This window comes from Leptothrix mechoopdaensis (SeqCode) (assembly GCF_053893855.1).
Genome location: NZ_CM132699.1, coordinates 4,090,944 through 4,146,088 on the forward strand (window position 1 = coordinate 4,090,944; position 55,145 = coordinate 4,146,088).

A 55,145-nucleotide genomic window follows, 5' to 3' on the forward strand; every position below is an offset into this window, starting at 1 on the left:
TGCGGCCCGGCAGATCGCGCTGGAGACCTTTCGCCACCTGCACGAGCTGAGCCTGCGTTTCCACCTCGAACGCCAGACCGGCGGCATGACACGCGACATCGAGCGCGGCACCCGCGCGCTGCAGTCGCTGGTCAGCTACTCGCTGTTCACGATCGTGCCGACGCTGGTCGAGCTGGTGCTGGTGCTCAGCCTGCTGGGCGGCAAGTTCGACCTCGGCTTCGTCTGGATCACCCTCGCCGCGCTGGTCGCCTACGGCGCCTTCACGATCGCCGTGACCGAGTGGCGCACGCAGTTCCGGCGCCAGATGAACGAGCTGGACTCGAAGGCCCACACCCGCGCGATCGACGCGCTGCTGAACTACGAGACCGTCAAGTACTTCAACAACGAGGACTTCGAGGCGCGCCGCTACGACGAGGGCCTGGACGCCTACCGGCGAGCGCAGCTGAAGTCGCAGGCGACGCTGTCGATGCTCAACACCGGCCAGCAGGCCATCATCGCGACCAGCCTGGCGGCGATGCTGTGGCGGGCCACGCAAGGTGTCGTCGACGGCCACATGACGCTGGGCGACCTGGTGATGGTCAACGCGCTGCTGCTGCAGCTCTACGTGCCGCTGAACTTCCTGGGCGTGCTCTACCGCGAGGTCAAGCAGAGCCTGGCCGACCTCGACAAGATGTTCAAGCTGCTCGAACGCGAACGCGAGGTGGCCGATGCGCCCGCCGCGCGCGACCTGCAGGTGCACGGCGCGACCGTGCGCTTCGAGAACGTCGACTTCGGCTATCACCCGCAGCGCCGCATCCTGCATGGCGTGAGCTTCGAGATCCCGGCCGGCAAGACCGTCGCGGTGGTCGGTGCCTCGGGCTCGGGCAAGAGCACGCTGGCGCGGCTGCTCTACCGCTTCTACGACGTCGATGCGGGCGCCGGCCGCATCACCATCGACGGCCAGGACCTGCGCGACGTGACCCAGGCCAGCCTGCGCCGGGCCATCGGCATCGTCCCGCAGGACACCGTGCTGTTCAACGACAGCATTGGCTACAACATCGGCTACGGCAAGCCCGGCGCGAGCCAGCAGCAGATCGAGGAAGCCGCCCGCGCGGCCCACATCCACGACTTCATCGCCGCGCAGCCGCAGGGCTACGGCACGACGGTCGGCGAGCGCGGGCTGAAGCTGTCGGGCGGCGAGAAGCAGCGCGTGGCGATCGCCCGCACGCTGCTGAAGGACCCGCCGATCCTGATCTTCGACGAGGCCACCTCGGCGCTCGATTCGGCCAACGAACGCGCCATCCAGGCCGAGCTGGCCAGCGCCGCCCGGGGCAAGACCGCGCTGGTCATCGCGCACCGGCTCAGCACGATCGTCGACGCCCACGCGATCGTCGTGCTGGACGCCGGCCGCGTCATCGAGTGCGGCACCCATGCCGAACTGCTGGCGCTGGACGGCCGCTATGCGCGCATGTGGCACCTGCAGCGCAGCAGCCAGGAGACGGCGCGGCCCGCCGATTCGACGGTCGAGACGACCGCCGTCGCCGCGTCCGCGCCAGAGGGTCAGCCCGTGGTCGCCGCGCGCTGAGCCGCCGGTAGACTGACCGTCATGGAGACCAAGTGGCTCGAGGATTTCGTCAGCCTGGCCGAGACGCGCAGCTTCTCGCGCTCGGCCCAGATGCGGCACGTGACGCAGCCGGCGTTCTCGCGCCGCATCCAGGCCCTTGAGGCCTGGGCCGGCGTCGACCTGGTCGACCGCTCGTCCTACCCGACCCGGCTGACCCCCGCCGGCCAGACCCTGCTGCCGCAGGCGCTGGAGGTGCTGGGCGCGCTGCAGGCCGCGCGCAACCTGATGCGCAGCCACCAGAACGCCGATCACGACATGATCGAGTTCGCGGTGCCGCACTCGCTGGCCTTCAGCTTCTTCCCGCACTGGGTCATGGACCTGCGCCAGCGCTTCGGCCAGTTCAAGAGCCGGCTGATCGGCTTCAACGTCCACGACGCGGTGCTGCAGCTGACCGAAGGCGGCTGCGACCTGCTGCTGGCCTATCACCACACCTCGCAGCCGCTGCAGCTCAACCCCGAGCGCTACGAGATGCTGACGCTCGGCACCGAGACCCTCGCGCCCTATGCGCGCGCCGATGCCGATGGCGAGCCGCTGTTCCGCCTGCCCGGCGGCACCGGCTCGAAGGTGCCCTATCTGGCCTATGCCTCGGGTGCCTACCTGGGCCGCATGGTCGACCTGCTGCTCAAGCAGGCCGGCCAGCCGCTGTACCTCGATCCGATCTACGAGACCGACATGGCCGAGGGCCTGAAGGCGATGGCGCTCGAAGGCCACGGCGTCGCCTTCCTGCCCGCCAGCTCGGTGCGCAAGGAACTGCGCGCCCGCCGGCTCGTGCCGGCCGCCCCGAGCCAGAGCGGCTCGCCGCCGTTCGAGGTCACCATCGAGGTGCGCCTCTACCGCGAACGCCCCGAGTTCGCGCGCCAGTCCAAGCCCGCCGCCCAGGCGCTCTGGAACTTCCTCAGCCAGCCGCGCTGAACGCTGCCTGGCGGCACGAGTCCTGCAACACGGCTCAGGGTTTCCCGGGGGCGTGTTTCCGGCCCGACACGGCTGCCGCCCAGGACCGCCTGCCTAGAATCGTTTTTCACCCGGGAGGCCGCTCGCTGGCCCCCTTTCCATACCAAGGAGTCCCGATGAAGAAGACCCTGATCCTGGCCGCCGCGTTGCTGGCCGTCGGCGCCGCGCAGGCCCAGTCCGACACGCTCAAGAAGATCAAGGACAGCGGCAGCATCACCATCGGTGTGCGCGAGTCCTCGGGCGCCCTGGGCTACACGCTCGGCGACGGCAAGTACGCCGGCTTCCACACGGAGATGTGCAACCGCGTGGCCGCCGACCTGCAGAAGCAGCTGGGCCTCGCCAAGCTCGACATCAAGTACCAGCCGGTGACCTCGCAGAACCGCATCCCGCTGGTCCAGAACGGCACCGTCGACCTCGAATGTGGTTCGACCACCAACAACGCCGCACGCCAGAAGGACGTCGCCTTCGCGGTCACGACCTATGTCGAGGAAGTGCGCATCGCGGTGAAGGCCAATTCGGGCATCACCAACATCGACCAGCTCAACGGCAAGTCGGTGGCGACCACCACCGGCACGACCTCGGTGCAGACGCTGCGCAAGCACGAGCGCGCCGCCGGCGTCGACTTCAAGGAGGTCTTCGGCAAGGACCACGCCGACAGCTTCCTGCTGCTCGAATCGGGCCGCGCCGATGCCTTCGTGATGGACGGCCAGATCCTCGCCGGCAACATCAGCAAGTCGAAGAACCCGGCCGACTTCAAGATCGTCGGCGAGGTCCTGTCGGTCGAGCCGATCGCCGCGATGATGCGCAAGGACGACCCGGCCTTCAAGAAGGCGGTCGACGACAGCATCAAGGCGCAGATCAAGTCGGGCGAGCTGGCCAAGCTCTACGACAAGTGGTTCATGCAGCCGATCCCGCCGACCAACACGAAGGTCGGCCTGCCGATGTCGGAGGCCACCAAGGCCGCGTGGGCGAACCCCAACGACAAGCCCATGGAAGACTACGCAAAGAAATGACCCACCCCCGACGCGCTCACGCGCGTCCCCCTCAAGGGGGCCATCCCGGTGGACCGGCAGAGCCGGATCCACGGGGAGGATGGGCTCCCCCCCTACGCGCTGACGCGCGCCCCCTCAGGGGGCCATCCCGGTGGACCGGCGAAGCCGGATCCACGGGATGTGCCGGGTTGGACTGAGTCATGCGGTGCCGGTGGCGCCGAAACGATTTTCATAGGAGCCACCGGTGTCCAACTGGGATTGGCAAGTCTTCTGCAAGAGCACCCTCGAAGGCGAGGTTGTCGCCGGCTGCTTCGGCCGTGATGGCGACATCACCTACCTCGACTGGCTGCTGAGCGCCTGGGGCTGGACGCTGTCGGTCGCCCTGCTGGCGCTGGTCGTGGCGCTGGTCGTGGGGTCCCTGATCGGCATCCTGCGCACCCTCCCGCACAAGGGCTGGGCCTTCTTCGGCAATGCCTGGACGGAGCTGTTCCGCAACATCCCGCTGCTGGTCCAGATCTTCCTCTGGTACCACGTGCTGCCGCAGATCTTCCCCGTGCTGAAGGGCATTCCGAGCTTCCTGCTGGTCGTCGTCGGGCTGGGCTTCTTCACCTCGGCGCGCATCGCCGAACAGGTCAAGGCCGGCATCCAGACGCTGCCGCGCGGACAACGTTATGCCGGCCTGGCACTTGGCCTGACGCTGGGCCAGACCTATCGCCACGTGATCCTGCCGATGGCGTTCCGCATCGTCATCCCGCCGCTGACCAGCGAGAGCATGAACATCATCAAGAACTCGTCGGTGGCGTTTGCGGTCAGCATCGCCGAGCTGACGATGTTCGCGATGCAGGCGCAGGAAGAGACCTCGCGCGGCATCGAGATCTACCTCGCGGTGACGGCGCTGTACTTCGTCTCGGCCTTCACGATCAACCGCATCGCGCAGGCCATCGAGCAGCGTGTGCGCGTGCCCGGCATGGTCGGCGGAGGTGGCAAGTGAACCTCGACTTCTCCTTCTTCACGTCCGACGTCATCTCCAGCTTCGTCCTCAAGGGCCTGATCTTCTCGATCGAGCTGACGCTGGTGGCGATGGTCGGCGGCATCGTGCTGGGCACGCTGCTGGCGCTGATGCGTCTGTCGGGCAAGCCCTGGCTGGTGATGCCGGCGGCGGCCTACGTCAACACCATGCGCAGCGTGCCGCTGGTGATGGTCATCCTGTGGTTCTTCCTGCTGATCCCGCTGCTGATCGGGCGGCCGATGGGCGCGGAGCTGTCGGCCATCGTGACCTTCACGCTGTTCGAGGCGGCCTACTACTCGGAGATCATGCGGGCGGGCATCCAGAGCGTCTCGCGCGGCCAGGTCCATGCGGGCTACGCGGTGGGCATGACCTACCGCCAGACCATGCAGCTGATCGTGCTGCCGCAGGCCTTCCGCAACATGCTGCCGGTGCTGCTGACGCAGACCATCATCCTGTTCCAGGACACCTCGCTGGTCTACGCGATCGGCGCCTACGACCTGCTCAAGGGCTTCGAGGTGGCGGGCAAGAACTTCAACCGTCCGGTCGAGACCTACCTGGTCGCCGCCGGGCTGTACTTCGTCATCTGCTTCAGCCTGTCGATGCTCGTGAAGCGTCTGCAGGCCAAGATCCAAATCATTCGATGAGAACGACATGATCGACATCCAGAACGTCAGCAAGTGGTATGGCAGCTTTCAGGTCCTGACCGACTGCACCACGAAGATCCAGAAGGGCGAAGTGGTGGTCGTGTGCGGGCCGTCGGGCTCGGGCAAGTCCACGCTGATCAAGACGGTCAACGCGCTGGAGCCGATCCAGAAGGGCGACATCGTCGTCGACGGCATCAGCATCAGCGCGCCGACCACCGACCTGCCCAAGCTGCGCTCGCGCGTGGGCATGGTGTTCCAGCACTTCGAGCTGTTCCCGCACCTGTCGGTGACCGAGAACCTGACGCTGGCGCAGATCAAGGTGCTCGGGCGCAGCAAGGACGATGCGCTGGCGCGGGGCCTGAAGATGCTCGATCGCGTCGGGCTTTCCGCCCACAAGGACAAGTTCCCCGGCCAGCTCTCGGGCGGCCAGCAGCAGCGCGTGGCGATTGCCCGGGCGCTGAGCATGGACCCGATCGTGATGCTGTTCGACGAACCGACCTCCGCGCTCGACCCCGAGATGGTCGGCGAGGTGCTCGACGTCATGGTGCAGCTCGCCAACGAGGGCATGACGATGATGTGCGTCACGCACGAGATGGGCTTCGCCAAGAAGGTCAGCCACCGGGTCATCTTCATGGACGCCGGCAAGATCGTCGAGGACTGCGGCAAGGACGAGTTCTTCGGCAACCCGGACGCCCGTTCGCCGCGGGCGAAGGACTTCCTGTCGAAGATCCTTCAACACTGAACGTCGACACTTAACGTCGACACTGAGCGTCGACACGGGGCGTCGGCGGTGAAAATCGCGCGATGAGCACGACCACCGCCCCCCAGACCCTCACGATCACCCGCCCGGACGACTGGCACCTGCACGTGCGCGATGGCGCCGCGTTGCAGGCGGTCGTGCCCGACACCGCGCGCCAGTTCGGCCGCGCGGTCATCATGCCCAACCTGCGCCCGCCGGTGACCACCACCGCGCTGGCGCTGGCCTATCGCGAGCGCATCGTCGCCGCCGTGCCGGCCGGCGTGGACTTCACGCCGCTGATGACGCTCTACCTGACCGACAACACGCCGCCCGACGAGATCGCCCGCGCCAAGGCCGCCGGCATCGTCGCGCTGAAGCTGTACCCGGCCGGTGCGACCACCAACAGCGATGCCGGCGTGTCCGACATCCGCAAGACCTGGCGGACGCTGGAGGCGATGCAGCGCGAGGGCCTGCCACTGCTGGTGCACGGCGAGGTGACCGATCCGGCGGTCGACGTGTTCGACCGCGAGGCCGTCTTCATCGACCAGGTGATGCGCCCGCTGCGCCACGACTTCCCCGGCCTGAAGGTGGTGTTCGAGCACATCACGACCCAGGAAGCGGCCGAATACGTCGCCAGCGCCGACGCGCTGACCGCCGCGACGGTGACCGCGCACCACCTGCTCTACAACCGCAACGCGATCTTCACCGGCGGCCTGCGCCCGCACTACTACTGCCTGCCGGTGCTCAAGCGCGAACGCCACCGCGAGGCGCTGGTGCGCGCGGTGACGTCGGGCAGCCCGAAGTTCTTCCTGGGCACCGACAGCGCGCCGCACCCGGCCCACCTGAAGGAACACGCCGCCGCCTGCGCCGGCTGCTACACGGCGCTGAGCGCGATGGAGCTGTACGCCCAGGCCTTCGAGGCGGCCGGTGCGCTCGACCGGCTGGAGGGCTTCGCCAGCCTCCACGGCCCCGCCTTCTACGGCCTGCCGCGCAACACCGGCACGGTGACGCTGCGCCGCGAGCCGTGGCAACTGCCCGAGACGCTGGCCTTCGGCGACGCGCAGCTCAAGCCGCTGCGCGGTGGCGAGACGCTGGATTGGCGCCTCGTGACGGCCTGAGCCGCGTCGCGTCGGCGCATCGGATTCAGCCGTTCCTGAGGCGACTCGGTGATTTCGCTTAGGTTTCTTGGCAAGTCTGAAGGGGATGGTTAGGCTGCACCTCTCGCGCGAAACGTGAGATTTCGCACATCACACCCAGAGGAGACCTGCATGACCCGATCCGCCCCCCTGCGCCTGGCCGGCGCCGCTGTCGCCCTGGCCGCCCTGTCGGCCTGCAGCACGCCGCCGTCGACCAGCCCGATGAGCTTCTTCATCACCAGCGCCAACCCGGGCAAGGGTGGCGACCTCGGCGGTCTGGCCGGTGCCGACGCCTACTGCCAGAAGCTGGCCACCGAGGCCGGCGCCGGCGGCAAGACCTGGCGCGCCTACCTGAGCACCTCGACGGCCGACGGCGTCGCGCTGATCAACGCGCGCGACCGCATCGGCAAGGGCCCGTGGGCCAACGCCCAGGGCACGGTCGTGGCCAACAGCGTGGCCGAGCTGCACGGCAACAACAACCTGAACAAGCAGACCGCGCTGACCGAGAAGGGCGCCGTGGTGAACGGCCGGGGCGACACGCCGAACCTGCACGACATCCTGACCGGCTCGAACCCGGACGGCACCGCCGCGCAGCACACCTGCGGCAACTGGACCTCGCCCGAAGCCGGCGCGGCGATCGTGGGCCACCACGACCGCCAGGGCCTCAACACGACGCCGCCGATGCTGAGCTGGAGCACCTCGCACCCGACCCGCGGCTGCACGATCCCGGCATTCAACTCGACCGGCGGCGGCGGCTTGTTCTACTGCTTCGCCGCGAACTGACCTGGGTGCCTCAGGCGGGCGCTGCGGCGTCCGCCTTGAGCATCGCCTTGATGCCGCGCACGGCCTGGCGGATGCGGCTCTCGTTCTCGATCAGCGCGAAGCGCACGTGGCCGTCGCCGTGGTCGCCGAAGCCGATGCCGGGGCTGACGCAGACCTTGGCGCGTTCGAGCAGCAGGCGCGAGAACTCGAGCGAGCCGAGGTGCGCGTAACGCGGCGGGATCGGCGCCCAGATATACATCGAGGCCTTCGGACTCTCGACCGCCCAGCCGGCCTCGTTCAGGCCCTTGGCCAGCACGTCGCGGCGTTTCTGGTAGGTCGCGGCGATGTCCTTGACGCACTGCTGGTCGCCCTCCAGCGCGGCAATCGCGGCCACCTGCACCGGCGTGAAGCTGCCGTAGTCGTGGTAGCTCTTGATGCGCGCCAGCGCATGCACGAGGTCCGGGTTGCCGACCATGAAGCCGATGCGCCAGCCGGCCATGTTGTAGCTCTTGCTGAGCGTGAAGAACTCGACCGCCACGTCCTTCGCGCCCGGCACCTGCATGATGCTCGGCGCCTGCCAGCCGTCGTAGACGATGTCGGCGTAGGCCAGGTCGTGCACGACCAGGATGTCGTGCTTGCGGGCCAGCGCGATGACCCGTTCGAAGAAACCCAGCTCGACGCACTGCGCCGTCGGGTTGCTCGGGAAGCCCAGCACGATCATCTTCGGCTTCGGGTAGCTGCCGCGGATGGCCCGTTCCAGCTCGGCGAAGAACTGCGCCCCGTCGACATCGCCCGGCGTGATCGGCACCGAGCGGATGTCCGCCCCGGCGATCACCGCGCCGTAGATGTGGATCGGGTAGCTCGGGTCCGGCACCAGCACCGTGTCGCCCCGGTCCAGCGTGGCGAGCATCAGGTGCGCCAGGCCTTCCTTCGAGCCGATCGTGACGATGGCCTCGCGGTCCGCGTCGATGGCCACGCCGTAGCGGTCCTGGTACCAGTGGCTGATGGCGCGGCGCAGGCGCGGGATGCCCTTGCTGGCCGAGTAGCCGTGCGTGTCGGGCCGCTGCGCGACCTCGCACAGCTTGGCCACGATGTGCGCCGGCGTGGCGCCATCGGGGTTGCCCATGCTGAGGTCGATGATGTCCTCGCCTCGACGCCGCGCCGCGAGCTTGAGCTCGGCCGTGATGTTGAAGACGTAGGGGGGAAGGCGGTCAATGCGCGCGAAGCGGCGCTTGCCGGGCGTGCCAGAGCTGGCAACCGGAGAGGAAGACATGACGATGACTTTCACGTGAGCGCCCGGAACCGTCCGAGCGACGTGGCCGTGTGGCACGGCCGACGCGGATGCTAGCCGAGCTTCGCCGGGCCACGCCAGAATGCCCGCCGCACCCGCCTCATCCGTCGAAAGGCCCGCCCATGATCCCCACCACCTGGCCCGCGCGCTGGCCCTGCCTGCCGGCCGCGCAGGCGCACGACGAGACGCTGCGCCTGCCCTTCACGATCGGCGGCGCGCTGGCCGGCAGTGTCCGGCGCGACCAGGTCGAGCTGATCGGCGACCTGCTGCCGCAGCACGAGGGCTGGCGCCTGTCGAGCCGCGACGGCGTGGCGATGGACCTGCCGCGCGAGGCCCGCGACGAGGCGCTGGTGGCGATCAACGTGGCGCTGCGCGACGCCGGCCACATCCGCGCCTGGCGTGGCGAGCCCTACGCGGTCTTCACGCGGCCGGGCAGCGAGCCGCTGGCGATCATCGAACGGGCTGCCGCGCGCTTCTGGGGCACCAGCACGCTGGGCGCCCATGCGACGGGCTACGTGGCCGATGAACACGGGCATCCGACGCATCTGTGGATCGCGCGGCGGGCCCTGAGCAAGGCGGTCGACCCCGGCCGGCTCGACAACCTGATCGGCGGCGGCGTGCCCTGGCCGCAAAGCCCCTTCGAGACCCTCGTGCGCGAAGGCTGGGAAGAGGCCGGCATGTCGCCCGAGCGCATGCGCCGCGCCGTGCCCGGCCGCGTCATGCACCTGCGCTGCGACATCCCCGAAGGCCTGCAGGTCGAATGGCTGCACAGCCACGAGCTGAGGCTCGACGCAGGCGAGGTGCCGGTCAACCAGGACGGCGAGGTCGGCGAGTTCCTCTGCCTGCCGGTGGCCGAGGCGCTGGAACGTGCCGCCGGCACCGAGATGACGGTCGACGCCGCGCTGGTGACGCTGGACTTCGCGCTGCGCCACGCGCTGATCGACGCGGCCGAGGCGGCAGACCTGACGCGCCAGATCGACGCGCTGGCGCCGCGCTGAGGCCGTCCGGTCCGTTGCCCTCCCGGTGGCTCATTCGGTGAGCCAGCGCCCCCAGTCGGCTGCCGGCGGGAGCGGCCCGCCCAGCAGCTTCAGCATCTGCCAGACCACCGTCGTCGTGGTGTCGTAAACCGTGCAGCCGTGTTCGCGCTCCCAGCGGGCGGCCCGGTCGGTCGAGACCAGGTTGGTGCAGTAGGGCACGACGGCATCGGGCCGTGCGGCGGCGACCTCGGCGACCAGCGTGTCGAGCTGCGCGCCGCTGACCTCGGCGAAGCTGAAGTTGTCTCGGATGCCCAGATGGCGCTCGGCCACCGTCTCGATGCCGAGGTCGGCGTAGTTCGCGACGATGCGGGCCTGCACGTCGGCGGTGTAGGGCGTGACCAGTGCAAGCCGCTTGACGCCGTCGGCCAGCAGCCGGTCGTTGAGCGCCAGGATCGAGGTCGTCGCGCGGATGCCGGTGGCCGCCTCGATGCGCGCGCACAGCTCGACATCGGTGTCGAAGCCGCGCCAGCCGGCCGCCGTGCCGCTCCAGCCGATCGCGTCGACGCGGGCATCGGCCAGCAGCTCGGCCGCCGCCAGGATCGGCGCCGGATCGAACTGCCCGAGCGCCCCGGCGCTCAGGCCGATGCGGGTGACGCGAAAGCGCGAGAAGTGCGCCGTCACGCCCGGCAGCGTCGACACCATCGCGCTGGTCAGCGGCTCCAGCGCGGTGTTGGACGAGGGCGTCAGGATGCCCAGGCGCAGGCGACGGGGGGTTGAGTCAGACGTGGGGTTCATGTCGACGAGCCGTTCCGGAAGTGGATGACGATCAGGCCGGCGCAGCTCAGCGCCACGGCCACGAGCAAGGCCGCATAGGCCGGCACGGTGTCGGCACCGGCCGCGCCGAACAGCAGCGGCGCGCCGGTCAGGCCCAGGTAGCCGTGGCCCAGCAGGCGGCCCGACCAGGTGCCGACGCGGGCCGCGCCGGCCAGCCGCGCGACCTCGGCGACCAGCAGGCCGTTCCAGCCGCTGGCGCTCGCACCCAGGCCCAGCAGCAGCACGGCGAAGACCAGCGGCTGCGCCGTCGACAGACCGGGAAAGCCGATCAACACGGCCCCGCAGCCCGATGCCAGCAGGCCGATCGCACCGATCAGCCCGCTGGCCCGGCCATGCGCCGGCACCCACCAGCCCCAGCCCAGTCGCCCGGCCAGACCCCCGGCCTGCATCGCGGCGACCCAGCCGGCGGCGGCCAGCGGCGTCATCGACCAGTGCGCCACCGCATGGCTGAGCAGGAACACGTTCAGGCTCATCTGCAAGGCCGACAGCGCCAGCGTGGCCAGCGCCAGCGCCTGCACCGGGGCGCTGAACCAGCGCGGGCCGATCGGGTCGGCGGCGAGCCCGGGCTGGCTCACCGGTTGAGCCTGGTCAGGCCGTTCGACCCGATTTCGCCGGCCTTCGCGCACACACGCGAGCGCGACGACCGCCGCCAGCAGCGCCGCCGCCGCGAAAGGCAGGCGCGGGTGCAGCAGCCACAGCGCCGGCAGGCTGAGCGAACCGGCGATCGCGCCGAGCTGGTTGCCGGTCTGCCGCCACGAGAACACGCGGGCACGCGCGGCCGGTGCCAGCGGGCGTGTCGCCACCGTCAGCAGCGCCGCGCTGGCCGGTGTCTCCGGCCCGAAGGCCAGGCCGAAACACAGCACCGCGAAGACGGCCGCGTCGACACCGGCCAGCGCCAGCGACGCAAGCCCCAGGGCGACCAGCGCGGCGCAGGCCGCCGCCAGCCGCCAGCCGCCCAGCCGGCGCAGCAGCCGCCCGGCCCCGAAGGCCGCCAGCGCGCCGGTGCCGAACAGCAGCAGACTCAGCTGGCCCAGGCGTTCGACCGCCAACCCCATCTGCGGCGCCAGCGTCGCCAGCGCGAACAGGCCCAGCGCCACCACCGCCTGCAGCGCGGTCATCCAGGCCAGCGTGACGGGCAGGGTCGGGCGTGGTTCCTGCATCGCCGTCATGGCGGCAAGATCCGGCTGCTGACCTGACCCCGAGGAGAACCCCGATGAACACGAACGTTCCGCCCGCCGGCGGCATTTCCCTGCATGCCGTGGACGTGGCCCGCGGCGTGCCCGCACAAGGGTTGCGCGCCGAGCTGTGGCTGATCGCCGCTTCGGCCGATGCGACGGACGCAGCGATGGCCGAACCGCGTTGCATCGCCGATGGCCAGGTCGGCCGCGACGGCCAGCTGGACCACCCGTGCGTGCGCGGCGCGGGCATCGTCGCGGGTGTCTACGAGGCCCGCTTCCATGTCGGCGCGCACCTGCGCGAGGCGGTCGGCCCGCAGGCCAGCCCCTTCCTGGACGTCGTGCCCTTCCGCTTCACGTTGACGGATGTGGCTCAGCACGTGCACCTGCCGTTCAAGTTCACGGCCTGGGGCTATTCGCTGTTCCGGGGGCGTGATCGACGGGCCGCCGGCCACCCGCGCGGCGCCATCGGCCAGCAGCCGCGCCAGCGCATCGGGCAGGCCGGCGTTGGCCTTCGACGGCGGCGGCGCGCCGCTGCCCGCCACGGCCGGCGCGCGCCGCTGGCGCACCAGCAGCTCGGCCTGGCGCACGGCACACGACACGCCGTCGACCACCGGCACCGGCAGCCGCGCGCCCAGTTGCCGGGCCAGCCCGGCCAGCGGCGCGCCGGCCAGGATCAGCACCTCGGCGCCGTCCTCGTGGACCGCGCGCAGGCACAGCGCCAGCAGGGCCTCGGCGTGTTCGTCGCCGACCCGGTCGATGCGGCCGAGCGCCTGGTCGAGCGCGCGGATGCTGGCCAGCCGGTCAAGCTGGCCGAGGTCGCGCACGACCTCGCGGTACCAGGCCTGGATGCGCTGCGAGATCGCGATGATCGAGACGCGCCGGCCCAGCAGCAGCGTGGTCGCCAGCGCCGCCTCGGTCAGGCCGACGACCGGCACCGGCAGGGCCTCGCGCAGCGCCGCGACACCCGGGTCACCGAAGGCGGCGACGATCACCGCGTCATGGCCGGCCACGTCCTCGGCGGCGATCAGCGTGGCCGCGTAGCCGCCGATCAGCGCCTCCAGCCGGGTCTCGATGTAGGCCACGCCGAAGGCTGCCGTGCGCATCGTCAGGGTCGTGCCGGGATCGGCGCTGCGGCGCGCCTCGGCCTCGATCAGCGCGGTCACGCCGGTCGAGATGTTGGGGTTGACGACCAGCAGGCGCATCGCGTCGGGCACCTCAGTCGATGCGGCGGCGCGGTGCCAGCGTCGGCTCGCCGCCGCGCAGGAACTCGCCCCGGCCGGCGCGGCCGTGGAAGGTCTGACCGTCCCAGACCACCTCGCCGCGGCTCAGCGTCAGGCCGGGCCAGGCCCGCAGCGTGCGGCCGGCGTAGGGCGTGTGGTCGACGGCGTGGTGCAGCATCGTGTTGTCGAGCGTGAAGGTGCGCTCGTCCCACACCACCAGGTCGGCATCGCTGCCGATCGCGATGGTGCCCTTGCGCGGGTGCAGGCCGTACGCCTTGGCCGGGTTGGTCGACGTCAGCTCGACGAAGCGGTTGAGCGTGATGCGCCCGCCCAGCACGCCTTCCGAATACAGCAGCGGCAGGCGTGTCTCGATGCCCGGGATGCCGTTGGGGATGTGGCGGAACGGGACTTCCTCGCCACCCGGCTTCTTGCCTTCCGGGCTGTCGAAGTTGAACGGCGCGTGGTCGGACGAGAACACCGTGAACAGCCCGTCGGCCAGCGCATTCCAGATCACCTGCTGGTTGCCGGCATCGCGTGGCGGCGGGCTGCAGACGCAGCGTGCGCCCTGGTAGCTGTCGTCGATGCCCAGGTCCTCGGCGCTCAGGAACAGGTACTGCGGGCAGGTCTCGGCATGCACCTGCAGGCCGTGCGCGCGGCCCCAGCGGATCTGCTCGACCGCCTCGCGGCCGGAGACGTGCACGATCAGGATCGGCACGTCGACCAGCTCGGCCAGCGCCATCGCGCGGTGGGTCGCCTCGCGTTCGACCAGCATCGGCCGGGCATGGGCGTGGTATCGCGGTGCGGTGCGGCCGGCCGCCTCCAGGCGCTGCGTCAGCCACTCGATGCAGTCGGCGTTCTCGGCGTGGATCATGGCCATCGCGCCGTGTTCGCGGGCGACGGCCAGCACGTCGAGCACCTGGCCGTCGTCGAGCTTCAGGTCGTCGTAGGTCATGTAGAGCTTGAACGAGCTGTAGCCGGCCGCGATCAGCGCGGGCAGTTCCTGCTTCAGCACCGTCGGCGTCGGGTCGCTGACGATCAGGTGGAAGGCGTAGTCGACATGGGCGCGGCCGTCGGCGCGGCGGTGGTAGTCGTCCACGGCGGCCTGCAGCGACTGGCCCTTGACCTGGGCAGCGAACGGGATGACGGTGGTCGTGCCGCCGCAGGCCGCGCTGCGCGTGCCGGTGTCGAAGTCGTCGGCCATGCGCACCGGCGGGGTCATCGGCTGGTCGAGGTGGCAATGGCCGTCGACCCCACCGGGCGTGACGGTGCGACCGGCCGCGTCGATCTCCTGACGGCCGGGCGGCAGGCCGCGTCCGAGCATCGCGATGCGGCCGTCGCGGATGCCGATGTCGGCGTCGAACACGTCGCTGGCGGTGGCCACGCGGGCGTGGCGGACCACGAGGTCGAAGTCGGTCGTCATGGGCGGGTGTCCCGTGGATGCGTGATCGGTGCCGGCGAGATCAGCGGATGCGCCGGCTGATGCCGGTCAGCTTCTCCATCACGACCATCAGGATCAGCGTGGCGAAGACCATCAGGCTGGCGACGGCGGCGATGCTCACGTCGAGCTTGCTCTCGAGGTCCTGCCACATGCGGATCGGCAGCATGTCGGTCTGCGCGTCGCGCAGGAACAGCGACACCGGCACGTTGTCGAACGAGGACATGAAGGTGATGAAGGCCCCGGCGGCAATGCCCGGCGCGATCAGCGGCAGCGTCACGCGGCGGAAGGTGTAGAGCCGGCCGGCGCCCAGGCTGGCCGAGCTTTCCAGCAGCACCGACGGCAGCTGCGCCAGCGCCGCGACGGTCGTGCGGATCACGTAGGGCACGCCGACGACGCTGTGGCCGATCACCAGCGTGGCCAGCGACAGGCCCACGCCGATGCGCGAGAAGTAGATCAGCGCGGCCAGCCCGAAGGCCAGTGCCGGCAGCACCAGCGGCGACATGAAGAAGCTGTCGAGCACACGCGCCATGGCGTGTTCGGAACGCGCGATGGCCAGTGCCGCCGGCACGCCCAGCAGCACCGCCAGCGTGGTCGCGGCGAGCGCCACCTTCAGGCTGTTGACGGCCGCGAACTGCAGCTGCCAGGCATCGACCAGCGCGTGGTACCAGCGCAGCGAATAGGCCGGCGGCGGGAACTTCAGCGAGTAGCCGTCGGAGAACGAGACGATGACGACCACCAGCGTGGGCGCCAGCAGCAGCGCGGCGGCCAGCAGCGCGAGGCCGCCAAGCAGGCCGTGCAGCGTGATCGTCGAGAGGTCGTGGCGGCGTGTGGACATGGTGGCGGTCGCAGGCTTTCCGGGATCAGGTCGTGGCGCGGCCGCGGCTCGCGCGGCCCAGCAGGTTGAGCACGCTGACGCAGCCCAGCACGGCGACCAGGAAGACCAGCGACAGCGCGGCGGCGAACGGCCAGTTCTGCAGCGACGAGGCCTGCTGGTAGATGTACATCGGCATGAACAGCATCTGCCCGCCGCCGATCAGCGACTGCGAGATGAAGGCCGTCACCGAGGCCGCGAAGGTCAGCAGCGCACCGGCCACGATGCCCGGCAGCGACAGCGGCAGCGTGATCAGCCCGAAGGTGCGCCAGGCGCTGGCCCCGAGCGCGGCCGAGGCCTGTTCAAGGTTCGGGTCGAGCTTCTGCAGCGCGGTGATCAGCGGCAGCACCATCAGCGGCAGCTGCACGTTGGCCAGCGCGACGACCAGGCCGCCGCGTGTGTAGAGCAGCTTGAGCGGCCCCTCGATCCAGCCCAGGTCGGCCAATGCCGTGTTGACGATGCCCTGCCGGCCGAGGATCACGACCCACGCGAAGGTGCGCACGACCACGCTGGTCAGCAGCGGCATGACGATCAGCAGCATCAGCAGCTGCTGCAGCCACGCGGGGCTGCGCACATGCGTCCACGCCAGCGCATAGCCCAGCAGCAGGCACAGGGCGGTGACCTGCACGCCCAGCCAGAGCGTGTCGGCCAGCACCGGCAGCGTGAAGCCGTCGGTCGCCACGCGCACGAACTGCTGCGCCCCCATGCCCGTCAGGCTGGTGTCGCTGTAGAGCGCGATCAGCACCAGCATCAGCAGCGGCGCCGCGAAGAACAGCAGGAACCAGCCCGCCAGCGGCGTGGCGAACCACAGGCTGGTGGTGGTGACGGGGGTGAGGCGCAGCGTCGTCATCGCGCGTCGCTCAAAGCTTGATTTCCTTGTTGAAGCGATCGATCCACGCGGGCCGTTGTTCGTTGATCTTCTTCCAGTCCTGGAACACGAACTTCTTCTTCATCTCGGCCTGGTCCTTGGCCAGCACCTTGGCGATCTCGCCTTCCATCTTGACCTTGCCGTGCGTGGGCACGACCAGGTAGGGCGACTGCATCAGGCGGGTCTGCACCTCGGGCGACAGCGCGGTGTCGATCAGCAGCGCGGCCAGCGCCTTGTTGGGCGAGTTCTTGACGATGTGGACGCTGGTCTTGAAGGCGATGGCGCCTTCCTTGGGCGCGACGAACTCGACCGGCACGCCACGCGCCTTGAGGATCTGGATGGCGTTGAAGTTGCCCGGGCTGATGTCGATCTGGCCCTGCTGGTAGAGCGCCGCCAGCGCGCCCGGGTTGGCCGCGACGGCCGCCAGGCTGGGCTTGAGTTCGGCGATCTTCTTGAAGGCCGGCTCGATGTTCGACTCGTTGCCGCCGTACATCCGCGCCAGCTCGACCATGAAGCCGGTGCCCAGCGTGGAGTTCATGTTGGTGATGCCGACGCGGCCCTTGTACTCGGGCTTCCAGAGGTCGGCCCACGAGGTCGGCGGCGTCTTGATCTTCTCGGGGTTGTAGGTCAGGCCCACCACCTGGAAGAACATCGCCGGACCGAGCGGGTCCTGCGCCTCGGCGATCAGGTCGCCGTAGTGCTTGCTCTGGGCCACCGGGAACGGTTCGACCAGGTCCTGCGCGATGGCGGTCAGCGCCGGACCCGGGTCGTGCAGCATCACGTCGATCGGCGGGTTGTTGCGCGCGGCGGTGACCTTGGCGATCTGGTCGACCGACAGCATCGGGTCGAGCAGCACCTCGTTGCCGGACTTGCGGAAGGCCGGCACGAGCACGTCGCGGTGGGCTTCCTCCCAACTGCCGGTGAAGGTCGCGAAGACCAGCTTGCGGGCCTGCGCGCGGGTCAGTTGCGGGAACAGCGTCATCGCGCTGAGGGTCAGCGCGGAGCCGAGCAGCGAGCGGCGGTCGAGGGTCATGGCGAGTCCTTGGACGTGGCGGTTGAGGAAGGGTGGCCGGAGTGACGGGGAGTGGCTCAGTCGATGAGCCTGTGCAGGTTCACGGTGCGGCGAACACGCTGACCGCCTCGGGCGCGACCGGCCGCACCCGCACCGGCGTGGCGACGGCGCGGGCCTGCGAGCCAGGGCTGCGCGGTTCGCTCAGCTTGATCGGCCGACCACTGCCGGTGCGCAGCTCGTGCACCAGCGTCGCGCCCAGCGCCATCCCGAGTTCGACGTGTGCGCCCAGCGTGCCCGGGTCGTCCGGCGAGGCGGCATCGAGGCGCAGGTTCTCGGGCCGCACGCAGGCGATCACCGCGCTGCCCGGCGCCATCGGCTGTTGCGGCGCACGCGCCTGCCAGAGCGCACCGCCGTCGTCGAGGCGGATCCAGGCCCGTTCGCCGTCGACGCCTTCGAGCCGCCCGGCCAGCACGTTGGCGCTGCCGACGAACTGGTTGACGAAGAAGGTCGCCGGCCGGTCATAGACCGTCTCGGGCGCGTCGAACTGTTCGAGCTTGCCGTGGCTCAGCACGGCGACGCGGTCGGCCATGCCGAGGGCCTCTTCCTGGTCGTGCGTGACGATCAGCGTGGTCGTGCCGGCGCTGCGCTGGATGCGCTTGATCTCGATCTGCATGTCCAGCCGCAGGCCCTTGTCGAGCGCCGAGAACGGCTCGTCGAGCAGCAGCACGCGCGGCTCGATCGCCAGCGCACGGGCCAGCGCGACGCGCTGCTGCTGGCCGCCCGACAGCTCGCGGGTCTGGCGCTGCGCCAGGTGGCCCATCTGCACCAGCTCCAGCATCTCGGCCACGCGCCGGCGGGCGGCGGCCTTGTCGGTGCCGCGTGCGGCCAGGCCGTAGCCGACGTTCTCGGCCACGCTCATGTGCGGGAACAGCGCGTAGTTCTGGAACACGATGCCGACGTCGCGCCGGTTCGGTGGCAGCTCGTCGATGCGGCGTCCGCCCACCACCACCTTGCCATCGGTCTGGGCGATGAAGCCGGCCACGATGCGCAACAGCGTGGTCTTGCCGCAGCCGCTCGGCCCGAGCAGCGCGACCAGCTCGCCGGCCTGCACTTCCAGGGTCACGTGGTCGACCGCCAGCGTCGAGCCGTAGCGGTGCACGATGTCGTCGAGGGTCAGCGTCTGACCGGCTTGTGGGGCGCTCATGCCGGCTGTTCTGCAACCGCCGTGCCAGTCGCCCATGACCACCTTGAAGACCGTTTTGTATCCAATCTGTGGAAGCCGTCCTGCAGCGTCACCACGAGAGATAACGCCGATGGAATCGGACTTGCATTCCGGCGTGACCGGAACGGCGGTTGGCGCGTTTGTCCGGCGTGACCGCACCGTTCTGGATACAAAACCGGACCCGCCTTGGTGCGGACCGCGCCGACCTGGAGCCCCGCGATGAACCCGTCCTTCCCCGATCTGCCGCTGCACCGCTGGCCGGCCCGTGCGCTGGCCGCCGCCGTGCGCGCCGGCCGACTCAGCGCCGAGGCCATCGCGCAGGCGCAAAACGCCCGGCTGGCCGACTGGCAACCGCGCCTGAACGCCTTCGTCGACCATGACCCGGCGCTCGTGCTGGCCGAGGCCCGCGCGGTCGACGCCCGGCTGGCCGCTGGCGAGGACCTGCCGCTGGCGGGCGTGCCGTTCACGGTCAAGGACAACCTGTGGATCGGCGGCCGGCCGGCCACCTTCGGCTCGAAGGCCTTTGCCGACTTCGTCGCGCCGCAGGACTCGTGGTGCGTGGCGCGGCTGCGCGAACTGGGCGGGGTCGCACTGGGTGTCACGGCCTGTTCGGAGTTCGCCTGCAAGGGCATCACCGCGACGCCGCTGCATGGCGTGACGCGCAACCCGTGGGACCTGGCGCGCACGCCGGGCGGCTCGTCCGGCGGCGCGGTGGCCGCGCTGGCCGCCGGCATCGGCGCGCTCGCGCTGGCCACCGATGCGGGCGGATCGACGCGCCGCCCGGCCGCCCACACCGGCCTGGTCGGCATGAAGCCGACGCTCGGGCGGGTACCGAACCCGTGGGGCTTCGACGACCCGAACCACCTGCTGTCGGTGATCGGCCAGCTCGGCCGCGACGTCGAGGACGTGGCCTGGATGCTGGACCTTCTCAGCGCCTGGGCGCCGGCCGATCCGCTGTCGTCGCCGGCCTTCGCGACGTCCGACCTGCTGACCGCGCTGAAGGACCCGCTGCCGCCGCTGCGGCTGGCCTGGTCGCCGGGCCTGGGCTGCGGCTACCCGATCGACGCCGACGTGCTGGCGACGCTGGAGGCGGCCATCGAGCGCCTGCGCGGTGCCGGCTGGCACATCGAGCGGGCCGACCCGGCCTGGCCCGAGGCGGCGCGCGAGTACCCGCTGATCGCCTTGCAGCAGGCCGGACTGGCGCAGCTGCACGGCGAACGCTGGCGGCGCGAACCGGAGGTGTTCGACCCCGACATCGGCGCGCAGATCGAGCTGGGGCTGGGCCTGAGCGGCACCCGCATCGCCGAGGTGCTGCGGCTGCGCGAGCAGATCCACCACCGCTTCGAGGCCCTGTTCGCCGACCACGACGCGCTGCTGTGCCCGGTCTCGCCGGTCGAGGCCTGGGCGCTCGGCTCGCTCGGCCCGGCCGCGATCGGCGGCCTGCCGGCGGGGCCGCGTAGCCATGCGGCGTTCACGCCGTGGTTCAACTACGCCGGGCTGCCGGCCCTGTCGCTGCCGTGCGGCGTCGGCCGGCAAGGTCTGCCGGTGGGCCTGCAGATCGCCGCACCGCGCTTCCGCGACGACCTCGTGCTGCGGCTGGCCTGGCAGGCCGAACAGGTGCTGGGGCCGCAGCCGGCGTGTCCGGCGCTGGACGAGGACACGGGCTCGGCAAGGCCGGGCTGATCAACCCAGCAGGACGGTCGCCAGGTCGTCGTCATCGGCCGCATCGGCTGCGTCGGCCGGGCCGTCGTCGGGCATCAGGCCGAGCGCCTGGGCGATGTGGGCGAGGTGGTGGTCCATCAGCTGGCAGGCCAGCGCGGCGTCGCCGGCCTCGATCGCGTCGATCAGGCGGGTGTGTTCGTCGTTCGGGCAGGCGGCGGCGGTGGGCGCCTCGAAGCTCAGGATGGCCAGGCAGGTCAGCGGGGTCAGCTCGCGCATCATGCGGTGCGAGATGCCGCTGCCGCTGAGCTCGGCCAGCAGCACGTGGAACTCGCCGGACAGCCGCACGGCGGTGCGCCGGTCGCCACGCGCATGGGCCTGGTGTTCGCGTTCGACCAGCGCCCGCAGCCGCCGCACGGCGTCACGGGCCTGGCCTTGCGCCAGCCGGCGCAGCAGGCGCCGGACGATGCCGGGTTCGAGCGTGCGGCGGACCTCCAGCACGTCAAGCGCCTCGGCGGCGCTGGGCGTGGTGACGAAGGCGCCGCGGTTCGGGATCAGCGTGACCAGCTGCTCGACCGCGAGCCGCTGCAGCACGCCGCGCACCTGCGTGCGACTGACGTGGAACAGCTCGGCCACGCGCTCCTCGGTCAGCTTGGTGCCGGGCAGCAGCCGGTGCTCCACGATCGCCGTGTAGATGCGGGCGTGGATGTCGTCCTTGGACGCGGCGGCGGCCGTGCGGCGCGGGCGGCCGGCGAGGGGGGTCAGTGACATGGCGCCTGCATTTGAGCAAACGCCATGCCGATGCCCAAGTTCAGGCAGTGCCCGGCGCGGCAGCCGGGCGATCGGGCCGGATCAGCGCGCGGCGGCGGTGCTGATCGGCTCGACCGGGGCATCGGTCCAGACCACGCTGGCGGGCGGCTGGACGATGAAGGTGTTGGCGTCGATGCCGGCCGGCGTCTTCTTCTGCTGGTCGCGCGGCTGCGTGGCCGGGTGGCTGAAGGGCAGCGCGGCCTCGGCCGGGGCGCTGGCCATGGCCAGCAGGGCGGTGGCGGAGATCGCGGCGAACAGCGTGGCGGCGGCGAGGTGCTTCGTGGACATGGCGGTTCCTTCGTGGAGAACGGTGGAATGGACGCGAGGCAGTCATGTTGCATCGCAGCATGACTAGTGTAAACCCTAGGTTTTGGCGGAAAAACTGACCTCCCCCAAACCCGTGTCCGGATCCGGAAAAAGCGCACGAACGCATCGGAAGGGGTCATCGACAGGCCCGGCCGTCACAATCGCGCTCCGACGCGCGGCCACCGGCCGTGGCGGTGGCCACTCCCTGGAACCCCCATGTCCTTCGCCTCGCTGGGCCTCGCGCCCGATCTGCTGCAAGCCCTTGCCGACGACGGCCTGCGCGTGCCGACCCCCGTCCAGGCGCTCGCGATCCCGGCCGTGCTGCGCGGCGACGACCTGCTGTGCCGGGCGCCGACCGGATCGGGCAAGACGCTGGCCTATGCGCTGCCGCTGCTGCAGGGTCTGCAGGTCTCGCGCCGGCCCTGGCCGCGTCGCACCCAGGCGCTGGTGCTGCTGCCCACGCGTGAGCTGGCCCAGCAGGTCGGCGGCGTGATCGAGGCGCTGGCCCGGCGCCTGCCGGACGCGCCCAAGGTCGTCACCGCGATCGGCGGGGTGTCGATCAACCCGCAGCTGATGGCGCTGCGCGGCGGCGCCGAGGTGGTGGTGGCCACGCCCGGCCGGCTGCTCGACCTGCTCGACCACAACGGCCTGCGGCTGCAGGCGCTGTCGGTGCTGGTGCTCGACGAGGCCGACCGCCTGCTCGACCTCGGTTTCGCCGAGGAATGGGCCGCGATCCGCAGCCGCCTGCCGCCGCTGCGCGCCCGGGCCGATGGCCGCACGCTGCAGCAGCTGCTGTTCTCGGCCACGCTGGACGAGGCGGTGCGCGGCCTGGCCGATGCGCTGCTGCAGCGCCCGGCGCGCGTCGACCTGAGCGACGCGACGGCCGGTGCCGCCGCCATCGAGCCCGGCCAGCCGGCGCCTGTCTCGCTGCCGCACCCGGACATCCAGCAGCGCGCGATCGTGGTCGACACGACCCGCCGCACCGGTGCGCTGCGCCGGCTGCTGACCGATCACCCGGAGTGGGATGCCGTGCTGGTCTTCGTCGGCACCCGCATGGCCACCGAGCGGGTGGCTCACAAGCTGAGCCTGGAAGGCTTCGACGCGGCGCCGCTGCACGGCGAGATGAGCCAGGGCGGTCGCGATGCCGTGCTGGCCGACTTCCGCCTCAAGCGCCTGCGCGTGCTGGTGACGACCGACCTGGCCGCGCGCGGGCTCGACATCGCCGGCCTGCCGCTGGTCGTCAACTACGACCTGCCGCGCGCGGCCGCCGACCACGTGCACCGCATCGGCCGCACCGGCCGGGGCGGCGCGGCCGGCACCGCGATCAGCTTCGTGACGCCGGCCGGCGAGGCCCACTTCCGCCTGATCGAGAAGCGCCAGCAGCAGCGCGTGCCGCGCGAGGTGCTGCCCGGCTTCGAGCCGACCGAGGTGGCACCGCCGCCGCCGGTCGACGGGACCGGAGGCATCAAGGGCCGGCGCCCGAGCAAGAAGGACAAGGCACGTGCGGCTGCAGTGGCTGCAGCGGCGGCGGACAAGTCGAGCTGACCCCTTCCGTGCAACCCCCAGATGGGCCGACAGCCTGTCGCAAGGGTGGGGCGGAACCGGGTAGGCGACCCCTGTTCAAGGGCATCCGGGCTCGCGTAGAAATGAAAAGGACGCGCTTGCGTTTTCTTCACCAACCCCGGGAGCCTGACCATGTCCGACCTGTCCGACACCCCTCGCCGCCTGACCTCCGCCGACTTCGATCCGGCCGTCCTGAAGCTGTTCGACCAGTACGTGCATGGCCTGCTCGATCGGCGCGGCTTCCTCGACCAGGCCGGCCGCTACGCGGCGGTCGCCGGCACGACCTCGGCGGCGCTGCTGGCCGCCCTGAGCCCTGATTTCGCCCGCGCCCAGCAGGTCGCGCCCAACGACGGCCGCATCAGGACGGAAACCGTGACGATCGCGTCGCCGAACGGCTCGGGCTCGATCAAGGCCTACGTGACCCGCCCGGCCAACGCCAGCGGCACGCTGCCGGTGATCCTCGTCGTGCACGAGAACCGCGGCCTGAACCCGCACATCGAGGACATCGCGCGGCGTCTGGCGCTGGACAACTTCATCGCCGTCGCGCCCGATGCGCTGACCGCCCTGGGCGGCTATCCCGGCGACGAGGACAAGGCCCGCGAAGCCTTCGGCAAGCTCGACCAGGCCAAGATCCGGCAGGACTTCCTGGCGGCAGCCGCCTGGACCCGCAGCGTCGCCGGCAGCAACGGCAAGCTCGGCAGCGTCGGCTTCTGCTACGGCGGCGGCATGGTGAACTTCCTGGCCACGCAACTGCCCGACCTGGTCGCCGGCGCACCCTTCTACGGCCCGCAGCCGGCGGCCGACCAGGTGGCGAAGATCAAGGCCGAGCTGCTGATCATCTACGCCGAGAACGACGAGCGCATCAACGCCGGCTGGCCGGCCTACGAGACCGCGCTGAAGGCGGCCGGCGTGCGCCACGTCGCCCAGGTCTACCCCGGCACGCAGCACGGCTTCAACAACGACACCACGCCGCGCTACGACGCCAAGGCCGCCGCACAGGCGTGGACGGCGACGCTGGCGCTGTTCAACCGCACGCTGCGCGCCTGAGGGCCGCCGATCAGGTCGGCTGGATCACGCCACGCCGGACCTGATCGCGCTCCATCGACTCGAACAGGGCCTTGAAGTTGCCCTCGCCGAAACCTTCATCGGCCTTGCGTTCGATGAACTCGAAGAAGACCGGGCCCAGCAGCGTCTGGCTGAAGATCTGCAACAGCAGCCGCTTCTGGCCCCCGGTGGTCGAGCCGTCCATCAGGATGCCGCGTGCCTGCAGCTCGGCCACCGGTTCGCCGTGGCCGGGCAGGCGCTCTTCCAGCATCTCGTAGTAGATGTCGTTGGGGGCGGTCATCAGCGGGATGCCGGCCATCTGCAGCGCGTCGACCGTCTCGATCAGGTTGGCGGTCGACAGCGCCACGTGCTGGATGCCCTCGCCGTTGAACTGCATCAGGAATTCCTCGATCTGGCCGGCGCCCTTGCCCGATTCCTCGTTCAGCGGGATGCGGATCAGCCCGTCCGGCGCGGTCATCGCGCGGCTGGTCAGGCCGGTGTATTCGCCCTGGATGTCGAAGTAGCGGATCTCGCGGAAGTTGAACAGCCGCTCGTAGTACGCGCCCCAGAACGCCATGCGGCCCCGGTAGACGTTGTGCGTCAGGTGGTCGATCTGCTGCAGGCCGTGGCCGACCGGGCGGCGCGGCACGCCGTCGATGAACTCGAAGTCGATGTCGTAGATGGACTTGCCGTCCTCGAAGCGGTCGATCAGATAAAGGGGCGCACCGCCGATGCCCTTGATCGCCGGAAGGCGCAGCTCCATCGGGCCGGTCGGGATCTCGATCGGCTGGGCGCCGAGTTCGAGTGCCCGCGCGTAGGCCTTGTGCGAGTCCTTGACCCGGAAGGCCAGCCCGCAGGCGCTCGGGCCGTGTTCGGCGGCGAAGTAGCCGGCCAGGCTACGCGGCTCGCGGTTGACGATGAAGTTGATGCCGCCCTGGCGGTACAGCAGCACGTCCTTGCTGCGGTGACGGGCCACCAGCGTGAAGCCCATGCGCTCGAACAGCGGCTCCAGCAGGTCGGGCGTGGGCGAGGCGAACTCGACGAACTCGAAGCCCATCAGGCCCATCGGGTTGTCGAGCGGGGCGGGGGCGGAAACAGGCGAAGAGACGGAAACAGGCGAAGAGACGGAAACGGACATGACGTCCTCCATGGCAGTCGGATCGGGAAGGATCGGAACGGGAACAGCCGGTGCGCGCGGGCACCGGCGGATCGGCAGGCTCAGGCCGGAAAGGCCGAGGGGGCCGAGGGGGCCGGCGGCGCGCACGGACGACCCCGCACGCTGCGCGCGAGGTGCATGCCGACGATCAGCCGCTGTTCGTTCATGGAAGGACGTGGGGAGGTCACGGACCGCAGAGGAAGCGCACCAGTCTATCGGCCCGACCGGCACTTGACCATCGAGAATCGCCGCCATGACGCCCGAACAGATCGACCAGCGCCTGACCGACCTCGAGGTCAAGCTCAGCTACACCGAGGACCTGGTGGAGCATCTCAACACCGTCGTCATCGAGCAGGCCCGCCAGATCGACCTGCTGGTGCGCGAGCTGACGCGGCTGCGCCGGCAGGCCGAGGACAGCACCACGGCACCCGGCGTGCGCAGCCTGCGCGACGAACTGCCGCCGCATTACTGATCGACGGGGCCTGACGATGACCGAGACCGAGCTGAAGTTCCAGATCCCGTCGTCGCAGCTCGACGGCGTGCGACAGGCCATGAGCGGCCCGGACGCGCAGGTGGTCCGGCTGCGGGCGCGCTACTTCGACACGCCCGACCGCCGCCTGGCCGGCGCCGCGATGGCGCTGCGGCTGCGGCTGGAGGGCGAGCGCTGGGTGCAGACGCTCAAGGGCCGTGGTGACGGCCTGATGCAGCGGCTCGAACACGAGGTCGTGCTCGACGGCCTCGCGGCGGGACAGGCGCCCGCGCTGGACCTGTCGCACCACGACGGCACGCCCGCCGGCACGGCCTTGCGCCGCGCGCTGGGCGATGCGGCCGACACGCTGGCCTGCCGCTACGAGACCGACGTGACGCGCACGCTCGACCGCATCGAACACGGCGGCGCCACCATCGAACGCGCGCTGGACCTCGGCGAGATCCGCGCCGGTGCGGCCCGCTGGCCGCTGCAGGAACTGGAGTTCGAGCTGAAGGACGGCCCCGTGCAGGGCCTGCTGGCCTGCGCCGACGCGGCGGTCGCTCGTCATGGCCTGTGGCTCGATGTGCGCAGCAAGGCCGAACGCGGCGAGCGCCTCGCCAGCCAGGTCGTCATCGGGCCGGCCCATCCGGCCCCGGCAGCGGATGCCCCGTTGCCATCGCAGCTGGCGGCCCTGCTGGCCAACATCGCCGATCTGGCCGATCCGCGCTGCGCCGGTCAGCCCCTGTCAGCGCATCAGGCCCAGGCGCGCGCCGGGCTGCTGGCGCTGCGCATCGACGTCGATCACCTCGACCACCTGCGCGAAGCCGCCACGCAGTCGCTGTGGCTCGCGTTGATCGGCCGGATGGTGGATCCGGCCTGAGCCTAGAAAGACGACGGCCCCTGGCTCATGCGATGAGCCAGGGGCCGTGTGGTCCGGCGAGGCACCCGTTCAGGGGCGCCGGGAACGCGCCTCAGCCGTTCACTTGCTGGCGGCCGGTGCCGCAGCGGCCGGTGCCGCGGCGTCGTGCATCTTGTCGTGGCCCTTGGCCTTCTTGTGGTGGGCAGCCTTCTTGTGCATGGCGCCCGAGGCGGCCGGTTCAGCAGCGGTGGCGGCGACCGGGGTCGTCGCGGCAACGGGAGCAGCCGGCGCGATGGCCGCGGGCTTGGCGTTCTGCGCGTGCGCCGAGGTCAGGGCGGCGGCCAGCAGCGTGGCGAAGGCGAAGGACTTGGCGAAGGTGGAGGCTTGGGTCATGGTGGGTTCCGATGTCAACGAGATTCGCGAATGCTCCGACTCTCCTGAGCGGACTCGGCCATCGCCGGGTCTGCATCCACAACGAGGGCTGGAAAGCCGTCGTTGACGGTCGCCGGGCGGCTTCATCCTGGCCTCACACAGCGGCTTCGGCCGGCCTGACGGGGGCCCTATGCTGGCGGCGCCCGCCGACATCCGACGGCCACGCCTCGAACCGCCATGCTCGCCATCCAGACCCTGCTCGTCTTCTTCGCCGCCTCCGCCGCGCTGGCCATCGCGCCGGGGCCGGACAACCTGTTCGTGCTGACCCAGTCGGCGCTGCACGGCCGGCGTGCCGGCTGGCTGGTGACGCTGGGCCTGTGCAGCGGCCTGATCGTGCACACCAGCGCGGTCGCGCTGGGCGTGGCGGCGGTCTTCCAGACGTCGGCGCTGGCCTTCGACCTGCTGAAGTGGGTCGGCGCGGCCTACCTGGTCTGGCTGGCGTGGGGCGCCTGGCGCGCCGGCGCGAGCGCGCTGCCCGAGGGCGAACGCACGCCGCTGGGCGCGCGGGCGCTCTACCTGCGCGGCATCGTGATGAACGTGACCAACCCGAAGGTGGCGATCTTCTTCCTGGCCTTCCTGCCGCAGTTCGCCGACCCGTCGCGCGGGCCCGTGGCGGGGCAGATCCTGGTGCTGGGCGGCGCCTTCATGCTCGCCGCGCTGCTGGTGTTCGGCACCATCGCCTGGGCCGCCGGCCACATCGGCGGCTGGCTGCGCGGCTCGCCACGCGCCCAGGTCGTGATGAACCGCATCGCCGCCGGCGTGTTCGTCGCGCTGGCCGGGCGCCTGGCGCTCAGCAGTCGCTGAATGCCGACGCCACACCACGCACACCGATCCCTGCTTCCAGACCGAAAGGACCCCCGATGGGCTTCACCGACGCCGTCCGCACCTGCTTCGTCAAGTACGCCGACTTCAAGGGCCGCGCCAGCCGCCCCGAGTTCTGGTGGTGGGCACTGTTCAACCTGGTCGCATCGATCGTCATGATGATCCTGGGCGACCGGCTGTCGCTGGCTTTCGCGATCGCGACGCTGCTGCCCTACGCCGCCGTGGCGACGCGCCGCTTGCACGACGTCGACCTCAGCGGCTGGGCCCAGCTGATCGGCCTGATCCCGGTGATCGGCTGGATCCTCATGGCGGTCTGGCTGGCGCGCGCAGGCACGCCGGGGCCGAATCGCTACGGCCCCGCACCGGCCTGATCAGGCCAGCGCCTGCTTCACCGCATCCGCCAGCGTCGTCGTCGGGCGACCGATCAGGCGCGACAGGGCGCGGCCTTCGTCGAGCAGCACGCCCTTGGTGATCTCGAAGTCCCACTCGGCCAGCGCAGCGGCCAGCCAGCCCGGAAGGCCGAAGCTGGCCAGCGCGGCGGCGTAGTCGGCCTGCGGCAGGTCCTTGTAGGGGATGTCCTTGCCGCTCTGGCGTCCGATCTCGGCGGCCAGGTCGGCCAGCGTGTAGGCCACGTCGCCACCCAGTTCGTAGGTCTTGCCTTCGTGGCCGCTGCCGGTCAGCACGGCGACGGCGGCGGCGGCGTAGTCGGCACGGGCCGCGCCGGAGATGCGACCGTTGCCGGCGCTGCCGATGAAGGCACCGGCGCCGACCGCGCCCTTGGCCGAGACGGTGTGGTTCTCGATGTACCAGCTGTTGCGCAGCAGCGTGTGCGGGATGCCCGACGCGCGCAGCATCGACTCGGTCTCGCGGTGTTCGGCGGCCAGGCTCAGCGTCGACGTGTCGGCGTGCAGCAGGCTGGTGTAGACGATGCGGCCGACGCCAGCGGCCTTGGCCGCGTCGATCACGGCGCGGTGTTGCGCGGTGCGCTGGCCGACTTCGCTCGACGAGATCAGCAGCAGCGTGTCGACGCCCGCCAGCGCGGCCGGCAGGGGCTCCGGACGGCTGTAGTCGGCTTCGCGGGCGGCAACGCCCAGGTCGGCCGCCTTGGACGGCGTGCGCACCAGCGCAACGATCTCGCTGGCCGGCACCTTGGCCTTGAGTTGTTCGACGACAAGGCGGCCGAGCTGGCCGGTGGCACCGGTGATGGCGATGGTCATGATGTGAGGTCCTGCACTTGCGTGGTGGGTTGAAGGAGTACAAACTATAAGTTAGCCACAAACTTTTCGTAAGTACGTACAAGAAGGTAAGCGCCCATGACGATCCCCCGCAAGCCGCGCGGCACCCGCGCCCCCGCCAGCGCCCTGCTGGATGCCCGCCGAGGCGACCTGCTGGCCGAGGCCTGCCCGTCGCGCGAGGTGCTCAAGCACGTCACCAGTCGCTGGGGCGTGCTGGTGCTGATCGTGCTGGAAGGCGGCACGCACCGCTTCAGCGAACTGCGCCGCAGCATCGGCGGGGTCAGCGAGAAGATGCTGGCGCAGACGCTGCAATGGCTCGAAGGCGACGGCCTGGTCGAGCGCATCGCCTACGACGTGGTGCCACCGCATGTCGACTACAGCCTGACCCCGCTGGGCGTCGAGGCGGCCGAGAAGGTGCGCCAGCTGTCCGACTGGATCGAGATCAACCTGTCGCGCGTGATGGCCGCCAAGGCCGAGAAGGACGCGCAGGCGGCCTGAGCCCGACCGCGCGGCGCATGTTGCATCTGCAAGATGGCGCCGCCTGCCTGGGGCAGAGAATCGGCGCTCGCCCGCACCGGCCCGCCGCCCCTGACGACCCGCCATGACCCGCACCCGGACCTTCTTCACGCGCACCGTCGTCGAGGCCGGCGGCAACCGCTGGGACTGGGCCCTGCTGCCGATCGTGCTGGGCCTGCTGGTGGCGATGGCCTACGGCGCTCGCCAGATGGCGGTGCCCTACCAGGTCGGCCAGTCGCTGCCGCTGTCGCTGGACATCCGCGAGCTGCCCTACGACCTGCTGCGCACGACGCTGCACATGTTCCTGGCGCTGGCCTGCTCGCTGCTGTTCGCGGTGACCTTCGCGGTGCTGGCGACCCGCTCGCGCACCGCCGAGCGGGTGCTGGTGCCGCTGCTGGACATCCTGCAGTCGATCCCGATCCTGGGCTTCCTGTCGATCACCATCACCGGCTTCATCGCGCTGTTCCCGGGCAACCTGTTCGGCGTCGAGTGCGCCGCCGTGTTCGCGATCTTCACGTCGCAGGCGTGGAACATGGCCTTCAGCCTCTACCAGTCCTTCAAGACCTTGCCGGTCGAGCTGGCCGAGGCGGCCGAGGTGTTCCAGCTGTCGGCCTGGCAACGCTTCTGGCGCCTGGACCTGCCGCACGCCACGCCCGCGCTGCTGTGGAACATGATGATGTCGATGTCGGGCGGCTGGTTCTTCGTGGTCGCCTCCGAGGCGATCTCGGTGTCGGGCCAGGACATCAAGCTGCCGGGCATCGGCTCGTACATCGCGCTGGCCATCGAGGCGCGTGACCTGCACGCGATCGGCTGGGCGGTGGCCGCGATGGGCGTGGGCGTGCTGCTCTACGACCAGCTGTTCTTCCGGCCGCTGCTGGCCTGGGCCGACAAGTTCCGCTTCGAGGAGACCGGCTCGACCGACGCGCCCCGTTCGTGGCTGCTGGACGGCTGGCGACGCACCCGGTGGCTGCGTGCGTTCGGCGCCTGGCTGGTGCGCCCGCTGGACCGCTCGATCGGCCTGCTGGGCCGGCGCCACGACGGCACCTCGATCCGGGCCCGGACGCGCACGCCGCGATGGCCCTGGGCGCGCATCGCCGACGCGCTGATCGCCGCCGCCGTGCTGATCGCGCTGTGGCAGCTGGTCGCCTTCATCCACACGGAAGTCGGCTGGCGCGAGGCCGGCCACGTCTTCGCGCTGGGCGCCCTCACGCTGCTGCGCGTGACCGTGCTGATCGTGCTGGCGGCACTGGTCTGGGTGCCGATCGGCATCCGCATCGGCCTGGACCCGCGCCTGGCCGGCCGGGTGCAGGCGCTGGCGCAGTTCCTGGCGGCCTTCCCGGCCAACCTGATGTTCCCGGTCGCGGTGATGCTGATCCTGCGCTGGCGGCTCGACCCGGACATCTGGCTGTCGCCGCTGATGATCCTGGGCACGCAGTGGTACTTGCTGTTCAACGTCGTGGCCGGCGCGTCGACCATCCCGACCGAGCTGCGCTATGCCGCCGCCAACCTGGGCCTGCGCGGGCTGCTGAAGTGGCGCCGCTACCTGCTGCCGGCGGTGTTCCCGAGCTTCGTCACCGGCGCCATCACCGCCAGCGGCGGCTCGTGGAACGCCAGCATCGTCTCGGAGGCCGTGCGCTGGGGCGACACCTCGCTGCAGGCGCACGGGCTGGGCGCCTACATCGCGCAGATGACCGCCATCGGCGACTTCCCGCGCATCGCGCTGGGCATCGGCGTGATGTGCGTCTACGTCATGACCCTGAACCACTTCGTCTGGCGCCGGCTGTGGCGGCTGGCCGAAGACCGCATGCATTTCTGACCCGCCACGATCGCCCCGCACATGAACCTGCCCATCGTCGAACTGCGCCGCGTCGGCAAGGCCTTCAAGGCCGCCGACGGCGCGCCCCGCACCGTGCTGGCCGACGTCGACTTCGCGCTGCGCGAGCACGAGATCGTCGCGCTGCTGGGCCAGTCCGGCTCGGGCAAGTCGACCCTGCTGCGCATCATCGCGGGGCTGATCCCGGCCGATCGCGGCGAGGTGCTGTACCGCCAGCAGCCGCTGCACGGCACGGCGCGCGGCATCGGCATGGTGTTCCAGTCCTTCGCGCTGTTCCCGTGGCTGACGGTGCAGCAGAACGTCGAGCTGGGCCTGGAGGCGCGCGGCCTGGCGCCGGCCGAACGCGAGCGCCGGGCCGCCGCCGCGATCGCGCTGATCGGCCTGCAGGGCTTCGAGGGCGCGCTGCCGCGCGAGCTGTCGGGCGGCATGCGCCAGCGCGTGGGCATCGCCCGGGCGCTGGTGGTCGAGCCCGACGTGCTGCTGATGGACGAGGCCTTCTCGGCCCTGGACGTGCTGACCGGCGAGCGCCTGCGCGACGAGATCCTGGCGCTGTGGACCGCCCGGCAGATGCCGACGCGGGCCATGCTGATCGTCTCGCACAGCATCGAGGAGGCCGTGATGATGGCCGACCGGGTGCTGATCTTCGCCAGCGACCCGGGCCGCGTGCGCTACCAGATGAGCGTGGGCCTGCCGCGTCCGCGCGACCCCGACAGCGCCGACGTGCGCGCGCTGGTCGACGAGATCTACGGCGTCATGACCGCCGGGCGCGTCCGCCCGCTGCCGGCCACGGCGCCCGAGCCGGCGCCGGCCGATGCGGCCACGCCGCAGGCGCTCGACGAGGCCATGCCGCTGCGGCTTGACCACCGCCTGCCGCAGGCCGACATCGGCCGCATGGAAGGCCTGCTGGAGCGTCTGCACGCGGCGCCGTTCCACGGCACGGCCGACCTGCCGCGCCTGGGCGAGGACACCGAGCTGACCGACGAGGACCTGCTGCCGCTGACCGAGGCGCTGGCGCTGCTGGGCCTGGCGCAGCTCGAACGTGGCGACCTGTCGCTGACGCCGCTGGGCCGCCGTTATGTCGAGGCCGAACACGCCGAGCGCCAGAACCTGTTCGGCCGCCAGCTGCTGGCCCAGGTGCCGCTGGCCGCCCACATCCACCACAGCCTTCACCAGGAGCCCGGCCGCGAGCTGCCGGAAGGGCCGTTCCTGCACCTGCTGCGCGACAGCCTCGATGCCGAGGAAGCCGAACGTGTGCTGCGCGTGGCGATCGAGTGGGGCCGCCACGGCACCGCCTACGACTACGACTACCGCACCGGCCGGATCCAGCTGCCGGAAGGCCCGGCGCGGATCACGCCGGACACGACGCCCGGTCCGGGCGGCTGATCAGCGCCGCGCCGGCACCTGCTCGAAGAAGGCCTGCATCACCTCGTTGGCGTCGAGCGCCTGCGACGCGCCCGGCTTGCCGCGCCGGACCTGGTCGGCGCCGGGCCACGAATGGCCGCCGGTCTCGGTCACGCACAGCTGCACCGGCACGCCGTCGGCACAGCCGGACCAGGCCTCGCAGCGCGCGCCATCCACCTGCAGCACGGTGCGCGGCTGCGGCTCGCAGCGGTCGCGCCGGACCCAGTTCGCCATCGTCTGCGGCACCGAGACGAAGTCCATCACCTGCGAGCGGTCGCGGAACGCGGCCGGCCCGGCACCGCCGTCGAACAGCACGTGGTCATCGTCGCGGGCATGGAGATGCAGCACGGCCACCGGGCGCGACGGGCGGCAGTCGGTCATCGCGTCGGTGCCGGCCACGGCGGCAATGGCGCTGAAGACGTCGGCCGCCTCGCAGGCCAGCCGGTGCGCCAGCATGCCGCCGTTGGACATGCCGGTCGCGCGGATGCGCCCGGCGTCGATCGGCAGGCGCGCCTGCAGCCGCGCCACCACCGCGCGAATGAAGCCGACGTCGTCGATCTGGCGGTCACGCGCCGCGCCGCAGCAGCCTCCGGCGTTCCAGGTCGCCAGCCGGCCTCCGGGCAGGCGGCTGAAACCGTTCGGGAAGGCCACGACGAAGCCGTGCCGGTCGGCGGCGCCGACCAGGCCATAGCGGGCCTCGTCGGCCATCAGCGCCGCGTGGCCGCCACCGCCGTGCAGGGCCACCAGCAGCGGCAGCGGCTGGCCCGGATCGGGCCGTGCCGGAACGTGCACGATGACCTTGCGGTCCCGGCCGTCGTGCGTGACCTCGATTTCCTGGGTGCCGGGCCGCAGCGGCAACTCGGCCGCGCGGGCGGTCAGGCCGACGAGCAGGCCCAGGACGACGACGGGCAGCAGCAGCCCGATGCGGAGGAGCGGTGAGAGGCGCATCGCGCAAGTCTGCCGCGCGCCGCACCCGAGGTGCCGGCCGCTCGGCGATCATCGGCGCCATGAACGTGAATCCTGACGAGCCGGATCAAGCAGCCGGGCCGGCCCCCGACGCGGGAACGGCGCCCCAGTCCCGCAACCCGCTGCACGGCCTGACGCTCGAACGCATCGTCACCGAACTGTCCGAGCACTACGGCTGGGACGGCCTGGGCCAGCGCATCACGCTGCGCTGCTTCACCAGCGAACCCAGCGTCGCCTCCAGCCTGAAGTTCCTGCGCAAGACGCCGTGGGCGCGCGAGAAGGTCGAGAGCCTCTACCTCTTCATGCTGCGCGAGAAGAAACGCGGCGCCAGCGCCCCGCCGCGTCCGAAGGGCCCGGCGCGTGGTGCCGGCCCGCGCCGCGAGCGTCCGACGGCGCCGCGCAGCACCGATCGACCCTTCCTCAAGCCGCGCTGAACGGAGCCCGCCGATGTCGCTGAACGCCTGGCTGCTCTACCTCGTCGCCGCGATCGGGCTGTCGCTGACGCCCGGCCCGAACAGCCTGCTGGTGATGACCCACGGCGCGCTGCACGGCAGCCGCAAGACCACCTGGACGGTGGCCGGCGGCTCGGTCGGCTTCGCCGCGCTGATCGCCCTGTCGATGCTGGGCATCGGCGCGCTGCTGCAGGCCAGCGCGCATGCGCTGACGGTGCTGAAGCTGGTCGGCGGCGGCTACCTGGTGTGGCTGGGCATCCAGCTCTGGCGCGCCCCGCCGATCCACCTGCAGGCCGATGCCGCACCGGGTGATGCCCGGCCGGCGACGCTGTTCCGGCAAGGCCTGCTGACGGCGGCCTCGAACCCCAAGGCGCTGCTGTTCTACGGCGCCTTCCTGCCGCAGTTCATCGACCCGGGCCGGGCGCTGGCGACGCAGTTCGTCGTCATGACCGCGACCTTCGTGGTGGTCGAGGTGATCGTCGAGATGGTGCTGGCGCTGCTGGCCCAGCGCATCCGCGTGCTGCTCGAACGGGTCGGCAAGACCTTCAACCGCACCTGCAGCGGCCTGTTCGTCGCGATGGGCGTGGCCTTGCCGATGACGCGCTGAAGGCCGGCGCCGGACGCCGTTCAGCTCGCGCGCTTGAACACGCTCAGCAGCGCGGCGGCGGCCACGAAAAGGGTGCCGAAGACCCGGTTGGTGGTGCGCACCTGCGCCGGGCTGCGCAAGGCTCCCAGCACCCGCGCGGCCAGCGCGGTGTAGCCGGCCATCACGACGAGGTCGGTGAACACGAGCGTCGCGCCGATCACCGCGTACTGCGGCGCCAGCGCCGCCGCCAGGTCGAGGAACTGCGGCACCACGGCCAGCAGGAAGACGGTGCCCTTGGGGTTGACCGCGTTGATCATCCAGCCACGCAGCACCAGCGCACGCGGGTGCGCGGCGGCGGTCGCGGCGTCATCGGCACCGGCGTCGACCTTGCCGGCCGGCTCGGCCACCAGCGGCCGGGCGGGCGCGCGCCACTGCTGCACGCCCAGCCACACGAGGTAGGCCACGCCGGTCCACTTGACGACCTGGAAGAACGCGGTCGACGTCGCCACGAGCGCGCCCAGGCCCAGGCCGACGACCACCAGCTGCGTCAGGATACCCAGCACCAGCCCGAAGGTCAGCACGTAGCCGCGCCGGAAGCCGTGGGACAGGCCCGCACCCATCGCCGCGACGGCACCGGCGCCGGGCGAGAGGCTGATGGCCCAGGAAGCGCCGAAGAAGGCGAGCCAGGTGGAGAGTTCCATGTGATGGGGCTGCGGCGGCGCAGCGGTCAGGGGGGTGGCGGGGGAACAGCGGGCCGCGATCGTGCCACGAGCGCCGCAGACCTCAGTCCTGCGGCGCCCGGAGCCCCGCCTCGAAGTCGTCGATCGCCTCGGGCCGGCCGAACAGGTAGCCCTGGAAGTGGTCGCAGCCGCCGGCGACGAGGAACTCGCGCTGGGCGGCGGTCTCGACGCCTTCGGCGATCACGTCGAGCCCGAGGTTGCGGCCCAGCGTGATGACGGTGCGCACGATGGCCGCGTCGTTGTCGTTGGCCGGCAGCGAGCGCACGAAGGACTGGTCGATCTTGAGCTGGTCCAGCGGCATGCGCTGCAGGTAGGCCAGCGACGAGAAGCCGGTGCCGAAGTCGTCCAGCGCGAAGCTCACGCCGATGGCCTTCAGGCGCCGCATGTGGTCGACCACGCGCTCGACGTCGTGGGCCAGCGCGCTCTCGGTCAGCTCGATCTTCAGGCGCCCCGGCGCCGCGCGGTGCTCGGACAGCGTCCGTTCGACCTGGGCGACGTAGTCGGGCTGGATGAACTCGCGCGCGCTGACGTTGATCGACAGCACCAGCTCGCGCAGCGCCGGTTCCTGCGACCAGCGGCTGATCAGCCGGCAGGCGGCGTCGAGCACCCAGGCGCCGAGCGGCAGGATCAGGCCGGTCTCCTCGGCCAGCGGGATGAACCGCGCCGGCGAGACCAGCCCCATCTCCGGGTGACGCCAGCGCACCAGCAGTTCCGCGCCGATCACACGCCCCTGCAGGTCGACCTGGCGCTGCAGCACCGCATGCAGCTGGCCCGGCACGGCCTGGCGCAGCTCGCTCTCGAACTGCACGCGCTGGTCGAGCGCGACCTGCATCGAGGTGTCGAACAGGCAGACCTTGTCGTGGCCCGGACGCTTGGCCTCGAACATCGCGACCTCGACCTGCTGCAGCACGTCGGCGGACGTCAGCGGCTGGGCGCCGAAGCTGCGCACGCCGATCGAGGCCTGGACATGGCTGCGTTCGCCGGCCAGTTCAAGCGGCCGGCGCACCAGCGCCAGCAGGCGTTCGGCGTGTTCGCGGGCCCGCGCGCAGGCGCCGGCCTCGTCGTCGGCCAGGTCGGGCAGCAGCAGCACGAACTCGTCACTGCCCATGCGGGCCAGCGTGTCGCCGGGCCGGACCGCTTCGGCCAGCCGCCGCGCCAGCGTCGTCAGCAGCAGGTCGCCGACCTCGTGGCCGCGGGTGTCGTTGAAGTCGCTGAAGCCGTCGAGGTCGAGCATCAGCACGGCGCCGTGGCCGGGCCGGGACAGCGCCTGGTCGAGCCGCTCGCGCAGCTGGCGGCGGTTCGGCAGGCCGGTCAGGACGTCCTGGAAGGCCAGCTGGTGCATGACCTCGCCGACCAGGCCGGTCTCGTCGCGCGGACCGGCCGCCGGCGGACGCGCGCCCCGGGCCGGGCGGTGCCGCCGCGCTGCATCGGCCAGCTCGACGATCGGACGGACCACGCGCCCGGAGATCAGCCAGGCGACCGCGCCGAAGCCGAGTGCGGCCAGCAGGCTCACCCAGACCATCAGCCGGCGGCTGTCGTGGATGGGGGCGTAGGCACTGCGCAGCGGTTCTCGCACCACCACCACCCAGGCCAGGCTGGCGTCGACGTCCCGGACCGGCACCGTGGCCCGGGCCGACAGGAAGCGGGCGGCGTCGGCCGGGTCGGCCTGCAGCGCGGCCAGCGTGGCGTGCCTGACCGAGGCCGGCCGCATCAGCAGGTCGCCGGACGGATTGGCGATCAGGACCTCGAACGGCGTCGAACGGTCCAGGTCGGCCAGCGCGCTCGTCACGATGGCCTGGGCCCAGTCCCAGAACAGGTGGGCCCCGAGCACGCCCTGGACCTCGCCGGCGGCATCGCGCACGGGCACCGCCACGTCCACGAAGCGGGGCGGCTCGCCCGACGGCGTGGGCGGCAGGTGCGGCGCCAGCAGCTTGGCCAGGTGCGGATCACCGAGGAACGGACCCTTCAGGCCGTTGGCGAACCACGGCCGCTCGCTGACGTCGACCCCTTCGAGCAGGCCGCCGCTGGCCGCCACGACCCTGCCGTCGCGGCGGGCGTAGCCGAGCCAGGCGTAGTCGGGCTGGCGGCCCTTGAGGCGGTTGAACGGGGCGCGGATCTCGTCAGGCGACGTCAGCCGGGCGCTGCTGATCAGGTCGGCCAGCAGCGTGACCTCGTGCTGCCGGTTCTCGAGGTCGTCGACCAGCGAGGCGGCGACCCGATGGGCCGTCAGGTGCAAGGTGTCCTGGACGTTGAGGCGCGCGGCGCGTTCCCAGCGCCATTCCATGCTCAGCGTCACCAGCGAGCCGAACACGATGCCGGCCAGCGCCATCACCAGCGAGAAACGGGCGCGCACGCTGTGGGCCGGCGACAGGGTGTGCAGGAGGGTGCGCTGGGACGAGGGCATCGGACGATGGGCGGCGATCGGGCAGGTGCCCGACGGTCGGTGGATGGACAAGGCTTCGACGGTCCGGTCATGGTGCCGCCGCCCCGAGACCCTGGGAAGGCGGTGCGCCACCGAACGCCCGCACAACGTGTCTTTGCAGACGCTTCAGGCGCAGGTGTCCGGCCGACGCTTGATTTTCATCAACTTCAAGGGGTGATCAACCGCAGGTCGAAGACCCGTTCGACCAGCCACACCAGCGCCAGCGCCAAGGCCAGCCAGGAGCCGCCGACCAGCACGCCGCGCTGGTAGAAGGGGGTGTGGCGGGCCCGGAAGGCGAGCGGCAGGAACAGCGCGACGATGATGATCTGGCCCAGTTCGACGCCGATGTTGAAGCCCACCAGCGACAGCGCCAGGTTCTCGCGCGACAGCCCCAGGCCGGCCAGCACGCTGGCGAAGCCGAAGCCGTGGATCAGGCCGAAACCGAAGGCCGCCAGCCAGCGCCGCTCGCGCACGATCGGGTGCAGGTTGTTGGCCGCCGCCAGCACGACGGTCAGCGCGATGGCCGACTCGACCAGCCGCGACGGCAGCGAGATCCAGCCGAAGGTGGCCAGGCTCAGCGTGATCGCATGGGCCGCCGTGAAGGCCGTGACCACCGCCAGCACGCCGCCACCCGCCGTGCCGAAGCCCTCGACGCCGCGCCAGCGCCGGCCTTCGCGCACCAGCACCGCCGGCAGCAGCAGCGCGACCAGGAACAGTGCGTGGTCATAGCCCAGCCAGATGTGCCAGACGCCTTCGACGATGTACTGCCGCAGCGTGGTCCAGCGCGACAGCCGGGCCCCGTCGACACGCTGTTCGGGCCGCTCGGGCGAGAACACCAGCGACTGCGCCGCGCCGTCCAGCGTCAGGCGGACCAGGCCACGGTGCAGCGCGTCCTGCTCGAACAGCAGCCGGTAGCCGACCGCCAGCGGGCCGGCGTCGTCGCTGCAGGTACCCGACAACGGCAGCACCGCGTAGGTGCCGTCGGTGTGCGTGTCGACCTGCAGCGTGCCGACCGCCAGCCGGCACGGCTCGGCGGTGCCGATGCCGCGCTGGAGCGTCAGGTTGCGCAGCGCCCAGCCGGCCAGCGCGTCACGGCGCTGGCGCAGCTCGCCCCAGGTGATCTGGCCGTCGTCGTTGGCGTCCAGGCCGATCGCCACGTCGACGTCGCGCAGCGCCACGTCGAGCTGACCGCTGACCTGCGCGCCCTGCACGTCCAGGCTCAGGTAGGCGTCGCTGGCCTTGTGGGCCTGCGCGGCACCCGACCCGACGAGCGCCGCCAGAAGCAGCACGGCACGCCACCACGATGTCAGCGTCATGAGCCGCCCAGTTGTCGCGCCAGCGTACGCAGGCGCGGGTCCTCGAAACCGCTGCGGCGCAGCCAGTCGATCGCCGGCCGGGCGGCGGCCGGGTCGCGTGCGGCCAGCGCGCACTCCAGCAGCACCCGCGCATCACGCGGCTCGCGCTGGACCTCGTAGTTGGCCCGCGCCAGCGCCAGCGCGCGGGCAGGGTCGCCACGCAGGCCGCGCCAGTAGCGCGCCTCCTCGGCCCGGTGGGTGGTGTCGCCGCGCTCGCCGGCAGCGGCGAAACGTTCGGCCAGCGCGTCCAGCCGGGCCTGGGCGCCGGGCTGCTTCAGCGCCACCTCGGCCTCGGCGATGCGCAGCAGCAGCGGATCGGCGTTGTCCCAGCCGGCCAGCAGGCGCAGCACCTCGGCCGGCCGGCCCTGGTCGAGCAGGAAGTCGGCATGGGCGGCCAGCAGGTAGGCATCGTCCAGCCCGAGCTGGCCGGCGGCGCGGTACAGCCGTTCGGCCTCGGCGACCTGGCCGCGCCAGCCGGCGACCTCGGCGCGGCGGGTCAGGAACCACAGCCGTGTCTCGGGCAGCGCGGCCTCGGCCTCGGCCCTTGCAAGCGTGCGTTCGGCCTGTGCCAGCTGGCCGCCGTAGGCCTGCGCCAGCCCCAGGCAGGCGGCCTGCAGGATGTCGCGCTTCAGGCGGCCCAGCGCATCGCACTCCGCCTTCGCGGCGACCAGGTCGGCCTGCACCAGGAAGATCGCACCGCGCCAGGAATGGGCCTCGGCCAGCGTCGGATCACGCCGGAGAGCCGCGGCCAGATCGGCCAGCGCGCCGTCGAAGTCATGCCGGTACTGGCGCAGCTGGCCGCGCAGGCTGAGCCAGGCGGCGGAGGTTTCGGCGATGGCCGTCGGCACGCGCCGCAGTTCGGCTTCGGCCTGGCCGACCGGGCGCGGATCGCCTTGCGCCATGGCCTGACCGAAGAGGTACTCGGCCAGACGCAGCGAGGCGTCGAGACTGACCGGTTCACGCCGCGCCGCCAGCCGCAGCGCGGCCAGCTCGCCGCGCCCGCCCGCACCGGCCTGGATCGGCAGGCGTTCGAGCACCTCGGCATCGTCGGTGGGCGTGCGTGGCGCCGCCTGCACCGGATCCAGGCCCAGCAGGGCCAGACACAAGAGAAAACCCGTCGACAACAAGGAGATCGGCTGGGTTCTCATGCGTGGCTATATTAGCGACGCGGTTTGAAGAGACCTCTTCCTGCCGACGAGAAACCCCTTCCTTTCCACCCCCGTCACGAGGAATCCCTTCAGATGAAAAAGTACCTGTCGCTGTTTGTCGCCGCGCTGATGGCCACTGCATCTGTCACCGCGTTCGCTGGTTCCCACGGCGGTGCGCCGAAGGATTGCAAGAAGGACGACGCGCGCGCCGAATGCAAGAAGATGGAAGACAAGAAGTAAGGCTCTCGCCTTTTTCGTGTCATCCGGAAAGCGGGCTTCGGCCCGCTTTCTTCATGGCGCCGCCGAAACCCGTTCGGCGATCGCCAGGCCCATCTCGGTGGTCGACGCCGAGCCGCCCAGGTCGGGCGTGCGCGGCCCCGTCGCCAGCACCTGCTCGATGGCCCGGACGATGTCGTCGTGGGCCGCGCGGTGGCCGAGGAAGTCCAGCATCAGCGCGGCCGACCAGATCATCGCCACCGGGTTGGCGATGTTGCGGCCGTAGATGTCCGGCGCCGAACCGTGCACCGGCTCGAACAGGCTGGGCCAGGTGCGGTCGGGGTTGAGGTTGGCAGACGGCGCCAGGCCGATCGTGCCGGTGCAGGCCGGCCCCAGGTCCGACAGGATGTCGCCGAACAGGTTGCTGGCGACGACCACGTCGAAGCGGTCGGGCTGCAGCACGAACCTCGCCGACAGGATGTCGATGTGCTGGAAGTCGACCGACACCTGCGGATAGCGCGCGTGCATCTCGCGCGCCCGGGTGTCCCACCACGGCATGCTGATGGCGATGCCGTTGCTCTTGGTGGCGACCGTCAGGTGCCGGCGCGGGCGCTGCATCGCCAGCTCGAAGGCATGTTTCAGGACCCGGTCGGTGCCGTGGCGGCTGAAGACCGATTCCTGGATCACCAGCTCGCGTTCGGTGCCCGCGAACATCACGCCGCCGAGGTTGGTGTATTCGCCCTCGGTGTTCTCGCGCACGACCAGGAAATCGATCTCGCCGGGCCGGCGGTTGGCCAGCGGGCAGGGCACGCCCTCGAACAGGCGGACCGGGCGCAGGTTCACGTACTGGTCGAACTCGCGCCGGAACTTCAGCAGCGAGCCCCACAGCGAGACATGGTCCGGCACCGTCGCCGGCCAGCCGACCGCGCCGAACAGCAGCGCGTCCATGCCGGCGAGCTGCGCCTTCCAGTCGGCCGGCATCATCTCGCCGGTGCGCTGGTACCAGTCGCAGCTGGCCCAGGCGATGTCGGTCAGCTCCAGCGCGATGGCATGGCGCCGGGCAGCGGCCTGCAGCACGCGCAGGCCTTCGGGCATCACCTCCTGGCCGATGCCGTCACCCGGGATGACGGCGATGCGATGGGGTCGGTTCATGGCGGGCTCCGATGTCGTGGCTCGATGATGGCGGGTCGATGACGGGCCAGTCTAGGCTGGTCAGAATCCGGTCACGCCGCACCTCCAACACGACCTGAAGGCCCCCGCCATGACGCACCCGACGCCCGCCCCGATCGTCCTCGTCCACGGCGCCTGGGGCGGGGCCTGGATCTGGCGTCGTGTGCTCGCACCGCTGCGTGCGGCCGGCCACGAGGTCCATGCGGTGACGCTGACCGGCGACGGCGACCGGGCCCATCTGCGCCATGCCGGCATCCGGCTGAAGGACCATGTCGACGATGTCGTCGCGCTGGTGCGGGCCGAGGAGCTGGACGGCGTCATCCTGGTCGGCCACAGCTATGGCGGCATGGTGGTGACCGGTGCGGCGGACCGGTTGTCCGCGGTGGCGTCGGGCAACGTGCGCGGCCTCGTGCGCGGCATCGTCTACGTCGACGCGATGGTGCCGCTGCCCGGCGAAGGCTGGGGCGAGCAGCACGCGCCCGAGGTCGTCGCCGCCCGCACCGCCGCCGCGCGGGCCCACGACCATGCGCTGCCGCCGCCCGATCCGGCCGACTTCGGCATCACCGGGGCCGACCGCGACTGGCTGATGCGCCGCCAGGTGCCGCACCCCTTCGGCCCCTACCGCGACCCGCTGGCCTTCGACGGCGCACGCTGGGCGGCGCTGCCGCGCCTGTTCATCGACTGCCACGCGCCCGCCTACCCGACCATCGCGGCGATGCGCACGCGGGTGCGCGAGCTGCCCGGCTTCGAGGTCCGCGAGCTCGCCACCGGCCATTGCCCGATGGTCACCGAGCCGGCCGCACTGGCCGCCGAACTGCTGCGCTTCGCGGCGCGCTGAGCCCGCCGGCCGCGCGCGGTTCGTTCCGACGCACGCGGCGCACCAAGGCGGCGCAGGCCGCACCAATGCCAGACCTGGGCCAGACCCGGGCCAGTCCCGGCCCCCGGCCGCGCCGGGCACGCGCCTTGCAATCTCTCCGCACCGGGAAGCGACCTCACGTCGCCACCAGGGTGGCTAGGGTTCCGGCCGGTCGAGGCAGACCGGTGACTGGTCCGAGAGCCACCGGCCTCAAGGCCCGGAGCGCTCGCGCGCTTCGACGGACCTCAGGCTCCACGGCGGGACAAAAGCCCGGGAGGACCCTCGCGACGCGAGGTGGCTTCCCCGAACCATCGGCTTTTGTCATCCACCCCGCTTGGAGCCCCTCATGCCCCTGCTGCGCCCCACCCCCCGCACCCGCCGTTCCACGCTCTCGGCCCTGGCGGCCGCCGCGCTGGTCGCGTCCTTCGGTCTCGCGCTGGCACCGGCCGCCCAGGCCGCGCCGGCCACGGTCAAGATCGGCACCACGGTGTGGATCGGCTACGGCCCGTTCTACGTCGCCGAGGCGCTGGACCTGTTCAAGAAGTACAACGTCAAGGTCAAGCTGCAGACCTTCAACGACCCGGCGCTGCTGCTGCCCGCGATGGCCGGTGGCGCCGTCGACGGCGTCGTCGCGACCTACGACCAGGTGATCGGCGAGGTGGCCCAGGGCCGCTCGGCCAAGGTCGTCATGCCGATCGACTATTCCAACGGCGGCGACGCGATGCTGGGCGATGCCAGCATCAAGGGCGTGGCCGACCTGAAGGGCAAGTCGGTCGCCTTCAACCCGCTGTCGCCGTCGGACTTCCTGCTGGCCTACGCCATGTCCAAGGCCGGCCTGACCGAGAAGGACATCAAGCCGGTCAACATGACGCCCGAGGCGATTCCCGCCGCAATGGCATCGGGCAAGGTGCCCGTGGGCGTGACCTACGAACCCAGCGTGTCGCAGATCCTGTCGCAGGGCGGCGGCAAGAAGTTCAAGGTGGTGTTCTCGTCCAAGGACGCACCCGGCCTGATCGCCGACGTGCTGGTGTTCCCGGACAAGGCCATCAAGGCCCGCCCGGCCGACGTCAAGGCCGTCATCTCCGGCTACCTCGACGGCCTGGCCTACATGAAGGCCAAGCCCGACGAGGCCTACAAGCTGATCGGCAAGGCGATGGGCCTGAAGCCCGCCGAGGTCAAGGAGCAGCTGGCCGGCGTCTACAACATCCCCCTGGCCGAGATGGGCAAGGCCTTCGTGGCGGGGCCGGAGACGACGTCCTACTACGCCAGCGGCGCGGTGATCGGCAAGATCCTCAAGGACAAGGGCCAGATCACGACCATCCCGGCGACCGAGGCGACCTTCGACGCCCAGTTCGTCAAGGCCCTGGCGCCCTGAGCCGGAGCGTCGCGTGAGCCACGTGATGCCGCTGAAGCAGGCCAGCGTCTGGCGCCATGCCGATGGCGCCCTGCCCAACACGCTGGCGCTGGGCTGGTTGCTGTCGTGCTGGGCTGCCAGCCTGGCGATGCTGGTGACGGGGCCAGCCTGGCTGCGCGTCGCCGGCACGCTGGGACTGGCTCACGCGATGATCCTGTCGGCCTACTTCCTGCACGAGTTCGCCCACCACAGCATCTTCCGCAACCCGGCCGTCAACCGGCGCTGGGGCGAGGCCATGAGCTGGCTGGTCGGCAGCGCCTACGCGCGCTTCGACGACCTGCGCCACAAGCACATGCGCCACCACGTCGACCGGGCCGACATCATCAGCTTCGACGTGCGCCGCTTCCTGCGCGAAGGGCCGGCCTGGCGACGCCGGCTGGTGCTGGCCTGCGAGTGGGCGCACCTCCCGGCGGTCGAGGTGCTGATGCATGGCTACGTCATCGCGCAGCCCTTCCTGATCGAGGAAAGGCGTGATCGCCGGCCGCGCGTGATCGGCGTGCTGGTGGTGCGCCTGACGGCCTTCGCGCTGCTGGCCTGGGGCTCGGTCTGGGCGCTGGTCGGCTACGGCGTCGCCTGGCTGCTGATGGTCACGGTGCTGCGGTATGCGGACGCCTACCAGCACACCTACGAAGGCTATTCGCTGCTCGACCCGAAGGCGCCGCTGCCCCCGGTCGCCGACGGCGCGCCGCCGCGCGACCACGCCTACGAGCAGCACAACACCTACAGCAACTTGGTGTCGACACGCTGGCCGTGGCTGAACCTGCTGCTGCTGAACTTCGCCTTCCACAACGCCCACCACGAGCGCCCGGTCGAGCCGTGGTACCGCCTGCCGGCGCTGCACGCCGCCCTCTACCCCGAGGCCGCCGGCGACCCCGAAGGCCACGCGCAGACGCTGCCGATGGCGCGTTACCTGCGCAGCTACCACCGGCATCGCCTGAGCCGCGTGCTGGACGACGACTACGGCGTGGTCGGCAGCGGCCCGGACCGCGCCGACGGCTTCCGCGGCGCCTACGGCGTGTCCTTCCTGACGGCTGTCTGAGATGCCCTCCACCCTTGCCACCCTCGCCACCCCCGCCACCTTCTCCATCGAGGCGGTCCCCGCCCGGCTGCAAGGCCTGTGGCGCCGCACCCGTCTGCGCGTGCCGGCCGGCAGTGGCGCGACGCTGGACGACCAGGGCACCCAGGTCTGGTGGCTGCAGACGCCGCACTGGCATGCCGACCTGCGCGTGCCGGCCGACCGGCCCGACTACACCGGCGTGTCCTCGCTGGCCGATTGCAGCGTGCCGCAGCTGCGCTGGCTGCTGACGCAGGAAGGCTTCGCCGGCATCACGCGGGTGGAAGGGTTCGACGGCGACACCGTCGCGGCCTGCCGCTGGCATCGCCTGATCGACCATGCCGAGAGCCGCATCGCGGATGTCGGCGGGCTGCGCTTCGATGTCGACGGCCTGGACGAGTGGGGCCTGGAGGCCGACTACGACGAACGCTGGGTCGCCGGGGACGACGGCATCGGCTGGTCGGCCGAAGGCTCACGCGATGAGCCACCCGGCACGCGCCTGAGCCGGCTGCGCATCCGCGTCGGCCGCTGGCAGATCACGCTGCGCGCGCGCCAGCTCGACGCGGCCAGCACGCGCACGGTGCGCCATGCCGTCGCGACCGACCAGGGCATCGCCCGCCATGCGCTGATGGCCGCCGCCGACTGCGAGATCAGCCTGGCCGAACAGGTCGACGGCGACTGGCGGGTGCGCCGCTCGACCCTGCCGTGGCTGGAGGGCCTGCCGCCACGCGACGCCGGCCCCTGGCGCGCGCTCGAACCCACCGACATGCCCGTGTTGACCGGCCTGCCACGATGAATCCTGCCCTGACCCCGCCGCCCGACCGACCGCGCCCGACCCGGCTGTGGCAGGTCCGGCAGGCCATCCCGACCCGGGCCTACTGGGCACTGGCCCTGATCGGCCTGCTGCTGCCGCTGCTGGGCTGGATCGCGCTGACGCTGCGCGAGGACAACGACCCGGTCTTCATGCCCGGCCCGTGGAGCGTCGTGCAGCGCGCGATCACCTGGGCGGTCGACGGCGACCTGGCCGGCGACGTCGGCATCAGCGTCTACCGCGTCGTCACCGGCTGGGCCCTGTCGGCCGTGCTGGCCTTGCCGCTGGGCCTGCTGATCGGCAGCTACCGGGGCGTGCAGGCGCTGCTGGAGCCGCTGACCGACTTCATCCGCTACATGCCGGCGGTGGCCTTCATCCCGCTGGTGATGCTGTGGTTCGGCATCGCCGAAAGCTCCAAGGTCGCGGTGATCTTCATCGGCACCTTCTTCCAGATGGTGCTGATGGTGGCCGAGGACGTGAAGCGCGTGCCGATGTCGCAGATCGAGGCCGCGCAGACCATGGGCGCGACCCGCCGCGAGCTGCTGGAACAGGTCATCCTGCCGTCGGCCAAGCCGGCCCTGCTCGACACCCTGCGCGTGACGATGGGCTGGGCCTGGACCTACCTCGTCGTGGCCGAACTGGTGGCCGCGAACTCGGGCCTGGGCTATTCGATCCTGAAGGCGCAGCGCTACCTGCAGACCGACCAGATCTTCGCCGGCATCGTGCTGATCGGCGCGATCGGGCTGGCGATGGACCAGGGCTTCCGCTGGCTGCACCGCCGGGCCTTCCCCTGGCTGGTGACGCGGCACTGAGGCGTCGCCCAGGACGACAGGATCACGCGATGAGCCACCCCAACCACCCCCACGACCTCCCCCACGACCACGACCACATCCGCTGCAGTGGCCTGTGGAAACACTTTGGCCACGGCAGCACGCGCATCACCGCGCTGCAGCAGATCGACCTGGGCATCGGGCGCGGCGAGTTCGTCACGCTGGTCGGCGCCTCGGGCTGCGGCAAGTCGACGCTGCTGCGCACGATCGGCGGGCTGGAAAGCCACGATGCCGGCGAGCTGCAGGTCGACGGCCAGGCGGTCGACGGCCCCGGCCCGGACCGCGCGATGGTGTTCCAGCACTACAGCCTCTACCCGTGGCTGACGGTGATCGACAACATCAAGTTCAGCCGCCGGCTGGCCGTGCACACCCGCGAGCGCACCAGCGCCGACGTGGAAGCCGCCTCCGGCCGGGCCGATGCGCTGCTGCGCCTGATGGGGCTGGGCCATGTGGCGCACGCCTATCCGGGCCAGCTGTCGGGCGGCATGCAGCAGCGCGTGGCGATTGCCCGCGCGCTGATGAGCCGACCGCCGGTGCTGCTGATGGACGAGCCCTTCGGCGCGCTCGATGCGCAGACCCGCGAGGTCATGCACGACCTGATCCTGCACGTGCACCGGCTGGAACGGACCACCATCGTCTTCGTCACGCACGACGTCGAGGAGGCCCTCTACCTCGGCCAGCGTGTCGTGCTGATGGCGCCGCGCCCCGGCCGCATCGACAGCATCCACACCGTGCCGCTCGGCGCGCGTCGCAGCCAGGACATGAAGCTCGCGCCCGAGTTCGTCGCCCTCAAGCGCGTCGTGCTCGACCGCATCCGCGCCACCTCCGGCATGCAGACCGACCACGAGCTGCTCGAACAGCTGTCGCAGGCCGCGACGCTGGACCAGACCCGCTGACCCGCCCCGCCGACCTGATCCGCAAACCCTCGCCATGACCGCACCGCTGCACACCCTCGACAACCCGCCGCCGACCGCGCCGGTCGACGCCCCGCCGCTGTGGCAACGCTTTGCGCCGGAGCTGCCGGCCGACCGTGTCGTCTGGAGCGAGATCGTGCCCGGCGGCGGCCACTGGAGCTGGCGCCTGAGCCGCGGCATGGCGCTGCGCTTCGTCGCGCTGGACGAACGCGCCAACTGCTCCGTCGTGCTCTATGCCGCGCACGACCGGCTGGAGCGCTACAACATGCCCGACAGCCTGAAGGCCCAGCACACCGCTCACTACAGCACCGGCCATGTGCTGATGAGCGACATGGGCCGCGCGCTGGCCTCGTTCACGCACGACACGCTCGGCTGGCACGACCCCTTCGGCGCGCTGCTGGACACGCCGACGATGGAGGCCCGGTACGGCGTCCAGCGCTACGAGACCCACCGCAACGCGATGCACCGCAGCGGCCGCGACGGCCTGCTGATCGAGACCGGCAAGCACGGCCTGACGCTGCGCGACCAGATCGCCCCGGTCAACCTGTTCAGCCGCGTGACGGTCGATGGCCACGGGCGTTTCGCCTTCGACGCCGAGCGCGCGGTGAAGGGCAGCGCGGTCGAGCTGCGCATGGACCTGGACGTGATCGTCGCCATCAGCACCGCCCCGCACCCGCTCGACCGGCGGCCCGGCTACGCGCCCGGCAAGGTCGGCATCGCGGCCTGGCGACGCGGCCCCGCCGCACCCGACGACGTCTGCCGCCAGCACCGCCCGGAAGGCGCCCGCGCGCTGCACAACAGCGACATGTTCGCGCTCAGCTGAGCCCCGGTCGCCACGAGGAGAACCGTGATGAACAGCCCCACCGCCCTGCGCTTCCAGGAAAGCCCGCTCGACCCCGCCGACGCCGTGCGCCGCCACCGCCAGGCGGCCGGCGAACCGTGGTTCACGCCGATCGATGCCGGCCAGACGCTGCGCATCGTCGACCTGGAAGGCAACCAGGCCGTCGACGTGATCTTCTACGCCCGCCACGACCCGGCCGAGCACTACAGCGCCACCGACACGCTGCTCGCCCAGGGCGGCATCTACCTGACCACCGGTTCGGTGCTGACCAGCAACCTGGGCCGGCCGATGCTGACCCTCACCGCCGACACCTGCGGCCGCCACGACACCCTCGGCGGTGCCTGCGCGGCCGAGAGCAACACCGTGCGCTACGCGCTGCAGAAGAAGTTCATGCACAACTGCCGCGACAACTACCTGCTCGCGCTGCAGCAGGCCGATGTCGGACTGGGCAAGCGCGACCTGGTGCCCAACATCAACTTCTTCATGAACGTGCCGGTGACCGCAGACGGCCGCCTGACCTTCGAGGACGGCGTCAGCGCGCCGGGCAAGTACGTCGAGCTGACGGCGCACATGGACCTCTACATGCTCGTGTCCAACTGCCCGCAGCTCAACAACCCCTGCAACGCCTACCACCCGACGCCGGTCGAATTCCTGTTCTGGGACACCGAAGGCGAACACGCCCAGGTGAGCGCACGATGAGCTTCGACACCGTTCTCATCGCCAACCGTGGCGCGATCGCGGTGCGCATCATCCGCACGCTGCGGGCCATGGGCCTGCGCGCGGTCGCGGTGCATTCCGAGGCCGATGCCGACGCGGCCCACGTGCGACTGGCCGACGCCGCCGTCTGCATCGGCCCGGCCCCGGCGGCGCAGAGCTACCTGGACGGCGCGCGCATCCTGGCCGCAGCGCGCGAGACCGGCGCCGGCGCGATCCACCCGGGCTACGGCTTCCTCAGCGAGAACCCGGCCTTCGCGCAGGCCTGCGAGGACGCCGGCATCGCCTTCATCGGCCCGAGCCCGGCGCAGATGCGCGCCTTCGGCCTGAAGCACACGGCCCGCTCGCTGGCCTCGGAACATGGCGTGCCGCTGCTGCCCGGCACCGGCCTCTTGTCAGACCTGGACGCCGCCCGCGTCGCCGCCGAACGCATCGGCTACCCGGTGATGCTCAAGAGCACCGCCGGCGGCGGCGGCATCGGCATGCGGCGGGTCGACGACGCGGCCGCGCTGGGCGAGGCCTGGGCCTCGGTGCAGCGTCTGGCACAGGCCAACTTCAAGGACGCCGGCATCTACGTCGAGAAGTTCATCACCCGCGCCCGCCACATCGAGGTTCAGGTCTTCGGCGATGGCCGCGGCCACGTCATCGCGCTGGGCGAACGCGACTGTTCGGCCCAGCGCCGCCACCAGAAGGTGGTCGAGGAGACGCCCGCGCCGCACTTGAGCGAAGCCACCCGCGCCGAGCTGTGCGCCTGCGCCGTCCGGCTGGCTCAGGCAGTGAGCTACCGCTCGGCCGGCACGGTCGAGTTCGTGCTCGATGCCGACACCGGCGCCTTCCATTTCCTGGAGGTCAACACGCGGCTGCAGGTCGAACACGGCGTGACCGAACAGGTCACCGGCGTCGACCTGGTCGAGTGGATGGTCCGGCTGGCCCGCGGTGATGCGCTGGAACTCGTCACGCCCGAACCGCGCGGCGCGGCCATCCAGGTGCGGCTCTATGCCGAAGACCCGGCGCGCCAGTTCCAGCCCAGCGCCGGGCTGCTGACCGAGGTGCGCTGGCCAAGCGCCGACGACGTGCCCGGCGCGCAGCCATCGGACATCCGCGTCGACGGCTGGGTCGCGCGTGGCACCGACGTGCCGCCGCACTACGACCCGATGCTGGCCAAGCTGATCGTCACCGGCCGCGATCGCGCCGAGGCGCTGGCCCGGCTGCGCAGCGCGCTGGCCACGACGCGGCTCGGCGGCATCGCCACCAACCTGGGCTACCTGCGCGCGCTGGCCGAGGCGCCGGTGTTCGAGCAGGGCCGCGTCGTCACGTCGACGCTGGCCGACTTCCGGCCGATGCCGCGTGCCATCGAGGTGCTCGACGGCGGCGTCATGACCAGCGTGCAGGACTGGCCCGGCCGGCTCGGCTGCTGGCATGTCGGCGTGCCGCCGTCCGGGCCGATGGACGAGCTCGGCCACCGGCTGGCCAACCGCCTGGTCGGCAATGCAGCCGATGCCGCCACGCTCGAATGCACGCTGGCCGGCCCGGCGCTGCGCTGCCTGCAGCCGCTGGTCGTCGCGCTGGCCGGTGCACCGATGCCGATGACGCTGGAGGTCGACGGCCGCCGCACCGCGCTGGCCCCCGGCCGCGCGCATGAACTGCCCGCTGGCGCCGTGCTGCGCCTGGGCGCGCTGGACGCCGGTGCGCGCGCCTGCCTGGCCGTGCGTGGCGGCTTCGACGTGCCGGCCTACCTGGGCAGCCGCGCGACCTTCTCGCTCGGCCAGTTCGGCGGCCACGGCGGGCGCAACCTGCGTGTCGGCGACCTGCTGCCGGTCGGCGATGACCGTGCCTGCCCGGACGCGCCACGCTTCGACACGCCTGCGCTGACCTTGCCCGCGCCCGGTCGGCACTGGCGCATCGGCGTGCTCGACGGCCCGCATGGCGCGCCCGACTTCTTCACGCCCGAGGACATCGCGACCTTCTACGCGACCGACTGGCAGGTCCACCACAACTCCAGCCGCACGGGGGTGCGCCTGATCGGCCCGAAGCCGACGTGGGCACGGCCCGACGGCGGCGAGGCCGGCCTGCACCCATCCAACCTGCACGACAACGCCTACGCGATCGGCGCGGTCGACTACACCGGCGACATGCCGGTGATCCTCGGACCGGACGGCCCGAGCCTGGGCGGCTTCGTCTGCCCCGCCGTGGTCGTCGCCGGTGAACGCTGGAAGCTCGGCCAGCTGCGCCCGGGCGACACGCTGCGCTTCGTGCCGCTGTCACTGGCTCAGGCACTGAGCCTGCACGAGCAGCTCGACGCGGCACTGGCGACGCTGGACCGGCCGCTGCCGGCCTTGCCCGAGGCGGGCGTCGTGCCCACCGGCCAGGCCGCGATCGTGTCCTCACGCGACGGTGTACCGGGCCGGCCGGCCCGCGTGATCCGCCAGGCCGGCGACCGCTACCTGCTGCTCGAATACGGCGAGCCGGTGCTCGACATCGCGCTGCGCCTGCGCGTGCATGCGCTGATGTCGGCGATCGAGGCACGCATCGATGCCGGCGAGCTGCGTGGCGTGATCGACCTGACGCCGGGCATCCGCAGCCTGCAGGTCCACCATGACCCGCGCGTGCTCGACCGCGACACGCTGCTCGGCCTGCTGGCCCGGCTGGACGATGAACTCGGGCCGACCGACGACCTGTCGGTGCCCTCGCGCACGGTCTGGCTGCCGCTGTCGTGGGACGACCCGAGCACGCGGCTGGCGATCGAGAAATACATGCAGTCGGTCCGACCGGATGCGCCCTGGTGCCCGAGCAACATCGAGTTCATCCGCCGCATCAACGGGCTGGATTCGATCGAGGACGTCTACCGCACGGTGTTCGACGCGCGCTACCTGGTGCTCGGCCTGGGCGACGTCTACCTGGGCGCGCCGGTGGCCACGCCGCTGGACCCGCGCCATCGGCTGGTGACGACCAAGTACAACCCCGCGCGCACCTGGACGCCCGAGAACGCCGTGGGCATCGGCGGTGCCTACCTGTGCGTCTACGGCATGGAAGGGCCGGGCGGCTACCAGTTCGTCGGCCGCACGCTGCAGATGTGGAACCGCTGGCGCGATGCCCGCGACGGCGCGCTCGATTTCGAGCCCGGCAAGCCCTGGCTGCTGCGCTTCTTCGACCAGATCCGCTTCTACCCGGTCGACGGCGAGACGCTGGCCGGCATCCGGCGCGACTTCCCCGCCGGCCGGCACCGGCTGCGCACGGAGCCCGGGCGCTTCTCGCTGCGCGAGTACCAGGCCTTCCTGGACGAGCAGGCCGAGGCCATCGCCGCCTTCCGCGCCACCCAGCGTGCGGCCTTCGCGGCCGAACGCGAGCGCTGGGCGGCGGCCGGTCAGGCCGAACATGTCGCCGAGGCCGACGTCACCGCATCGGCCGATGCCGACGAGGCCCTGGCGCCCGGCCAGCGTGCGGTCGCCAGCCCCGTGCCGGGCAGCGTCTGGAAGCTGCTGGTCGAACCCGGCGCGACCGTGCGCGAAGGCCAGCCGTTGCTGGTGGTCGAGAGCATGAAGATGGAATTCACCATCGCCGCCCCCGGCGACGGCCGCCTGCAACGCCTGCTGTGCCGCGAAGGCGGGGCGGTCGCGGCAGGGCAGACGGTGGCCGTGATCGACGCCCCGGCCGACACGGTCCGACAGGAGCCCCTCGCATGACGAACACCGGCCTTCCCCTGTCCCTTGACCTCGCCACGCTGCGCGCCGCCTACGCCGACGGCCGCACCGACCCGCTGCGCGTGATCGAGCAGGTCATCGCCGCCACGTCAGGCGAGGACACGCACCACGTCTGGATCAGCCGCGTCGACGCCGACACGCTGCGCGCGCAGGCCCGCGCGCTGATGACCCGTGAAGGGGGCCGTGACCCTGCGACGCTGCCGCTCTGGGGCGTGCCCTTCGCGGTCAAGGACAACATCGACGTGGCCGGCCTGCCGACCACCGCCGGCTGCCCCGCCTATGCCTACGCGCCGGCCGCCCACGCGCCGGTCGTGCAGCGCCTGGTCGATGCCGGCGCCATCCCCGTCGGCAAGACCAACCTGGACCAGTTCGCCACCGGCCTGAACGGCACCCGCTCGCCGCACGGCGCCTGCCGCAACGCCTTCGATCCGGCCTACGTGTCCGGCGGGTCGAGCGCGGGATCGGCGGTCTCGGTCGCGCTCGGCCAGGTCAGCTTCAGCCTGGGCACCGACACGGCGGGATCGGGCCGCGTGCCGGCCGCCTTCAACCAGCTCGTGGGCCTGAAGCCGACCCGCGGCCTGCTGTCCACGCGCGGCGTGGTGCCGGCCTGCCGCACGCTGGACGTGGTGTCGATCTTCGCGTTGACCGCCGACGACGCCGCCGCCGTGCTGGCCGTCGCACAAGGCTACGACGCCGACGACCCGTGCAGCCGCCCCGCGCAGCCGCACGGCCACGACATCGGCACCGCCCCCAGCCCGCGCCTGGGCGTGCCGCGCCGCGATCAGCTGGTCTGGACCGAGCCCGGCTGCGCAGCCGCCTTCGACGCGGCCATCGAACAGGCCCGGGCACTGGGCGCCGAACTGGTCGAGCTGGACTTCGAACCCTTCTACGAGACCGCCCGGCTGCTTTACGAAGGCCCGTGGGTGGCCGAACGCTACGGCGCGATCCGCGATTTCATCGAGCGCCAGCCCGACGCCGTCTTCCCCGTCACCCGCGAGATCACGCTCGGCGGCAAGACGCTGCTGGCCGCCGACGCCTACGCCGCACAGGTCCGCCTGCAGGCCCTGAAGCGCCGCTGCGACGCGGTCTGGTCGCAGGTCGACGCGGTGCTGACACCCACGGCCCCCGGCCACCCGACCATTGCCGCGATGCTGGCCGAACCCATCGCGCGCAACAGCGAACTGGGCGTCTACACGAACTTCATGAACCTGCTGGACTACGCCGCCGTGGCGCTGCCCTCGGGCTGGCTGGCCGGTGGATCGGGCGGATCGGGTGGATCGGCCGAAGCTGGCGTCGCCGGCCGGCCCTTCGGCCGCCCTTTCGGCATCACGCTGTTCGCCCCCGCCCACCAGGACGTCCCGCTGCTGCGCCTGGCCGCCCGCTGGCAGGCCACGCTGACGGGCCCCGCCGCGACGCTGGGCGCAACCGGCCACGCACAGCCCGCGCAACGCCTGGCACCACCGGCCCATCAGACGCCCTCCGGCCAGGTCCGTGTCGCCGTCTGCGGCGCCCACCTCGCCGGCCAGCCGCTGAACCCGCAACTCACCTCACGCGGCGCCCGCCTCGTCGCCGCCACCCGCACCGCGCCGGTCTACCGCCTCTACGCCCTGCCCGACGGCAAGCGCCCGGGGCTGCAGCGCGTGGCCCCCGGCGCAACACCAGGCGGCGTCGCCATCGAGGTCGAGGTCTGGGAACTCCCCGCCACCACCTTCGGCAGCTTCGTCGCCGCCATCCCCGCCCCGCTCGGCATCGGCCGCACCCTGCTGGCCGACGGCACCGAAGTCCCCGGCTTCATCTGCGAAGCCAGCGGGCTGGAAGGCGCCCGGGACATCAGCGAGTTCGGGGGGTGGCGGGGGTGGAAGGGGAGCGGGTTGGCGGGTTGAGCGGGCCAGCGCGACCGCCAACCCCCGGTCACGCGATCGCGTCGAGACCGCGCGTCTGCACCAGATGCAGTAGTTTCAACGCCGTGCCGGTCGGCTTCTTCTGGCCGATCTCCCATTTCTGTACGGTCGAGACACTGGTGTTGAGCAACCGCGCGAAAACGGCCTGACTGACTCGCGAGTTCTCGCGGATCTGCCGGATCTGTTCCGGCGCCATCGGCT

General features: G+C 71.4%; 51 protein-coding genes, 3 pseudogenes and 1 riboswitch (2 of these 55 cut by a window edge). Of the genes and pseudogenes, 33 read left to right on the plus strand and 21 right to left on the minus strand.

The window, feature by feature from the left end; translation table 11 throughout:
- The 8 genes from ACWA7K_RS17715 to ACWA7K_RS17750 all read left to right on the plus strand — a co-directional run.
- Positions 1-1,564 carry the 3' portion of an ABCB family ABC transporter ATP-binding protein/permease gene (locus ACWA7K_RS17715; RefSeq protein WP_456162764.1) on the plus strand. 338 nt of this gene lie to the left of the window's left edge, so only the last 1,564 of its 1,902 coding nucleotides appear in the window; its start codon lies off the left edge, out of view; it ends in the stop codon at positions 1,562-1,564.
- 21 nt (positions 1,565-1,585) lie between these two features.
- Positions 1,586-2,515 (plus strand): LysR substrate-binding domain-containing protein, encoded by a 930-nt coding sequence (locus ACWA7K_RS17720; RefSeq protein ID WP_456162766.1) that lies wholly within the window; start codon positions 1,586-1,588, stop codon positions 2,513-2,515.
- Between the two features lie 155 nt (positions 2,516-2,670).
- The gene (locus ACWA7K_RS17725) at positions 2,671-3,567 is read left to right on the plus strand and encodes an amino acid ABC transporter substrate-binding protein (RefSeq protein WP_456162768.1); all 897 of its coding nucleotides are present in this window, start codon (positions 2,671-2,673) and stop codon (positions 3,565-3,567) included.
- 223 nt (positions 3,568-3,790) lie between these two features.
- Positions 3,791-4,537 carry an amino acid ABC transporter permease gene (locus ACWA7K_RS17730; protein WP_456162770.1) on the plus strand — a complete coding sequence of 249 codons (747 nt, stop codon included), beginning with the start codon at positions 3,791-3,793 and terminating at the stop codon, positions 4,535-4,537.
- Entirely contained in the window at positions 4,534-5,199 is a 666-nt protein-coding gene (locus ACWA7K_RS17735) for an amino acid ABC transporter permease (protein WP_456162772.1), read from the plus strand. The genes ACWA7K_RS17730 and ACWA7K_RS17735 overlap by 4 nt, the downstream gene beginning before the upstream one ends.
- Positions 5,200-5,206: 7 nt before the next feature.
- Positions 5,207-5,941: an amino acid ABC transporter ATP-binding protein gene (locus ACWA7K_RS17740; RefSeq protein WP_456162774.1), complete on the plus strand. Its 735-nt coding sequence runs from the start codon at positions 5,207-5,209 to the stop codon at positions 5,939-5,941.
- Between the two features lie 62 nt (positions 5,942-6,003).
- Positions 6,004-7,056: a dihydroorotase gene (gene pyrC / locus ACWA7K_RS17745; protein ID WP_456162776.1), complete on the plus strand. Its 1,053-nt coding sequence runs from the start codon at positions 6,004-6,006 to the stop codon at positions 7,054-7,056.
- A gap of 150 nt (positions 7,057-7,206) precedes the next feature.
- The gene (locus tag ACWA7K_RS17750) at positions 7,207-7,857 is read left to right on the plus strand and encodes a hypothetical protein (RefSeq protein WP_456162778.1); all 651 of its coding nucleotides are present in this window, start codon (positions 7,207-7,209) and stop codon (positions 7,855-7,857) included.
- A 10-nt stretch (positions 7,858-7,867) separates the two neighbouring features.
- On the opposite strand, the gene alaC is transcribed toward ACWA7K_RS17750, so the two are convergent.
- Positions 7,868-9,109, minus strand: coding sequence for an alanine transaminase (alaC, locus tag ACWA7K_RS17755; RefSeq protein WP_456162780.1), 1,242 nt, complete (start codon positions 9,107-9,109; stop codon positions 7,868-7,870).
- Between the two features lie 140 nt (positions 9,110-9,249).
- On the opposite strand from alaC, the gene ACWA7K_RS17760 reads away from it, so the two are divergent.
- A complete protein-coding gene (locus tag ACWA7K_RS17760) occupies positions 9,250-10,125 on the plus strand; it encodes a DUF4743 domain-containing protein (protein ID WP_456162781.1) in 876 nt (291 codons plus the stop codon).
- 30 nt (positions 10,126-10,155) lie between these two features.
- Here the strand turns inward: ACWA7K_RS17760 and ACWA7K_RS17765 are convergent, their stop codons facing one another.
- Both ACWA7K_RS17765 and ACWA7K_RS17770 read right to left on the minus strand, forming a co-directional pair.
- Positions 10,156-10,899, minus strand: coding sequence for a maleate cis-trans isomerase family protein (locus tag ACWA7K_RS17765; protein WP_456162783.1), 744 nt, complete (start codon positions 10,897-10,899; stop codon positions 10,156-10,158).
- Positions 10,896-12,107 carry an MFS transporter gene (locus ACWA7K_RS17770; RefSeq protein ID WP_456162785.1) on the minus strand — a complete coding sequence of 404 codons (1,212 nt, stop codon included), beginning with the start codon at positions 12,105-12,107 and terminating at the stop codon, positions 10,896-10,898. The genes ACWA7K_RS17765 and ACWA7K_RS17770 overlap by 4 nt, the downstream gene beginning before the upstream one ends.
- A 44-nt stretch (positions 12,108-12,151) precedes the next feature.
- Here ACWA7K_RS17770 and ACWA7K_RS17775 point away from each other — a divergent pair.
- Positions 12,152-12,484: pseudogene (locus tag ACWA7K_RS17775) on the plus strand (hydroxyisourate hydrolase); the annotation flags it as partial.
- Positions 12,485-12,583: 99 nt separating this feature from the next.
- On the opposite strand, the pseudogene ACWA7K_RS17780 reads toward ACWA7K_RS17775, so the two are convergent.
- The 6 genes and pseudogenes from ACWA7K_RS17780 to ACWA7K_RS17805 form a co-directional block, all read right to left on the minus strand.
- A pseudogene (locus ACWA7K_RS17780) lies at positions 12,584-13,318 on the minus strand (aspartate/glutamate racemase family protein); the annotation flags it as partial.
- A 13-nt stretch (positions 13,319-13,331) separates the two neighbouring features.
- A complete protein-coding gene (gene hydA / locus ACWA7K_RS17785) occupies positions 13,332-14,756 on the minus strand; it encodes a dihydropyrimidinase (protein WP_456162791.1) in 1,425 nt (474 codons plus the stop codon).
- Between the two features lie 40 nt (positions 14,757-14,796).
- The gene (locus tag ACWA7K_RS17790; protein ID WP_456162793.1) at positions 14,797-15,609 is read right to left on the minus strand and encodes an ABC transporter permease; all 813 of its coding nucleotides are present in this window, start codon (positions 15,607-15,609) and stop codon (positions 14,797-14,799) included.
- A 25-nt stretch (positions 15,610-15,634) separates the two neighbouring features.
- The gene (locus tag ACWA7K_RS17795; protein WP_456162795.1) at positions 15,635-16,495 is read right to left on the minus strand and encodes an ABC transporter permease; all 861 of its coding nucleotides are present in this window, start codon (positions 16,493-16,495) and stop codon (positions 15,635-15,637) included.
- Positions 16,496-16,505: 10 nt separating this feature from the next.
- Positions 16,506-17,546, minus strand: coding sequence for an ABC transporter substrate-binding protein (locus tag ACWA7K_RS17800; protein ID WP_456162797.1), 1,041 nt, complete (start codon positions 17,544-17,546; stop codon positions 16,506-16,508).
- Between the two features lie 79 nt (positions 17,547-17,625).
- Positions 17,626-18,729: an ABC transporter ATP-binding protein gene (locus tag ACWA7K_RS17805; RefSeq protein WP_456162799.1), complete on the minus strand. Its 1,104-nt coding sequence runs from the start codon at positions 18,727-18,729 to the stop codon at positions 17,626-17,628.
- 237 nt (positions 18,730-18,966) lie between these two features.
- On the opposite strand from ACWA7K_RS17805, the gene ACWA7K_RS17810 reads away from it, so the two are divergent.
- Positions 18,967-20,430, plus strand: a complete 1,464-nt coding sequence (locus ACWA7K_RS17810; RefSeq protein WP_456162801.1) for an amidase — start codon at positions 18,967-18,969, stop codon at positions 20,428-20,430.
- Here ACWA7K_RS17810 and ACWA7K_RS17815 read toward each other — a convergent pair whose 3' ends face one another.
- Entirely contained in the window at positions 20,431-21,177 is a 747-nt protein-coding gene (locus ACWA7K_RS17815; protein WP_456162803.1) for a GntR family transcriptional regulator, read from the minus strand.
- Positions 21,178-21,258: 81 nt separating this feature from the next.
- The gene (locus ACWA7K_RS17820; RefSeq protein WP_456162805.1) at positions 21,259-21,504 is read right to left on the minus strand and encodes a hypothetical protein; all 246 of its coding nucleotides are present in this window, start codon (positions 21,502-21,504) and stop codon (positions 21,259-21,261) included.
- 234 nt (positions 21,505-21,738) lie between these two features.
- Between ACWA7K_RS17820 and ACWA7K_RS17825 the strand changes: the two genes are divergently transcribed.
- Together ACWA7K_RS17825 and ACWA7K_RS17830 are read left to right on the plus strand one after the other, a co-directional pair.
- A complete protein-coding gene (locus tag ACWA7K_RS17825) occupies positions 21,739-23,067 on the plus strand; it encodes a DEAD/DEAH box helicase (protein WP_456162807.1) in 1,329 nt (442 codons plus the stop codon).
- 150 nt (positions 23,068-23,217) lie between these two features.
- Positions 23,218-24,132: a dienelactone hydrolase family protein gene (locus ACWA7K_RS17830; protein WP_456162809.1), complete on the plus strand. Its 915-nt coding sequence runs from the start codon at positions 23,218-23,220 to the stop codon at positions 24,130-24,132.
- 10 nt (positions 24,133-24,142) lie between these two features.
- On the opposite strand, the gene hppD is transcribed toward ACWA7K_RS17830, so the two are convergent.
- The gene (hppD, locus tag ACWA7K_RS17835; RefSeq protein ID WP_456162811.1) at positions 24,143-25,195 is read right to left on the minus strand and encodes a 4-hydroxyphenylpyruvate dioxygenase; all 1,053 of its coding nucleotides are present in this window, start codon (positions 25,193-25,195) and stop codon (positions 24,143-24,145) included.
- Positions 25,196-25,538: 343 nt separating this feature from the next.
- On the opposite strand from hppD, the gene ACWA7K_RS17840 reads away from it, so the two are divergent.
- Complete coding sequence (locus tag ACWA7K_RS17840) at positions 25,539-25,757, plus strand: SlyX family protein (RefSeq protein ID WP_456162813.1); 219 nt, start codon at positions 25,539-25,541, stop codon at positions 25,755-25,757.
- A gap of 16 nt (positions 25,758-25,773) precedes the next feature.
- On the plus strand, positions 25,774-26,634 hold the full coding sequence (locus tag ACWA7K_RS17845) for a CYTH domain-containing protein (protein WP_456162815.1): 861 nt from the start codon (positions 25,774-25,776) through the stop codon (positions 26,632-26,634).
- 99 nt (positions 26,635-26,733) lie between these two features.
- On the opposite strand, the gene ACWA7K_RS17850 is transcribed toward ACWA7K_RS17845, so the two are convergent.
- Positions 26,734-27,006 (minus strand): hypothetical protein, encoded by a 273-nt coding sequence (locus tag ACWA7K_RS17850; protein ID WP_456162817.1) that lies wholly within the window; start codon positions 27,004-27,006, stop codon positions 26,734-26,736.
- Between the two features lie 216 nt (positions 27,007-27,222).
- Here ACWA7K_RS17850 and ACWA7K_RS17855 point away from each other — a divergent pair, with 216 nt between their 5' ends.
- Positions 27,223-27,849 (plus strand): LysE family translocator, encoded by a 627-nt coding sequence (locus ACWA7K_RS17855; RefSeq protein ID WP_456162819.1) that lies wholly within the window; start codon positions 27,223-27,225, stop codon positions 27,847-27,849.
- Between the two features lie 56 nt (positions 27,850-27,905).
- Positions 27,906-28,238, plus strand: coding sequence for a DUF805 domain-containing protein (locus ACWA7K_RS17860; protein WP_456162821.1), 333 nt, complete (start codon positions 27,906-27,908; stop codon positions 28,236-28,238).
- Here the strand turns inward: ACWA7K_RS17860 and ACWA7K_RS17865 are convergent, their stop codons facing one another.
- Positions 28,239-29,084, minus strand: coding sequence for an SDR family oxidoreductase (locus ACWA7K_RS17865; protein ID WP_456162823.1), 846 nt, complete (start codon positions 29,082-29,084; stop codon positions 28,239-28,241). It abuts the gene before it with no gap.
- Positions 29,085-29,180: 96 nt separating this feature from the next.
- On the opposite strand from ACWA7K_RS17865, the gene ACWA7K_RS17870 reads away from it, so the two are divergent.
- The 3 genes from ACWA7K_RS17870 (at position 29,181) to ACWA7K_RS17880 (ending at position 32,835) form a co-directional block, all read left to right on the plus strand.
- On the plus strand, positions 29,181-29,600 hold the full coding sequence (locus ACWA7K_RS17870; protein ID WP_456162825.1) for a winged helix-turn-helix transcriptional regulator: 420 nt from the start codon (positions 29,181-29,183) through the stop codon (positions 29,598-29,600).
- A gap of 103 nt (positions 29,601-29,703) precedes the next feature.
- Positions 29,704-31,434 (plus strand): ABC transporter permease, encoded by a 1,731-nt coding sequence (locus tag ACWA7K_RS17875; RefSeq protein WP_456162827.1) that lies wholly within the window; start codon positions 29,704-29,706, stop codon positions 31,432-31,434.
- A gap of 21 nt (positions 31,435-31,455) precedes the next feature.
- A complete protein-coding gene (locus tag ACWA7K_RS17880; RefSeq protein ID WP_456162829.1) occupies positions 31,456-32,835 on the plus strand; it encodes an ABC transporter ATP-binding protein in 1,380 nt (459 codons plus the stop codon).
- Here ACWA7K_RS17880 and ACWA7K_RS17885 read toward each other — a convergent pair whose 3' ends face one another.
- Positions 32,836-33,801, minus strand: a complete 966-nt coding sequence (locus ACWA7K_RS17885) for an alpha/beta hydrolase family esterase (protein WP_456162831.1) — start codon at positions 33,799-33,801, stop codon at positions 32,836-32,838.
- A gap of 59 nt (positions 33,802-33,860) precedes the next feature.
- On the opposite strand from ACWA7K_RS17885, the pseudogene ACWA7K_RS17890 reads away from it, so the two are divergent.
- Positions 33,861-34,151, plus strand: a pseudogene (locus tag ACWA7K_RS17890) (VF530 family protein); the annotation flags it as partial.
- 115 nt (positions 34,152-34,266) lie between these two features.
- On the plus strand, positions 34,267-34,878 hold the full coding sequence (locus ACWA7K_RS17895; RefSeq protein WP_456162833.1) for a LysE family translocator: 612 nt from the start codon (positions 34,267-34,269) through the stop codon (positions 34,876-34,878).
- A gap of 20 nt (positions 34,879-34,898) precedes the next feature.
- Here ACWA7K_RS17895 and ACWA7K_RS17900 read toward each other — a convergent pair whose 3' ends face one another.
- The 4 genes from ACWA7K_RS17900 to ACWA7K_RS17915 form a co-directional block, all read right to left on the minus strand.
- Positions 34,899-35,558 carry a LysE family transporter gene (locus ACWA7K_RS17900; protein ID WP_456162835.1) on the minus strand — a complete coding sequence of 220 codons (660 nt, stop codon included), beginning with the start codon at positions 35,556-35,558 and terminating at the stop codon, positions 34,899-34,901.
- An 82-nt stretch (positions 35,559-35,640) separates the two neighbouring features.
- Positions 35,641-38,001: a putative bifunctional diguanylate cyclase/phosphodiesterase gene (locus tag ACWA7K_RS17905; RefSeq protein WP_456162837.1), complete on the minus strand. Its 2,361-nt coding sequence runs from the start codon at positions 37,999-38,001 to the stop codon at positions 35,641-35,643.
- A gap of 185 nt (positions 38,002-38,186) precedes the next feature.
- Entirely contained in the window at positions 38,187-39,335 is a 1,149-nt protein-coding gene (locus ACWA7K_RS17910; RefSeq protein ID WP_456162839.1) for a HupE/UreJ family protein, read from the minus strand.
- Positions 39,332-40,522, minus strand: coding sequence for a hypothetical protein (locus tag ACWA7K_RS17915; protein ID WP_456162841.1), 1,191 nt, complete (start codon positions 40,520-40,522; stop codon positions 39,332-39,334). The genes ACWA7K_RS17910 and ACWA7K_RS17915 overlap by 4 nt, the downstream gene beginning before the upstream one ends.
- Positions 40,523-40,615: 93 nt before the next feature.
- On the opposite strand from ACWA7K_RS17915, the gene ACWA7K_RS17920 reads away from it, so the two are divergent.
- Entirely contained in the window at positions 40,616-40,762 is a 147-nt protein-coding gene (locus ACWA7K_RS17920; protein WP_456162843.1) for a hypothetical protein, read from the plus strand.
- A gap of 51 nt (positions 40,763-40,813) precedes the next feature.
- Here the strand turns inward: ACWA7K_RS17920 and ACWA7K_RS17925 are convergent, their stop codons facing one another.
- Complete coding sequence (locus ACWA7K_RS17925) at positions 40,814-41,890, minus strand: tartrate dehydrogenase (protein ID WP_456162845.1); 1,077 nt, start codon at positions 41,888-41,890, stop codon at positions 40,814-40,816.
- A 109-nt stretch (positions 41,891-41,999) separates the two neighbouring features.
- On the opposite strand from ACWA7K_RS17925, the gene ACWA7K_RS17930 reads away from it, so the two are divergent.
- The 10 genes from ACWA7K_RS17930 (at position 42,000) to atzF (ending at position 54,926) form a co-directional block, all read left to right on the plus strand.
- On the plus strand, positions 42,000-42,746 hold the full coding sequence (locus ACWA7K_RS17930; RefSeq protein WP_456162847.1) for an alpha/beta fold hydrolase: 747 nt from the start codon (positions 42,000-42,002) through the stop codon (positions 42,744-42,746).
- A gap of 163 nt (positions 42,747-42,909) precedes the next feature.
- Positions 42,910-43,043, plus strand: a riboswitch (guanidine-I (ykkC/yxkD leader).
- A gap of 67 nt (positions 43,044-43,110) precedes the next feature.
- Positions 43,111-44,139: an ABC transporter substrate-binding protein gene (locus ACWA7K_RS17935; protein WP_456162849.1), complete on the plus strand. Its 1,029-nt coding sequence runs from the start codon at positions 43,111-43,113 to the stop codon at positions 44,137-44,139.
- A 13-nt stretch (positions 44,140-44,152) separates the two neighbouring features.
- Entirely contained in the window at positions 44,153-45,217 is a 1,065-nt protein-coding gene (locus ACWA7K_RS17940) for a fatty acid desaturase family protein (protein WP_456162851.1), read from the plus strand.
- A gap of 1 nt (position 45,218) precedes the next feature.
- The gene (locus ACWA7K_RS17945) at positions 45,219-46,028 is read left to right on the plus strand and encodes a hypothetical protein (RefSeq protein ID WP_456162853.1); all 810 of its coding nucleotides are present in this window, start codon (positions 45,219-45,221) and stop codon (positions 46,026-46,028) included.
- Complete coding sequence (locus ACWA7K_RS17950; protein ID WP_456162855.1) at positions 46,025-46,855, plus strand: ABC transporter permease; 831 nt, start codon at positions 46,025-46,027, stop codon at positions 46,853-46,855. The genes ACWA7K_RS17945 and ACWA7K_RS17950 overlap by 4 nt, the downstream gene beginning before the upstream one ends.
- A gap of 29 nt (positions 46,856-46,884) precedes the next feature.
- Positions 46,885-47,769, plus strand: a complete 885-nt coding sequence (locus tag ACWA7K_RS17955) for an ABC transporter ATP-binding protein (RefSeq protein ID WP_456162857.1) — start codon at positions 46,885-46,887, stop codon at positions 47,767-47,769.
- Between the two features lie 34 nt (positions 47,770-47,803).
- The gene (locus tag ACWA7K_RS17960; protein WP_456162859.1) at positions 47,804-48,610 is read left to right on the plus strand and encodes an urea amidolyase associated protein UAAP1; all 807 of its coding nucleotides are present in this window, start codon (positions 47,804-47,806) and stop codon (positions 48,608-48,610) included.
- A gap of 27 nt (positions 48,611-48,637) precedes the next feature.
- Entirely contained in the window at positions 48,638-49,327 is a 690-nt protein-coding gene (locus tag ACWA7K_RS17965; protein ID WP_456162861.1) for an urea amidolyase associated protein UAAP2, read from the plus strand.
- The gene (gene uca / locus ACWA7K_RS17970) at positions 49,324-53,025 is read left to right on the plus strand and encodes an urea carboxylase (RefSeq protein ID WP_456162863.1); all 3,702 of its coding nucleotides are present in this window, start codon (positions 49,324-49,326) and stop codon (positions 53,023-53,025) included. The genes ACWA7K_RS17965 and uca overlap by 4 nt, the downstream gene beginning before the upstream one ends.
- On the plus strand, positions 53,022-54,926 hold the full coding sequence (gene atzF, locus ACWA7K_RS17975) for an allophanate hydrolase (protein WP_456162865.1): 1,905 nt from the start codon (positions 53,022-53,024) through the stop codon (positions 54,924-54,926). The genes uca and atzF overlap by 4 nt, the downstream gene beginning before the upstream one ends.
- A 28-nt stretch (positions 54,927-54,954) precedes the next feature.
- Here atzF and ACWA7K_RS17980 read toward each other — a convergent pair whose 3' ends face one another.
- Positions 54,955-55,145, minus strand: the 3' portion of a protein-coding gene (locus ACWA7K_RS17980) for a helix-turn-helix domain-containing protein (RefSeq protein ID WP_456162867.1). It continues 124 nt past the right edge of the window; only the last 191 of its 315 coding nucleotides appear in the window; the start codon falls outside the window, past its right edge; its stop codon occupies positions 54,955-54,957.

Coding starts and splice junctions, on each gene's coding strand:
- ACWA7K_RS17850 (WP_456162817.1), bottom strand. CDS start 27,006: ATGACCCAAGCCTCCACCTTCGCCAAGTCCTTCGCCTTCGCCACGCTG.
- ACWA7K_RS17810 (WP_456162801.1), top strand. CDS start 18,967: ATGAACCCGTCCTTCCCCGATCTGCCGCTGCACCGCTGGCCGGCCCGT.
- ACWA7K_RS17925 (WP_456162845.1), bottom strand. CDS start 41,890: ATGAACCGACCCCATCGCATCGCCGTCATCCCGGGTGACGGCATCGGC.
- ACWA7K_RS17840 (WP_456162813.1), top strand. CDS start 25,539: ATGACGCCCGAACAGATCGACCAGCGCCTGACCGACCTCGAGGTCAAG.
- uca (WP_456162863.1), top strand. CDS start 49,324: ATGAGCTTCGACACCGTTCTCATCGCCAACCGTGGCGCGATCGCGGTG.
- ACWA7K_RS17965 (WP_456162861.1), top strand. CDS start 48,638: ATGAACAGCCCCACCGCCCTGCGCTTCCAGGAAAGCCCGCTCGACCCC.
- ACWA7K_RS17845 (WP_456162815.1), top strand. CDS start 25,774: ATGACCGAGACCGAGCTGAAGTTCCAGATCCCGTCGTCGCAGCTCGAC.
- ACWA7K_RS17930 (WP_456162847.1), top strand. CDS start 42,000: ATGACGCACCCGACGCCCGCCCCGATCGTCCTCGTCCACGGCGCCTGG.
- ACWA7K_RS17915 (WP_456162841.1), bottom strand. CDS start 40,522: ATGAGAACCCAGCCGATCTCCTTGTTGTCGACGGGTTTTCTCTTGTGT.
- ACWA7K_RS17945 (WP_456162853.1), top strand. CDS start 45,219: ATGCCCTCCACCCTTGCCACCCTCGCCACCCCCGCCACCTTCTCCATC.
- ACWA7K_RS17770 (WP_456162785.1), bottom strand. CDS start 12,107: ATGACGGCGATGCAGGAACCACGCCCGACCCTGCCCGTCACGCTGGCC.
- ACWA7K_RS17765 (WP_456162783.1), bottom strand. CDS start 10,899: ATGAACCCCACGTCTGACTCAACCCCCCGTCGCCTGCGCCTGGGCATC.
- ACWA7K_RS17875 (WP_456162827.1), top strand. CDS start 29,704: ATGACCCGCACCCGGACCTTCTTCACGCGCACCGTCGTCGAGGCCGGC.
- ACWA7K_RS17740 (WP_456162774.1), top strand. CDS start 5,207: ATGATCGACATCCAGAACGTCAGCAAGTGGTATGGCAGCTTTCAGGTC.
- ACWA7K_RS17855 (WP_456162819.1), top strand. CDS start 27,223: ATGCTCGCCATCCAGACCCTGCTCGTCTTCTTCGCCGCCTCCGCCGCG.
- ACWA7K_RS17820 (WP_456162805.1), bottom strand. CDS start 21,504: ATGTCCACGAAGCACCTCGCCGCCGCCACGCTGTTCGCCGCGATCTCC.
- ACWA7K_RS17725 (WP_456162768.1), top strand. CDS start 2,671: ATGAAGAAGACCCTGATCCTGGCCGCCGCGTTGCTGGCCGTCGGCGCC.
- ACWA7K_RS17750 (WP_456162778.1), top strand. CDS start 7,207: ATGACCCGATCCGCCCCCCTGCGCCTGGCCGGCGCCGCTGTCGCCCTG.
- ACWA7K_RS17795 (WP_456162795.1), bottom strand. CDS start 16,495: ATGACGACGCTGCGCCTCACCCCCGTCACCACCACCAGCCTGTGGTTC.
- ACWA7K_RS17885 (WP_456162831.1), bottom strand. CDS start 33,801: ATGCGCCTCTCACCGCTCCTCCGCATCGGGCTGCTGCTGCCCGTCGTC.
- ACWA7K_RS17950 (WP_456162855.1), top strand. CDS start 46,025: ATGAATCCTGCCCTGACCCCGCCGCCCGACCGACCGCGCCCGACCCGG.
- ACWA7K_RS17870 (WP_456162825.1), top strand. CDS start 29,181: ATGACGATCCCCCGCAAGCCGCGCGGCACCCGCGCCCCCGCCAGCGCC.
- ACWA7K_RS17880 (WP_456162829.1), top strand. CDS start 31,456: ATGAACCTGCCCATCGTCGAACTGCGCCGCGTCGGCAAGGCCTTCAAG.
- ACWA7K_RS17895 (WP_456162833.1), top strand. CDS start 34,267: ATGTCGCTGAACGCCTGGCTGCTCTACCTCGTCGCCGCGATCGGGCTG.
- ACWA7K_RS17805 (WP_456162799.1), bottom strand. CDS start 18,729: ATGAGCGCCCCACAAGCCGGTCAGACGCTGACCCTCGACGACATCGTG.
- pyrC (WP_456162776.1), top strand. CDS start 6,004: ATGAGCACGACCACCGCCCCCCAGACCCTCACGATCACCCGCCCGGAC.
- ACWA7K_RS17910 (WP_456162839.1), bottom strand. CDS start 39,335: ATGACGCTGACATCGTGGTGGCGTGCCGTGCTGCTTCTGGCGGCGCTC.
- ACWA7K_RS17920 (WP_456162843.1), top strand. CDS start 40,616: ATGAAAAAGTACCTGTCGCTGTTTGTCGCCGCGCTGATGGCCACTGCA.
- atzF (WP_456162865.1), top strand. CDS start 53,022: ATGACGAACACCGGCCTTCCCCTGTCCCTTGACCTCGCCACGCTGCGC.
- ACWA7K_RS17960 (WP_456162859.1), top strand. CDS start 47,804: ATGACCGCACCGCTGCACACCCTCGACAACCCGCCGCCGACCGCGCCG.
- ACWA7K_RS17860 (WP_456162821.1), top strand. CDS start 27,906: ATGGGCTTCACCGACGCCGTCCGCACCTGCTTCGTCAAGTACGCCGAC.
- ACWA7K_RS17955 (WP_456162857.1), top strand. CDS start 46,885: ATGAGCCACCCCAACCACCCCCACGACCTCCCCCACGACCACGACCAC.
- ACWA7K_RS17830 (WP_456162809.1), top strand. CDS start 23,218: ATGTCCGACCTGTCCGACACCCCTCGCCGCCTGACCTCCGCCGACTTC.
- ACWA7K_RS17900 (WP_456162835.1), bottom strand. CDS start 35,558: ATGGAACTCTCCACCTGGCTCGCCTTCTTCGGCGCTTCCTGGGCCATC.
- ACWA7K_RS17865 (WP_456162823.1), bottom strand. CDS start 29,084: ATGACCATCGCCATCACCGGTGCCACCGGCCAGCTCGGCCGCCTTGTC.
- ACWA7K_RS17800 (WP_456162797.1), bottom strand. CDS start 17,546: ATGACCCTCGACCGCCGCTCGCTGCTCGGCTCCGCGCTGACCCTCAGC.
- hppD (WP_456162811.1), bottom strand. CDS start 25,195: ATGGGCCTGATGGGCTTCGAGTTCGTCGAGTTCGCCTCGCCCACGCCC.
- hydA (WP_456162791.1), bottom strand. CDS start 14,756: ATGACGACCGACTTCGACCTCGTGGTCCGCCACGCCCGCGTGGCCACC.
- ACWA7K_RS17790 (WP_456162793.1), bottom strand. CDS start 15,609: ATGTCCACACGCCGCCACGACCTCTCGACGATCACGCTGCACGGCCTG.
- ACWA7K_RS17720 (WP_456162766.1), top strand. CDS start 1,586: ATGGAGACCAAGTGGCTCGAGGATTTCGTCAGCCTGGCCGAGACGCGC.
- alaC (WP_456162780.1), bottom strand. CDS start 9,109: ATGTCTTCCTCTCCGGTTGCCAGCTCTGGCACGCCCGGCAAGCGCCGC.
- ACWA7K_RS17825 (WP_456162807.1), top strand. CDS start 21,739: ATGTCCTTCGCCTCGCTGGGCCTCGCGCCCGATCTGCTGCAAGCCCTT.
- ACWA7K_RS17760 (WP_456162781.1), top strand. CDS start 9,250: ATGATCCCCACCACCTGGCCCGCGCGCTGGCCCTGCCTGCCGGCCGCG.
- ACWA7K_RS17905 (WP_456162837.1), bottom strand. CDS start 38,001: ATGCCCTCGTCCCAGCGCACCCTCCTGCACACCCTGTCGCCGGCCCAC.
- ACWA7K_RS17815 (WP_456162803.1), bottom strand. CDS start 21,177: ATGTCACTGACCCCCCTCGCCGGCCGCCCGCGCCGCACGGCCGCCGCC.
- ACWA7K_RS17935 (WP_456162849.1), top strand. CDS start 43,111: ATGCCCCTGCTGCGCCCCACCCCCCGCACCCGCCGTTCCACGCTCTCG.